Annotated in this window: 51 protein-coding genes and 1 other RNA gene (2 of these 52 running past the window's edge); 38 read left to right on the top strand and 14 right to left on the bottom strand. The window is 41.9% G+C overall.

The annotated features are described in order from the left end of the window. From BOD01S_RS06220 to BOD01S_RS06195, 6 genes are all read left to right on the top strand, one after another. Positions 1 to 255: the 3' portion of a cell wall elongation regulator TseB-like domain-containing protein gene (locus BOD01S_RS06220; RefSeq protein ID WP_036158294.1), read on the top strand. Its footprint begins 228 nt before the window's first position; 255 of the gene's 483 nt are visible here — the last part of the coding sequence; the start codon falls outside the window, past its left edge; its stop codon occupies positions 253 to 255. A 15-nt stretch (positions 256 to 270) separates the two neighbouring features. After that, positions 271 to 1,464, top strand: coding sequence for a pyridoxal phosphate-dependent aminotransferase (locus BOD01S_RS06215; RefSeq protein ID WP_036158296.1), 1,194 nt, complete (start codon positions 271 to 273; stop codon positions 1,462 to 1,464). A 28-nt stretch (positions 1,465 to 1,492) separates the two neighbouring features. Further along, complete coding sequence (gene asnS, locus BOD01S_RS06210) at positions 1,493 to 2,788, top strand: asparagine--tRNA ligase (RefSeq protein ID WP_036158299.1); 1,296 nt, start codon at positions 1,493 to 1,495, stop codon at positions 2,786 to 2,788. Positions 2,789 to 2,958: 170 nt separating this feature from the next. Further along, complete coding sequence (locus BOD01S_RS06205; RefSeq protein WP_036158303.1) at positions 2,959 to 3,669, top strand: DnaD domain-containing protein; 711 nt, start codon at positions 2,959 to 2,961, stop codon at positions 3,667 to 3,669. A gap of 11 nt (positions 3,670 to 3,680) precedes the next feature. After that, the gene (nth, locus tag BOD01S_RS06200) at positions 3,681 to 4,340 is read left to right on the top strand and encodes an endonuclease III (protein ID WP_036158306.1); all 660 of its coding nucleotides are present in this window, start codon (positions 3,681 to 3,683) and stop codon (positions 4,338 to 4,340) included. Continuing rightward, complete coding sequence (locus tag BOD01S_RS06195) at positions 4,337 to 4,678, top strand: YpoC family protein (protein WP_081978044.1); 342 nt, start codon at positions 4,337 to 4,339, stop codon at positions 4,676 to 4,678. The genes nth and BOD01S_RS06195 overlap by 4 nt, the downstream gene beginning before the upstream one ends. A gap of 162 nt (positions 4,679 to 4,840) precedes the next feature. Here BOD01S_RS06195 and BOD01S_RS06190 read toward each other — a convergent pair whose 3' ends face one another. Further along, positions 4,841 to 7,549, bottom strand: coding sequence for a transglycosylase domain-containing protein (locus BOD01S_RS06190; RefSeq protein WP_036158308.1), 2,709 nt, complete (start codon positions 7,547 to 7,549; stop codon positions 4,841 to 4,843). A 25-nt stretch (positions 7,550 to 7,574) separates the two neighbouring features. Beyond that, positions 7,575 to 8,189: a Holliday junction resolvase RecU gene (gene recU / locus BOD01S_RS06185; protein WP_036158311.1), complete on the bottom strand. Its 615-nt coding sequence runs from the start codon at positions 8,187 to 8,189 to the stop codon at positions 7,575 to 7,577. Between the two features lie 149 nt (positions 8,190 to 8,338). Here recU and BOD01S_RS06180 point away from each other — a divergent pair, with 149 nt between their 5' ends. The 10 genes from BOD01S_RS06180 to BOD01S_RS06135 all read left to right on the top strand — a co-directional run bounded on the left by BOD01S_RS06180 (position 8,339) and on the right by BOD01S_RS06135 (position 18,983). Then, a complete protein-coding gene (locus BOD01S_RS06180; protein ID WP_036158315.1) occupies positions 8,339 to 8,557 on the top strand; it encodes a hypothetical protein in 219 nt (72 codons plus the stop codon). 46 nt (positions 8,558 to 8,603) lie between these two features. Next, positions 8,604 to 8,969, top strand: coding sequence for a YppE family protein (locus BOD01S_RS06175; RefSeq protein WP_036158318.1), 366 nt, complete (start codon positions 8,604 to 8,606; stop codon positions 8,967 to 8,969). Further along, complete coding sequence (locus BOD01S_RS06170; RefSeq protein WP_036158321.1) at positions 8,962 to 11,244, top strand: DEAD/DEAH box helicase; 2,283 nt, start codon at positions 8,962 to 8,964, stop codon at positions 11,242 to 11,244. The genes BOD01S_RS06175 and BOD01S_RS06170 overlap by 8 nt, the downstream gene beginning before the upstream one ends. Before the next feature lie 23 nt (positions 11,245 to 11,267). Then, complete coding sequence (locus tag BOD01S_RS06165) at positions 11,268 to 12,488, top strand: ribonuclease H-like domain-containing protein (protein WP_244887285.1); 1,221 nt, start codon at positions 11,268 to 11,270, stop codon at positions 12,486 to 12,488. A gap of 83 nt (positions 12,489 to 12,571) precedes the next feature. Then, positions 12,572 to 12,871 carry a cell division regulator GpsB gene (gpsB, locus tag BOD01S_RS06160; protein ID WP_036158328.1) on the top strand — a complete coding sequence of 100 codons (300 nt, stop codon included), beginning with the start codon at positions 12,572 to 12,574 and terminating at the stop codon, positions 12,869 to 12,871. Between the two features lie 53 nt (positions 12,872 to 12,924). Then, positions 12,925 to 13,311, top strand: an RNA gene (gene rnpB / locus BOD01S_RS06155) — RNase P RNA component class B. A gap of 156 nt (positions 13,312 to 13,467) precedes the next feature. Continuing rightward, positions 13,468 to 15,144 (top strand): putative bifunctional diguanylate cyclase/phosphodiesterase, encoded by a 1,677-nt coding sequence (locus tag BOD01S_RS06150; protein ID WP_081978080.1) that lies wholly within the window; start codon positions 13,468 to 13,470, stop codon positions 15,142 to 15,144. 3 nt (positions 15,145 to 15,147) lie between these two features. Beyond that, positions 15,148 to 16,287 (top strand): THUMP domain-containing class I SAM-dependent RNA methyltransferase, encoded by a 1,140-nt coding sequence (locus tag BOD01S_RS06145; protein ID WP_036158334.1) that lies wholly within the window; start codon positions 15,148 to 15,150, stop codon positions 16,285 to 16,287. A 134-nt stretch (positions 16,288 to 16,421) separates the two neighbouring features. Next, positions 16,422 to 18,323, top strand: a complete 1,902-nt coding sequence (locus BOD01S_RS06140) for an ATP-dependent DNA helicase (protein ID WP_036158338.1) — start codon at positions 16,422 to 16,424, stop codon at positions 18,321 to 18,323. 96 nt (positions 18,324 to 18,419) lie between these two features. Next, positions 18,420 to 18,983 carry a DNA-3-methyladenine glycosylase I gene (locus BOD01S_RS06135; RefSeq protein WP_198948686.1) on the top strand — a complete coding sequence of 188 codons (564 nt, stop codon included), beginning with the start codon at positions 18,420 to 18,422 and terminating at the stop codon, positions 18,981 to 18,983. A gap of 10 nt (positions 18,984 to 18,993) precedes the next feature. Here the strand turns inward: BOD01S_RS06135 and BOD01S_RS06130 are convergent, their stop codons facing one another. Next, entirely contained in the window at positions 18,994 to 19,356 is a 363-nt protein-coding gene (locus BOD01S_RS06130) for a hypothetical protein (protein ID WP_036158344.1), read from the bottom strand. Positions 19,357 to 19,624: 268 nt separating this feature from the next. Between BOD01S_RS06130 and BOD01S_RS06125 the strand changes: the two genes are divergently transcribed. The 12 genes from BOD01S_RS06125 (at position 19,625) to BOD01S_RS06070 (ending at position 32,833) form a co-directional block, all read left to right on the top strand. Next, complete coding sequence (locus BOD01S_RS06125) at positions 19,625 to 19,882, top strand: GNAT family N-acetyltransferase (protein ID WP_407655991.1); 258 nt, start codon at positions 19,625 to 19,627, stop codon at positions 19,880 to 19,882. Between the two features lie 265 nt (positions 19,883 to 20,147). Next, positions 20,148 to 23,267 carry a BTAD domain-containing putative transcriptional regulator gene (locus tag BOD01S_RS06120; RefSeq protein WP_036158349.1) on the top strand — a complete coding sequence of 1,040 codons (3,120 nt, stop codon included), beginning with the start codon at positions 20,148 to 20,150 and terminating at the stop codon, positions 23,265 to 23,267. 196 nt (positions 23,268 to 23,463) lie between these two features. Then, entirely contained in the window at positions 23,464 to 24,684 is a 1,221-nt protein-coding gene (locus tag BOD01S_RS06115) for a substrate-binding domain-containing protein (RefSeq protein WP_036158352.1), read from the top strand. A gap of 93 nt (positions 24,685 to 24,777) precedes the next feature. Then, positions 24,778 to 25,551 (top strand): ABC transporter ATP-binding protein, encoded by a 774-nt coding sequence (locus BOD01S_RS06110; protein WP_036158353.1) that lies wholly within the window; start codon positions 24,778 to 24,780, stop codon positions 25,549 to 25,551. Further along, positions 25,529 to 26,236 (top strand): ABC transporter ATP-binding protein, encoded by a 708-nt coding sequence (locus BOD01S_RS06105; RefSeq protein ID WP_036158356.1) that lies wholly within the window; start codon positions 25,529 to 25,531, stop codon positions 26,234 to 26,236. The genes BOD01S_RS06110 and BOD01S_RS06105 overlap by 23 nt, the downstream gene beginning before the upstream one ends. Before the next feature lie 13 nt (positions 26,237 to 26,249). Continuing rightward, positions 26,250 to 27,113 (top strand): branched-chain amino acid ABC transporter permease, encoded by an 864-nt coding sequence (locus BOD01S_RS06100; RefSeq protein WP_036158358.1) that lies wholly within the window; start codon positions 26,250 to 26,252, stop codon positions 27,111 to 27,113. 55 nt (positions 27,114 to 27,168) lie between these two features. Further along, positions 27,169 to 28,167, top strand: a complete 999-nt coding sequence (locus tag BOD01S_RS06095) for a branched-chain amino acid ABC transporter permease (protein ID WP_233153065.1) — start codon at positions 27,169 to 27,171, stop codon at positions 28,165 to 28,167. Then, complete coding sequence (locus tag BOD01S_RS06090) at positions 28,164 to 29,195, top strand: 3-oxoacyl-ACP synthase (RefSeq protein WP_036158361.1); 1,032 nt, start codon at positions 28,164 to 28,166, stop codon at positions 29,193 to 29,195. The genes BOD01S_RS06095 and BOD01S_RS06090 overlap by 4 nt, the downstream gene beginning before the upstream one ends. Beyond that, a complete protein-coding gene (gene phaZ, locus BOD01S_RS06085; protein WP_036158363.1) occupies positions 29,179 to 30,099 on the top strand; it encodes an intracellular short-chain-length polyhydroxyalkanoate depolymerase in 921 nt (306 codons plus the stop codon). Before BOD01S_RS06090 ends, phaZ begins: the two co-directional genes overlap by 17 nt. Then, entirely contained in the window at positions 30,083 to 30,823 is a 741-nt protein-coding gene (gene fabG, locus BOD01S_RS06080; protein ID WP_036159611.1) for a 3-oxoacyl-ACP reductase FabG, read from the top strand. Before phaZ ends, fabG begins: the two co-directional genes overlap by 17 nt. 12 nt (positions 30,824 to 30,835) lie before the next feature. Further along, positions 30,836 to 32,317 (top strand): AMP-binding protein, encoded by a 1,482-nt coding sequence (locus tag BOD01S_RS06075; protein ID WP_036158367.1) that lies wholly within the window; start codon positions 30,836 to 30,838, stop codon positions 32,315 to 32,317. 216 nt (positions 32,318 to 32,533) lie between these two features. Further along, the gene (locus tag BOD01S_RS06070; protein ID WP_036158369.1) at positions 32,534 to 32,833 is read left to right on the top strand and encodes a hypothetical protein; all 300 of its coding nucleotides are present in this window, start codon (positions 32,534 to 32,536) and stop codon (positions 32,831 to 32,833) included. Positions 32,834 to 32,992: 159 nt separating this feature from the next. Here BOD01S_RS06070 and nadD read toward each other — a convergent pair whose 3' ends face one another. The 5 genes from nadD to BOD01S_RS06045 all read right to left on the bottom strand — a co-directional run bounded on the left by nadD (position 32,993) and on the right by BOD01S_RS06045 (position 38,030). Further along, the gene (nadD, locus tag BOD01S_RS06065; protein ID WP_036158371.1) at positions 32,993 to 33,619 is read right to left on the bottom strand and encodes a nicotinate (nicotinamide) nucleotide adenylyltransferase; all 627 of its coding nucleotides are present in this window, start codon (positions 33,617 to 33,619) and stop codon (positions 32,993 to 32,995) included. Between the two features lie 82 nt (positions 33,620 to 33,701). Beyond that, positions 33,702 to 35,180, bottom strand: coding sequence for a nicotinate phosphoribosyltransferase (locus BOD01S_RS06060; protein WP_036158374.1), 1,479 nt, complete (start codon positions 35,178 to 35,180; stop codon positions 33,702 to 33,704). 89 nt (positions 35,181 to 35,269) lie between these two features. After that, on the bottom strand, positions 35,270 to 35,824 hold the full coding sequence (locus BOD01S_RS06055) for a cysteine hydrolase family protein (RefSeq protein ID WP_036158377.1): 555 nt from the start codon (positions 35,822 to 35,824) through the stop codon (positions 35,270 to 35,272). A gap of 62 nt (positions 35,825 to 35,886) precedes the next feature. Beyond that, positions 35,887 to 36,663: an NUDIX hydrolase gene (locus BOD01S_RS06050; RefSeq protein WP_036158381.1), complete on the bottom strand. Its 777-nt coding sequence runs from the start codon at positions 36,661 to 36,663 to the stop codon at positions 35,887 to 35,889. A gap of 707 nt (positions 36,664 to 37,370) precedes the next feature. Further along, positions 37,371 to 38,030 (bottom strand): hypothetical protein, encoded by a 660-nt coding sequence (locus tag BOD01S_RS06045; protein WP_036158384.1) that lies wholly within the window; start codon positions 38,028 to 38,030, stop codon positions 37,371 to 37,373. 531 nt (positions 38,031 to 38,561) lie between these two features. Between BOD01S_RS06045 and BOD01S_RS06040 the strand changes: the two genes are divergently transcribed. The 6 genes from BOD01S_RS06040 (at position 38,562) to BOD01S_RS06015 (ending at position 45,689) form a co-directional block, all read left to right on the top strand. After that, the gene (locus tag BOD01S_RS06040) at positions 38,562 to 39,809 is read left to right on the top strand and encodes an Nramp family divalent metal transporter (RefSeq protein WP_052124981.1); all 1,248 of its coding nucleotides are present in this window, start codon (positions 38,562 to 38,564) and stop codon (positions 39,807 to 39,809) included. A gap of 22 nt (positions 39,810 to 39,831) precedes the next feature. Continuing rightward, on the top strand, positions 39,832 to 40,848 hold the full coding sequence (locus BOD01S_RS06035; RefSeq protein ID WP_036159616.1) for an NAD-dependent epimerase/dehydratase family protein: 1,017 nt from the start codon (positions 39,832 to 39,834) through the stop codon (positions 40,846 to 40,848). Further along, positions 40,848 to 41,900, top strand: a complete 1,053-nt coding sequence (locus BOD01S_RS06030; RefSeq protein ID WP_036158388.1) for a dihydrodipicolinate synthase family protein — start codon at positions 40,848 to 40,850, stop codon at positions 41,898 to 41,900. Before BOD01S_RS06035 ends, BOD01S_RS06030 begins: the two co-directional genes overlap by 1 nt. A gap of 65 nt (positions 41,901 to 41,965) precedes the next feature. Then, the gene (locus BOD01S_RS06025; RefSeq protein WP_036158390.1) at positions 41,966 to 43,231 is read left to right on the top strand and encodes a hypothetical protein; all 1,266 of its coding nucleotides are present in this window, start codon (positions 41,966 to 41,968) and stop codon (positions 43,229 to 43,231) included. A gap of 5 nt (positions 43,232 to 43,236) precedes the next feature. Next, positions 43,237 to 44,088 carry a Gfo/Idh/MocA family oxidoreductase gene (locus tag BOD01S_RS06020; RefSeq protein WP_036158393.1) on the top strand — a complete coding sequence of 284 codons (852 nt, stop codon included), beginning with the start codon at positions 43,237 to 43,239 and terminating at the stop codon, positions 44,086 to 44,088. A gap of 107 nt (positions 44,089 to 44,195) precedes the next feature. Continuing rightward, positions 44,196 to 45,689, top strand: coding sequence for a carboxypeptidase M32 (locus BOD01S_RS06015; protein ID WP_036158396.1), 1,494 nt, complete (start codon positions 44,196 to 44,198; stop codon positions 45,687 to 45,689). A gap of 41 nt (positions 45,690 to 45,730) precedes the next feature. Here BOD01S_RS06015 and BOD01S_RS06010 read toward each other — a convergent pair whose 3' ends face one another. The 4 genes from BOD01S_RS06010 to BOD01S_RS06000 all read right to left on the bottom strand — a co-directional run bounded on the left by BOD01S_RS06010 (position 45,731) and on the right by BOD01S_RS06000 (position 48,788). Next, on the bottom strand, positions 45,731 to 47,398 hold the full coding sequence (locus tag BOD01S_RS06010; protein WP_036159618.1) for a b(o/a)3-type cytochrome-c oxidase subunit 1: 1,668 nt from the start codon (positions 47,396 to 47,398) through the stop codon (positions 45,731 to 45,733). Between the two features lie 64 nt (positions 47,399 to 47,462). Beyond that, a complete protein-coding gene (locus BOD01S_RS06005) occupies positions 47,463 to 47,957 on the bottom strand; it encodes a cytochrome c oxidase subunit II (protein ID WP_036158399.1) in 495 nt (164 codons plus the stop codon). 40 nt (positions 47,958 to 47,997) lie between these two features. Beyond that, positions 47,998 to 48,120, bottom strand: coding sequence for a hypothetical protein (locus BOD01S_RS23810; RefSeq protein WP_269845627.1), 123 nt, complete (start codon positions 48,118 to 48,120; stop codon positions 47,998 to 48,000). Between the two features lie 212 nt (positions 48,121 to 48,332). Continuing rightward, on the bottom strand, positions 48,333 to 48,788 hold the full coding sequence (locus BOD01S_RS06000) for a chemotaxis protein CheX (RefSeq protein ID WP_036158403.1): 456 nt from the start codon (positions 48,786 to 48,788) through the stop codon (positions 48,333 to 48,335). Positions 48,789 to 49,076: 288 nt separating this feature from the next. Between BOD01S_RS06000 and BOD01S_RS05995 the strand changes: the two genes are divergently transcribed. The 4 genes from BOD01S_RS05995 (at position 49,077) to BOD01S_RS05980 (ending at position 55,919) form a co-directional block, all read left to right on the top strand. After that, the gene (locus tag BOD01S_RS05995; RefSeq protein WP_036158406.1) at positions 49,077 to 52,688 is read left to right on the top strand and encodes a dynamin family protein; all 3,612 of its coding nucleotides are present in this window, start codon (positions 49,077 to 49,079) and stop codon (positions 52,686 to 52,688) included. 12 nt (positions 52,689 to 52,700) lie between these two features. Further along, a complete protein-coding gene (locus tag BOD01S_RS05990; protein WP_036158409.1) occupies positions 52,701 to 53,507 on the top strand; it encodes a sulfurtransferase in 807 nt (268 codons plus the stop codon). A 171-nt stretch (positions 53,508 to 53,678) separates the two neighbouring features. Further along, on the top strand, positions 53,679 to 54,815 hold the full coding sequence (gene solA / locus BOD01S_RS05985) for an N-methyl-L-tryptophan oxidase (protein WP_036158413.1): 1,137 nt from the start codon (positions 53,679 to 53,681) through the stop codon (positions 54,813 to 54,815). A 216-nt stretch (positions 54,816 to 55,031) separates the two neighbouring features. Further along, a complete protein-coding gene (locus tag BOD01S_RS05980; RefSeq protein WP_036158416.1) occupies positions 55,032 to 55,919 on the top strand; it encodes a copper amine oxidase N-terminal domain-containing protein in 888 nt (295 codons plus the stop codon). Between the two features lie 135 nt (positions 55,920 to 56,054). On the opposite strand, the gene rnz is transcribed toward BOD01S_RS05980, so the two are convergent. Both rnz and BOD01S_RS05970 read right to left on the bottom strand, forming a co-directional pair. Continuing rightward, positions 56,055 to 56,993, bottom strand: coding sequence for a ribonuclease Z (rnz, locus tag BOD01S_RS05975; RefSeq protein ID WP_036158419.1), 939 nt, complete (start codon positions 56,991 to 56,993; stop codon positions 56,055 to 56,057). Between the two features lie 18 nt (positions 56,994 to 57,011). Continuing rightward, a protein-coding gene (locus BOD01S_RS05970) for a S1C family serine protease (RefSeq protein ID WP_036158422.1) crosses the window boundary here: on the bottom strand, positions 57,012 to 57,671 show its 3' portion. 147 nt of this gene lie beyond the right edge of the window; only the last 660 of its 807 coding nucleotides appear in the window; its start codon lies off the right edge, out of view; the stop codon is at positions 57,012 to 57,014.

Raw genomic sequence — 57,671 nt, 5'->3', positions numbered from 1 at the left:
GCTATCTTCGTTCCGATCAATCTAGAAGAGAAATTGATTCAAGAAGTGTTTTTGAAGGACGGTATTACAAAAGAACAAGCATTATCCGTAGTAAGGAAAGAAACGAAAGTAAAAGAAATACTTCAGGCAAAATTAGGCTACGAGGAAGCCGGCGCTGTATGGGAAATCACTTATCTAAACGACGCTGATAAGCTGAATTATGTGTATATTTCGTTTGAAGACGGACAATGGTGGAAACGCATATCGAATTTATAGAGGAGACGATTTTCAGTGAGAGAACTATTAGCTAATCGAGTAAAAACTTTAACACCATCTTCTACGTTGGCCATTACGGCAAAAGCGAAGGAGCTAAAAGAGCAAGGTATCGACGTGATTGGTTTAGGAGCGGGCGAGCCTGACTTCAACACACCTCAAAATATTTTAGATGCGGCAGTGGAATCGATGACGAAAGGCTTGACGAAATATACACCAGCCGGGGGGTTACCGGTATTAAAGCAGGCAATCATCGACAAACTTGCACGTGACAACCACCTTACATACAAACCGAATGAAATTATCGTTGGTGTTGGGGCAAAGCATGTGTTATATACGTTATTCCAAGTCATCCTCAACGAAGGCGATGAAGTCATTATTCCTATTCCTTACTGGGTATCGTATCCTGAGCAAGTTAAGCTGGCCGGCGGTGTACCGGTATATGTAGAAGGAACAGCAGAACAGAGCTATAAAATTACTCCACAGCAATTGGCAGATGCTGTGACGGAAAAAACAAAAGCTGTTATCATCAACTCTCCTTCAAACCCTTCCGGTATGATCTATTCCCGAGAAGAGCTGGAAGCATTGGCAAAGGTAGCAGACGAGAAAGATATTTTAATCATTTCAGATGAAATTTATGAGAAACTTGTTTACAATGGTGTGGAACATTTTTCTATGGCTCAAATTTCAGAGCAGATAAAAGCCCGTACAATTGTTGTGAATGGGGTAGCAAAATCGCACTCTATGACAGGCTGGCGTATTGGATATGCAGCCGGAAGAGCAGATATTATCAAGGCGATGACAGATCTGGCTTCTCATTCAACTTCCAATGCAACGACTACGGCCCAATATGCGACTGTTGAAGCATATAACGGCCCGCAGACGGCAGTGGAAGAAATGCGTAAAGCATTTGAATCGCGTCTTGAGAAAATTTACCCGCAGCTTTCTGCGATTCCCGGTTTTAAAGTGTTAAAGCCTCAGGGGGCATTCTATTTACTACCGGACGTATCAGAAGCGGCAGCGAAAACCGGTTACGAATCAGTAGATGCGTTTGCCAAAGCATTGCTTGAAGAAGCAAATGTGGCGGTAATTCCAGGTTCAGGATTTGGTGCTGATGCAACAATCCGCCTGTCTTATGCAACATCATTAGAATTACTAGAGGAAGCAGTTCGCCGTATTGATACATTTGTAAAATCAAAATGGCAGGATTAATAGCTGCACTCTAATTTGGAGGAATATTATGAAGAAGATTATGATCAAGGATATGCCGTCATTTATCGGCGAAACAGTTAAAATAGGTGCCTGGCTGGCAAACAAACGCTCAAGCGGTAAAATTGCCTTCTTGCAGTTGCGTGACGGCTCCGGATTTGTTCAGGGTGTTGTTGTAAAAGAAGAAGTTGGAGAAGAGCTGTTTGCTGTAGCAAAGAGTATGACACAAGAAACATCTATGTATATTACTGGGGAAGTAAAAGCAGACGAGCGTTCAACATTCGGTTGTGAATTAAACGTGACAGGTATTGAAATTATTCATGCAGCCGAAGATTTCCCAATCACGCCGAAAGAGCATGGTACAGAGTTCCTGATGGATAACCGTCATTTATGGCTGCGTTCCCGTAAGCAACATGCCATCATGAAAATTCGTAATGAAATCATCCGGGCAACGTATGAATTCTTTAATGATAGAGGGTTCACAAAAATGGATCCGCCAATCTTGACTGGCTCTGCGCCTGAAGGTACTTCAGAGCTGTTCCATACAAAATATTTTGATGAGGATGCGTACCTTTCTCAATCTGGACAGCTTTATATGGAAGCGGCTGCCATGGCTTTAGGAAAAGTATTCTCATTCGGTCCAACATTCCGTGCAGAAAAATCAAAAACACGTCGCCACTTGATAGAATTTTGGATGATTGAGCCGGAAATGGCATTTGTAGAGCATGAGGAAAGCCTTGAAGTGCAGGAGCAGTACGTTGAGCATATCGTACAGTCCGTACTAAAAAACTGTAAGCTGGATTTAGAACGTCTTGGCCGTGATACGTCTAAGCTGGAAAACATTAAAGCGCCGTTCCCTCGTATTTCTTATGATGATGCAATCAAGTTCCTTCACGAGCAAGGCTTTGATGATATCGAGTGGGGCGATGACTTCGGTGCACCGCACGAAACAGCGATTGCAAATGCATACGATAAACCTGTATTCATTACATGCTATCCAACAGGTATCAAACCGTTCTATATGCAGCCGCATCCGGAACGTGACGATGTTGTTTTATGTGCAGACTTAATTGCTCCTGAAGGCTATGGAGAGATCATCGGTGGTTCAGAGCGTATTTATGACTATAATTTATTAAAATCCCGTTTGGAAGAACATCAACTTTCGATGGATGCCTACGCTTGGTATTTGGAGCTGCGTAAACAAGGCTCAGTACCGCATTCAGGTTTCGGGTTAGGTCTTGAACGTACAGTAGCTTGGATTTCTGGTACGGAGCATATCCGTGAAACGATCCCGTTCCCTCGTTTACTGAACCGTCTATATCCATAAGCGATCGAAGCAGTTAAAACTGTCTTGGGGGCGTATTTGAATATGGCAGTGATTTAGTTAGTCGCCAACATATGTTAAATAAGCTTCCTATAGCTATTGATAAAAATTGGAGAGCGTCCGAGCAATTATTTCGGACGCTCTCTATTCACTTAAAGAAAGGAGTCACCTATATGACGAAAGATTACAACCGACTCCGTTCGTGGATCCAGCAACGGCATGTCACTGTGCCGCATTTATTTTTTCAGCTATATAAAGAACTAAATATAGCAGACGATGAAGCAGTAATGATTATGCATCTACTAAGCTATTTTGAGGAAGGCGTAGAATTTCCCACACCACAGGATTTAGCAACACGCACACATTTTCAGCCAAATGATATTTCATTGAAAATGCAGCGCCTTATGCAAAAGGGCTTTCTGGAAATTACACAGGGAATTGATGCGAATGATAAGATTTTTGAAAAATATTCTCTTTTTCCCCTCTGGGAATGCATGCTTCAGCTGTTAGAGAAAAAGGAACAGATGCATGCCGACCTGACAGTCAAAAATGAAGAGGGAGAGATTTATTCTTTATTTGAACAGGAATTCGGTCGTCTGCTGTCACCGATGGAGCTGGAAACAATCAGCATGTGGCTTGACAAAGATGGACATACGCCGGCTGTTATTAAAGCTGCATTGAAGGAGGCAGTAGTAGCTAGTAAGGTGTCGCTCCGTTATATTGATCGGATTTTGTTTGAATGGAAGAAGAAAAACATTACATCAATCCAACAAATTGAAAAACATGCGGAACAATTCCGCTCGCGCTCTATTCAACCAGTACAGACTCAGCCGGCAGCTGTGTCAAATGAAATATTCTATAACTGGCTGGACGAGCGTGAATAGGAGGAAGCAAAGTGCTGACGAAGGGAAAATGGCTTGAATTTCTTGATGTGATGGACGAGATGTTTCCGGATGCCCATTGTGAGCTTGTTCATGAAAATCCATTTGAGCTGACAATTGCTACATTGTTATCAGCACAATGTACGGATGCCCTCGTTAACCGTGTCACAAAAGATTTATTCCAAAAATACAAAACGCCGCAGGATTATTTGAATGTAGAGATTGAGGAGTTGCAAAATGATATTCGCTCTATAGGGCTCTATCGTAATAAGGCGAAAAATATCCAATTGCTTTGCCAAAGACTGATTGATGAGTATAACGGAGAAATCCCCGCGAATCGGGAAGCTTTAGTAACATTGCCTGGTGTAGGACGTAAGACAGCGAATGTTGTATTATCTGTAGCATTTGATATTCCTGCGATGGCGGTTGATACGCATGTTGAGCGCATTACAAAGAGGTTAGGATTATGCCGGTGGAAAGATTCGGTTTTAGAGGTCGAAGAAACGATTATGAAGAAAACACCGATTGAGCGCTGGAGCAGGGCTCATCATCAAATGATTTTCTTCGGGCGCTATCATTGTAAGGCACAAAACCCTCAGTGCCATATATGTCCATTGCTATCAGATTGCAGGGAAGGCCAGAAGCGATTGAAGAAAGGCTTGGTCAAATTATGATAGAAGTTAAGCGGGAGGCAATCACGAAGGAAATCGTTGATCAATGGTTTGAAAAATGGGAGGAGCTTCGAGAGCAAATTCATGAAGCGCATGAAGCAAGGAGTAAAGAAGCAGCACGTTTGATGGAGCAGGGCATTGTGCATTATGAACAGCTGCTGCTTCAATCAGCAGCACAAGCAGCGACTATGGATGACCAGTTCGAGCTGTATCCGGTCAATGGAAAAGAAAGGCTGGTATTTATTAAGATGAAGCCCGGTCAATATGCCTGCTACCGTCAGCTTGATGAATTATTTAAGGAGACAAAAAAGCGCTCTGCAAGGCTCCGTTTAAAAAAATAGACCGACAAATGTTTGACCCTTGCAGGAAGTTTATCAAGATGCTGCAAGGGCCATATTTTTTTACGGATTGTTATGTGGAAAAATTAAAAAGCCGCCCGGAAAGTTTCGATTCCGGGCGGCTTTTTCTATGTGTTTTTATTGAATAGTAAAATACGGCTTGTTTTACTCTGTTCCATCATCCCCGTCATCTGTGGAAGGAGGGGTTGGATTAGTAGGCGGGGTATTAGGATTTGTGCCTGTTTGGCCATCTTGCCCATTGTTTGGATTGTTGCCATTGTTATTATTCGGGTTCCCCGTGTTATTTTGGTTACCATTTCCATTACCGTTGTTACCTTGGTTACCATTACCGTTTTGGTTGCCATTATTATTGTTGCCGTTGTTCTGATTGCCGTTGTTATTGCCCGGTTTTTGGGTAGGATCTTCTACATCTGGCTCATCCACATCAGGTTCTTCCGGCTCCTCCGTATCGGTCTCTGCTCCTTCAATATAGAGAGAAACAGTTCCAGGTGCACTTCGTTTTTCACCATCAGTGGCTACAACAGAGAATGTGTAGGTGCTTCCTTGTTGAACATTTGGAATGATCACCTGTTTAGAACCGGTTGTTTGAATCACGACAGATTCCCCATCATCAACCTTCATGGATACTTCGTACGTATAATTTACCGGCTCTTCATCATCCTCATCGGAGGAATCATCGTGTGACCAAGTCAGTTCGATTTGTTGGCCAGCATCATTATACTTGGCATATACATCACTAGGTGCCTCGATTTCAACTTTCTCCTCTTCCTCTACCTCAGTGGAAACTTCTTTTGGCTCTGTTCCTTTAACGAACAGCTCAGTAGATTTTAAGTTTGATGGTGTATTGCTACCAGCAAGCTTTAAAGGATTACTGCCTACTACAATTGTTGCAGATGTAACCGAATCTGGTTGTTTGAACTTCGTGTTCGGAACATTATCGGATAAGTCTGTCATAATGGACTTAAATAATTTTTGTGGAAGTCGACGCTCTTCCCAGCTAGTGATCGGGTCAGTACGCTTTTCATAACCACTCCATATAGCAATAGAGTAATTTGGCGAATAGCCTACAAACCAAGAATCTGGTACTGCTGAAGAAGGTAAATTATATTTGGTAAAGTCATCGGAACTATAGTTTGTTGTACCTGTTTTCCCTGCAATATCTACGCCTGGTACATTTGCTGCAGTACCGGAAGCATCCGGCTTGCTGCTCACTACATCGCGGAGCATATCCGTCACCATATAAGCGGTAGAATCACTCATTGCAGGCGCTGATTTCGGTTTAAGACTTTCAGTAGAGCCATCACGATACTCGATTTTCGAAATGGAGTACGGCTCTGTATAGATGCCTTCATTTCCGAATGCGGCATAGGATGCAGCCATTTGGATAGGGGAGATGTTAATATTCCCTCCACCAATCGCATCGGAATATTCCAGGTTTTTCACGTCAATACCTAGTTTAGAAACAAATTCCTGCGACTGTTCTTTTGAGACAGCCATCAGCGTTTTAACTGCCGGAACATTACGAGATGCATACAGCGCTTTACGCACTGTCATAGTACCCATATATTGTCTGTCAAAGTTATTAATCTTTTGTTTTGAATTCGGGTATGTCATTGGTTCATCGACAATTGTTTCCCCTGTCGACCATTTTAAATATTCAATGGCCGGACCGTAATCAACAATTGGTTTCATTGTCGAACCAGGAGCGCGCACTTTTAAGTCATCTGCATAGTTATATATTCTGCCTTTATAGTTACGGCCGCCTCCAACGGCAGCGATAGCTCCTGTTTGTGTATCAATGACGGAAATACCCGATTCAATTGTTTCAGTCGGGAAATTGCTGTCATCATTCATGACAGATTCGACAGTTTCCTGAGCTTTTGGATCGAGCGTAGTATACACTTTAATCCCTTCTGCCAATACACTTTCCTTTTCTTTTTCCCCTAATTCATTTAGCACTACGTCTAAAAATGCCGGATATTTTGATGCTGCTGTCGACTTACGTTCTTCTTCAGGAAGAAGTCCCGCAGCCACGTCTGTTTTCTTTGCAGCCGCAGCATCTGCTTCGGAAATTTTACCGTGTTGTACCATCAAGCTTAATACGATATCACGGCGCTGTTTGGCACGATCAGGGTTTTTAAACGGATTATAGTTATTTGGGCTTTGCGGCATCCCTGCTAATACTGCCATTTCCTCTAGCGAAAGCTCCTTTAGCTCTTTCCCGTAGAAATATTCTGCAGCAGTACCAAAGCCGTATACAGTTCCGGACATTAATACTTTATTAAAATACATCTCAAAAATTTCTTCTTTGGAGTATTTACGTTCGAGCTGGATTGCAAGCCATGCTTCCTGTGCTTTACGCTCTAATTTTTTCTCATTTGTAAAGAATGAGTTCTTTACGACCTGCTGAGTGATCGTACTTGCACCCTGCGCCCCAAAACCATCACGCAGGTTAGCGACAACAGCTCCGCCAAGACGCCAAATATCAATCCCAAAATGGTCGAAGAAGCGAGCGTCTTCTGTCGCGGTAATGGCATCAACCATCTGCGGCGGAATATCTTCATAATCTATATATTTCCGGTTTTCCCCAGCACCGATTGTAGCAAATAAATCCCCGTTCACATCATATATCTCAGATGAAATAGGATCCTTCAGTGCTTCTTCATCCAGGTCAGGCGCCTTGCTTACATAGTAGGCGAAGAGGCCAGCACCTCCGACAAAAAGAGCGATTCCGACAGCTACAATCGCCAGCACGATTCGTTTCAACCAAGTTTTGAATGGGGAACGATTTTTTTTCTTTTCCATTTCACGTGCTTTTTTTATATCTTCACGTGTACGTCTTCTTTCTGTCACGTTTTCTTCTCCTCACTTTCACAAACTACTTGTTTGCGATGAACTTTTTTACGACTTGTAAGTAGTCGATACGCGGTGCATAACCAAGTGTCAGTTCCTCTGCAAACTCTTCAAAAACAGCCAATGGAATTGATTTGCGTCCACCGGCTTCCATATCAAGCCATGCTTTTTCAATCATCCGGAAGGGAGCTATAAAAGTCCGGTCCAGCTTTGAAAAGCGAACGATGAAAAACGCGATGCCTTTCTGTACGACAACAGCCTGCATATGCTTAATTTGGTGCAGATGGATGTTCTTTAGGGGAAACGAGGTTTTACTCTCGGTTTCCTTTGCCTCGAAATCAATATAGTAACCGTTCCATACTCCGTTATAGTCCGTAGTGGAGGGCGTTCGGAAATATGCTTCACGAATTACCGCGGCACTCCGCTTCGGATATTCTACTTTGACGATTTGAATCGGTACAGGTTTCTTGTAAATATTGGCTAGACCATTTGCTACATAAAAGTCATTCGTTTCATTTAAGTCGTCCTCTAAGCTTTTCCCTCGATTGCTGAATGATATGTCTGTTTTTGGCTTCTTTTTTGCAGGCGACTCATTTTGCTTTGGTTGATATACTTTCCCGTTTGGATAGCGGAAAGCCATGATATCACCCCTTCTTTTACATTACGAGATTAGTGTACCATAACATTTACGCAAAAAATCATACGTTTTAGCGAACGGTGACTAGTTTTGGCAAACGTGTAGGAACTTTTTGATTTACGTCTAATACGTCTTCCAAAGGAGGCCGAAGAATGCAAAAAATTGATCGGTTATTGAACCTTGTTGAATGTATAGATGAATTGTTGACGGTACGTATGGAATATGAACAAGTCCAGGCCAGTACTGCACTGCAGGTGAAAATCGTACAGGCAAATCAAAAAATAGTAAAGGCTCATCAAAAAATTAGCTTAGCAGAAAAAAAGTATAACGTAAAGAATACACGTTCCCCTGTTAGTAGTGAAATAGGATAGTTTTTGGTACACTTAAAAGTAATGAATATTCTTAGAGGTGTAACATATGGAATTACTTGCAATGACAACTAGACTTCTTGTGGTATGTGATGAGGCGACTGTAAGATTCTACGATATGCGTGAACGGCAAGCCGAACCTGACTTTTTTAATGAAGTGAAACCGTATGCAGATGAAATACGGGCTCTCCTTGAAACTTGGCAGCAACTTGCCTATGAATGGATCGCGGCCAATCAGCCTAAATATATGCATAAGCAGCAGATCGACCATGCACGTGATGCAATGGAACAATTTGTTGTACAGTCCTTTTACAAAGCTACCAGCAAAAAGCGGCTAATTCAATCTATCGAATCAACTAAATATACACTTGGCACGTTAAAGCGCTATGTAGAGGAGGGAAGTCCGCATGTTTAGCAAGAAAAAGTCCATCAGCGAGCTGCTTCAAGCATGGCGGTACGACGAGGAGCTGAAAGAAAACATTGTCCACTGGCATACGCTGGATGGAAAAGCAGCAGAGTACGAGCCCTTCCCGGAAGAACTGCACCCGTCTTTACAAAATGCACTGCAAAAACGTGGTATTGAACAATTATATACCCATCAGCGCGAAGCTTTTGATAAGGCTGTACAGGGCGTTTCGTTTACAGCCATTACTCCTACTGCATCTGGTAAATCACTTTGTTATCATTTACCTGTTTTGCAAGAAATAATCAGCAATAAATCAAGTCGCGCAATTTATTTGTTCCCTACAAAGGCACTTGCACAGGATCAAAAAACGGATTTAAATGAATTGATTGAAGCAACGGGAGAGGAAGTCCTAAGCTATACGTATGATGGCGATACAGCACCTGGGATCCGTACGAAGATAAGAAAAGCCGGGCATATTATTATGACTAATCCGGATATGCTCCATTCTGGTATTCTTCCGCACCATACAAAATGGGTGTCGCTGTTTGAAAATCTGAAATACATTGTAATTGATGAGCTCCATACGTATAAAGGCGTGTTTGGCAGTCATGTAGCCCATGTCATTCGGCGCTTGAAACGGATTTGTGCGTTTTATGGCTCGAATCCGGTATTTATCTGCACGTCCGCAACGATAAAAAATCCAAAAGAGCTGGCTGAAACCTTAACAAATGAAAAGCACGAGCTAATTGCAAACTCCGGTGCGCCTATTGGGAAAAAGACATTTATCTTTTATAATCCGCCAATCGTCAATACGACGTTTGGCGTGCGGCGAAGTGCGGTGCTGGAGGTGCGGGATCTATCGAAAAGATTATTCGAGGCAGGTATCCAGACGATTATTTTTGCTAAATCACGTGTGCGTGTAGAAATGCTTGTAACATACTTGAAGTCATTAACAGTAAAGAAAATCCACGATGAATCAATTCAAGGATACCGCGGCGGCTATCTTCCGAGTGAACGCCGGGCTATTGAAAAGGGTTTGCGGGACGGCTCCATCCAAATGGTCGTGTCAACAAATGCATTGGAGCTTGGTGTTGATATTGGGCAGCTGCAGGCATGCATTATGACAGGGTATCCGGGCAATATTGCAAGCGCCTGGCAGCAGGCAGGGCGTGCCGGCCGTCGTCAGGATGAAGCACTTATTATTTATGTTGCTCAATCAACAGCTTTAGATCAGTATATTGTCAATCATCCGACATACTTCTTTGGTACACATCCCGAAGAAGCGCGTATCAATCCGGATAATATTATTATTTTAATGGATCATTTAAAATGTGCTGCCTTTGAACTGCCTTTTTCCATGACAGACACGTACGGGGAATTTACTGTACAGGAGCTGCTTGCTTACTTGGAGGAGGAAGGTGTATTAGTCAAAACGAGTACACAATGGCACTGGATGAGTGACCGTTTTCCTGCGCATGAAATCAGCCTGCGCTCAGCAGCACAGGAAAACGTCGTGATCATCGATATGACACTGCCGCAAAATAAAGTAATAGGCGAGATGGATACATACAGCGCCATGACATTACTCCATGAAGAAGCGATTTATATGCATCAAGGCACACAGTTTCAAGTGGAAAAGCTTGATTGGGAGGAAAAGAAAGCATATGTACGGGAAGTGGAAGTAGATTATTTCACAGATGCTAACCTGGCTGTCGAACTGAAAGTACTAAGTGAGGACAAGTCAGCAGAATATAAGTCTGCAACCGTCAGTTATGGAGATGTCAGCCTGCTCGCCATCCCGACCATTTTTAAGAAAATTCGGTTTAATACACACGACAATATTGGGTCGGGACCGATTTCGATTCCGCCAATGGAAATGCATACAAGTGCTACATGGGTCAGCTTTGATTTGCCGGAAAACTGGTCTGAGGAGCAATTGACAGATGCATTGAACGGGGCAGCCTATGCTATGGGCAGTTTTATTCCGCTGTTTTTACATTGTGATCGCAGTGATTTGTCGGTCGTTCCACAAGTAAAAGCCGTTCACAATGACCGTCCAACCATTTTCGTTTATGACAGTTATCCGGGTGGTATCGGCTTAAGTGAAAGAGTATATGATATTTTGCTTTCCTTGCTTGAACGGACAATCGAACATGTGGAAAACTGCCCGTGTAAATCAGGCTGCCCATCGTGTATCGGAGCACAAGACAGCATAGGGGATAGCAAAAAACAGGTATTGAAAGTCCTGAATATTTTAAAAGACGAGATGGAGTGGCTTCCTTGAGTTACGAAAATAAAATACTCCAAATGAAAAAAATGCTTGGGAAAAAGACGGAAACAAAACAGGAAAAGTCTGCTTTTATAAAGCCAGATCAACCGCAATATGTTGATCAGTGGCAACGGGCAGGCCTAACACTTGTTGAAAATGACTTTGGTGTGTTATTTAAGCGGGTTGTGACATATCCTCTTACGTATAGACATGGCCATTATGAGCTGCAGCAGCTGTTTGATGCCATCAGACTGTGGGAACAGTCCGGCCGCGAGCATCCATACGCGGTAACTGCAGATGAAACGCTTATCTTTTTTGATACGGAAACAACAGGTCTAAAGGGCGTAGGCACGCATATTTTCCTTCTCGGCTTTCTGGAGACAGACGGGGAAGAGTTTACATTAACACAGTATGTCCTAGCCGACCCTTCAAATGAAGCAGCTCTGCTGTTTGAATCGAGACTTTGGCAGAAAAAGGCAACTATTGTCACCTATAACGGGAAGAGCTTTGACTGGCCGCAGCTTGAAACGCGCTGGACGCTGAATCAGACATATATCCCAAAACTGCGTCCGCAAAAGCAGATCGATTTGCTTCATAGTACGAAAAGGCTATGGAAAAATGACTTAGAAAAGATGAAGCTGACGGCTATAGAACAAGAAAAATTAGGGTTTCATCGGCAAGGGGATATTCCTGGATTCCTGGCGCCGATCATTTATTTGGATGCTGTAAAAAGTGGACAGGCGGATGCGCTTATCAAAGTGCTCCACCATAACGAATGGGACTTATTATCGCTTATTACTCTCTATATTCATTCCACACAATTGCTCTTCCAAAAAGAGGTTAACGACTCTGCGGTGACATATACGAATATCGGAAAATGGTATAACGATCTAAAGCAGAAAAACACAGGGATAGATGTCCTTACTGCCGTAACGGAGCGTTTTGATCCGACAGATACAGGACTTGCACACTACTATTTGGCAATGGAACAAAAAAGAGCATCCCAGTACGAACAGGCAGTAAAGTCGCTTATCAAAGCGTTGCCGGCTGTTGATATACCACATCAAATTAAGGCATACGAGCAGCTGGCGATAATTACGGAGCATCATTTGCGAGACTATGAGGAAGCAAAGGTGTATACACAAACGGGCATGCAGTTGATTGGCAGGCATGAGAAATGGTCGGCCCTTCAAAAGGAAAAATATCATTCTGCATGGGAGAAGCGGCTGCACCGTATTACAAATAAATTAAATAAATGAAAACCCTATCTTTCATTCACGTTTTTGAAGGCTTTATGTTATAATGAGTCCACATATGTAGAGAGTATGGAAGGGCGATGTGAATGGACATTAAATTAACTTCAAAAGTGATTTTGGAGAAGGAATTTAAAAAGAGTGTAAAAGGTTACAATGTGGACCAAGTAGACCAATTTCTGGATCAGATAATGGAAGATTATGATAAATTTGAAGAAGTACTAAATGCACTTAAGGCAGAAAATGAGCGCTTAAAAGAAGAATTGGCAGGAAGCTCTAAAAAACCTGTAGCTCAGCCAAACACTAATAATATGAACTATGATATTATTAAACGCTTGGCAAATTTAGAAAAAGCCGTATTTGGGGACAAACTTAGAGAAAGAATGTAATAATCTAATGTTGTCATCCCATTATATTTGCAGTATAATAAAAATACATCATGAAATTCGAGTAATCGCTGCATAGCTTGACTATGTAGAGGAAAGTCCATGCTCACACGGATCTGAGATGACCGTAGTGTTCGTGCTTACTGAAAAAATAAGGTAAGGCAAAGCTTAGCTTTGACGGCGGAAGAAATGCCTAAGTCTTTGGATATGGCATACACTTCCTGAAAGTGCCACAGTGACGAAGCTTGCGGGGAAACCTGCAAGGTGGAACGAGGTAAACCCCACGAGTGAGAAACCCAAATTATGGTAGGGGCACTCTCCAAAAGGAAATGAACGGATGGAGGGACGCACAAGTTTACTTTTGCGTAGATAGATGATTACTGCCTGGCAGTACGAGGGCATTGCCCGTTTGAGTACTCAGGAACAAAACATGGCTTACTGAATTTTACGATGCTTTTTTGTTAAATAAAAAGGCTCTCCATTTCTAGTGGAGGGCCTTTCTTTTAGAGATGAGATAAGGGTGAAGTTCATTGGACAAACGTACCAATACCGAAAAGGATAATGAGAGATTGCTTTCCCGGTATCCAGAGCACCTGATCATGAAGATTTTTGAAAATGTCACTGAAGGAATCATGATTACGGATAAACATAAAAAAATTATTAGTGTAAATCCTGCATTTGAATTCGTTACAGGATACAGCAGTGAAGAAGTGATAGGTAAAAACCCTTCAATTCTTCAGTCCGGTATGCACGAACTTCCATTTTACCTTACAATGTGGGACACCATATACAATAGTGGAGTGTGGCAGGGAGAAATTTGGAACCGCCGCAAAACAGGAGATGTTTACCCGGAATGGCTGACAATTATGGCCGTAAAAGATGCTGAAGGGGAAATTACGAATTACTGCGGTATTTTTACAGACCTTTCGGAACGTAAAACTGTAGAAGATGAATTAGAAAAGCGGTCGCTGACAGATTCTTTAACTGATGTATGCAATCGTTTTGCCTACCTGGAGCGCATGAATGCTTTATTGGCATCGAGTACACATGTATCTCATACTATACAGCATGCTGTATTTTTTTTGGATTTAGACCGTTTTAAACAAGTAAATGATACACTCGGCCACGCTGTCGGAGATGCTTTACTTGTAGAAATGGCAAAGCGGATACAAGGACTGTTGAAAAACAAAGATATACTGGCTCGTTACGGGGGCGATGAATTTGTCATCACACTTACGAACATTGTCCATCCGCGGGAAGCAGCTAAATTTGCTGAAAAATTAATACGAGTAATCGAAGAACCTGTCATTCTCAATGGACAGGAAATTTTTGTCTCTACAAGTATGGGCGTCAGTATTTTTCCTACAGATGGAGAAACTACAGAGCAGCTTATAAATCGGGCAGATAAGGCAATGGCCTTCTCTAAACAAAATGGCCGAAATGGCTATGCGTTTTACTTTGACGAGTTACATACAGATACGAAGCGAGTGTTACTGCTTGATACGGAGCTTCGCAAGGCAATTGACCAGCGGGATTTCACCTTGCATTTCCAACCGAAGATTGATGCGAAAAACTTGCAGCTGATTGGTGTGGAAGCACTTGTACGCTGGCAAAATGATAAACTGGGATTTGTCTCGCCGGCAGAATTCATACCTTATGCGGAAGAAACGGGACTTATTATTCCCTTGAGTGAAATGATTTTCGAATTAGCTTGTGAAAGCCACAAGCAGCTGGTGGACGCGGGCTATACAAAAGTACCAATTGCTATTAATGTTTCAAGTATTCATTTCCAGCAGCAGAATTTTCTCGAATCAATTCAGCATATTTTAGAAAGAAATAATGCGTCTGCGGTTAATTTTGAAATCGAAATGACAGAAAGAACGGTAATGAACAGTGCTTCTGAAACAGTTAGCAAGCTGGTAAAGCTCAAGCAGATGGGATTCAAGCTTTCAATTGATGATTTCGGCACGGGCTACTCATCGTTAAGCTATTTAGTTCGATTTCCGCTTGATATTTTGAAAATAGACCGCAGCTTTATCCAGCATATCTGCTCATTGGATGATAAACAGGCCGTGGTAGATGCAATCATTCAAATGTCTCACCGTCTGAAGATGAAAGTCGTCGCAGAAGGGGTTGAAAGTGCGCAACAAGTGGAATTACTAAAGGAGATGGGCTGTGATTATATCCAAGGGTACTATTACAGTAAGCCATTACCAATAAATGAGCTGATAGATTTTATCCAGTTCTGGGAAGTCGAACATCAAGGAAGGTATTAATATATGACAAAATTTCAATTAGTAGCAACGGCAGCGATGGGATTAGAGGCTATCGTAGCAGAAGAAGTACAAGCCCTGGGCTATGAAACGCGTGTAGATAATGGAAAAGTATATTTTGAAGGGGACGAAACGGCAATTGCACGCTGTAACTTGTGGTTACGAGTAGCAGACCGTGTAAAAATTGTTGTTGCCCAATTTCCTGCTACTACATTTGATGAGCTGTTTGAAAGCACAAAGTCTATTGAGTGGGAGCGTTACTTGCCGGTGGATGCAGCTTTTCCGGTCTCAGGAAAATCTGTAAAATCGAAATTATTTAGTGTGCCAGACTGTCAGGCAATCGTAAAGAAAGCGATTGTGGAGCGTATGAAATTTCACTATAAACGCTTAGGTTTTTTGGACGAATCTGGTGCAACTTTCAAAATCGAGGTATCAATTTTGAAAGATTTGGCAACATTAACAATAGATACATCTGGTGCTGGTCTTCATAAACGTGGTTATCGCCAAGTGCAGGGTGAGGCACCTTTAAAGGAAACGCTGGCTGCTGCACTTGTAAAAGTGTCTAAATGGAATCCAGATCGTCCTTTTGCAGATCCATTTTGCGGCTCTGGTACAATTCCTTTAGAGGCGGCGATGATCGGGCAAAATATTGCGCCCGGCTATAATCGTGAATTCATTTCAGAGGACTGGAGCTGGATGAAGGCAAAAATATGGAATGAGGTACGCGATGAGGCGGATAATTTGGCTAACTATGACCAGCCATTAGAAATTATCGGTTCAGATATTGACCATCGGATGGTTAGTATCGCGCAGGAAAATGCAATGGAGGCTGGATTTGCGGATATTATTACATTCAAACAGATGCAGGCTACGGACTTTACGACAAGGCTGACAGATGGCGTTATGATTTCCAACCCTCCATACGGCGAGCGGATTGGTGAAAAAGAAGTCATCGAAGGCGTTATACGCCAGCTCGGCCAGGTGATGAACAATTATCCTACTTGGTCGGTTTATATGCTTTCTTCAATGGAAGATTTCGAGGCGTTATACGGGAAAAAAGCAACGAAAAAGCGTAAACTATTTAATGGCTTTATTCGCACGGACCTTTATCAATTCTGGGGTCAAAAGTCGAAGCGAGAAGAGTAACGAACGGAAGGAGAGCTCTCCTTCCGTTTCGTATTGCATAAAATTTATATAGAAACAGACGAGAGGAGCCGCGGACTGTAGATCGGCTCTGGCTTTCTCGTTTATATAAATGGAGAATGAGGGAGAAACAAACGATGAGACAACCTTTACCTTTTGAGCTCTCAAAAGATAGTTCTTTTTATGATTCACTGGGAGATTGGCTTGGTGATACGTTATATGATGTGCTGCCGGAAAAGGGATTTGAATGCCGAGATGAACAAATTTTTATGGCCTACCAAATTGAGCAGGCATTAAAAGAAAAAAATGTATTGTTTGCAGAGGCTGGTGTTGGTACAGGAAAAACAATTGCTTACTTGTTGCCTGCTATTTCCTATGCAAGGTATACGGGACGTCCGGCGCTTATCGCCTGTGCAGACGAAACACTGATTGATCAATTAGTAAAAGAAGGCGGCGATATTCATAAGCTGCGTGATGTACTGGAGTTAAACATTGATGTCCGACTAGCTAAGTCACGCGACCAATATTTATGTTTAAAACGTTTTGAAGAAGCCGAGAAGGTGGAAACAGACGAATGGATTGATGATATTGCCTTTACAATTCCTGAAGAAGTGTATGCAGCAGGACCGATGACGAAAGCGGTTCCTTACGGAGAACGTTCGGATTTTCCGTCAGTCAGTGATGAAGATTGGCAGAAGGTAAACTACAATGCCGTTATGCAGTGTGCTGTGTGCGATATGCGTAATCGCTGCGGGCAGACATTGCATCGTATGCATTACCGTCAGTCAACTGATTTAATCATTTGTTCACAGGACTTTTTGATGGAGCATTTAGCCACAAAAGAATCACGCGAGCGGGAGGGTCAGCTCCCACTGCTTCCGGAAGTATCGATGATTGTGCTGGATGAAGGACATCTGCTTGAATATGCCGCACAAAAGGCAATGACAGTAAAAATCCAAGCATCTACTATTGTAGGAATGCTGGAGCGGTTAATGGTTGATGGAGTGCGGGAGCGTACACTGTATGCGATGGAGACTCTCCAGGACCATCATGAGCTGTTCTTCGACGAGCTGCGTGACTGTCTTGAGGATTCGCTAGAGGACCGTAAACGGATCAATAAATCTCCGCGGCTTTTGGCGATCGGGAAAAAAGTTGTTGAGGCTGTTGACCAGCTGCTAGAGGAATTTGTATTTGAATCAGAGCTTTATATGATTCCAGAGTATGATTTAAATATGGCGGAAGAGTTTTTAGAGCAATATGTAGCAGCGATGCGCATCTTTATCGCGCAGGGAGATGCGGTTGACTGGCAGGAAAATACGGATGGTGAGGAGACGCTAGTAATTATGCCGCGTTTAATAACGGATGTACTGCAGGAAAAGCTGTTTACTAAAAAACTGCCAATTATTTTCTCATCCGCCACGCTATCTGTTAAGAAAGACTTTTCTTATATTGCTTATAGTTTGGGTATTAAAAACTATCAGTCGTTTAGTGTTCCATCACCATTTGACTATGATGAAGCAATGAAGATTTATATACACGAAATGACTCAGCCAGAGAAAGTAAAAAAGGTACAGGAGCTAATCCGCGAAGGAGAAAAAACGCTTATTCTGTTCAAGTCAAAACAGGCGATGATGCAGTTTAAAGCAGGCCTCTCTATGATGGATCGGATGCATGTAGCATTTGAAGGGGATCGTGAACTTTCTGCCATTATTAGAGATTTCCAGGAAGGGACAATACAAACACTATGCTCCTACCATCTATGGGAAGGATTGGATCTTCCGGAGGAAGCGCTAACAAGAGTAGTGGTATATGATTTGCCATTCCCGCCGCAAGATCCGCTATTTGATGCGAAACGGTCATTTGCGGAGAATCCGTTTGAAGAAGTAGAGCTTCCATTCATGCAGCTTCGACTGCAGCAGGGAATGGGTCGGCTTATCCGTACTTCTCGCGATCATGGTGATATTCATATTTTATTAAATGAAGAGGAAGCGAAGGTAAGGACTGAATTTGAAGGCATTTTACCGGTAGAACCTTCCTGATAGAAAGTGTAGGATAAGAATAGAAGCTTATCCTACACTTTTTTAGTTTCGGTAGGGCTTTGCAGATTATTCAATATATAGAAAGCTGGGATAATGATGAAGCGATGTGCATGGGTTAAAGAAGATGAGCCCCTCTATGTAAAATATCATGATGAGGAGTGGGGCAGGCCGGTCCATGATGACCGTCTGCTGTTTGAGATGCTTTGCCTTGAAGGTGCACAGGCGGGATTAAGCTGGTGGACGATTTTGCAGAAAAGGGAAAACTACCAAAAAGCTTTCGATTTTTTTGAGGCGGAAAAAATCATCTGTTACTCTGAGGAGAAGATAGAGGAGCTTCTTGAAAACCCGGGAATTGTCCGGAATCGTTTAAAGGTACGGAGTGTTGTAAAAAATGCGAAAGCCTTTCTTAAAATCTGCGAGGAATTCGGCAGCTTCGACGAATTCATCTGGGGTTTTACAGATCATAAGACGATTCACAATGAGTGGGAGACAATAAAAGAAGTGCCCACAACATCTGTCATAAGCGACCTGATGAGCAAAGAGCTGAAGAAACGAGGTTTTTCTTTTGTGGGCAGCACTATCTGTTATTCCTATATGCAGGCGGTCGGTCTTGTAAACGACCACACAACGGACTGCTTCTGCTATAGTAAAAGCAAGTGAAGGCTCTCGTTTAGCGAGAGCCTTTTGTAAAGTAGTGATTATATCCGAGCCAGACTGCCCCCGATAAACAAATCATTGCAATAGTGAAGACGATATACATACGCGATACATAACCAGCAGCCATCTCGACAGTTATTTCGTTTAGCACCCAGTATACCCGTCCGAAAATCATAAGAATAAACAGAGCAAGGAAGGAAGTCATGTAAATGGCATGCTCCTTGCCTTTTTTTGAATAGAGCCACACAGCAATCAGTCCAACAAAAATCAGTGGTAGCATGGAGTGAATGGTGCTGATTGAGAAATAGGAAAAATGAATGACGTTGGCAGATCCTACAATCAATATAACAATAAGGACAATGAGACTGTTTTTCATTAGTTTCCTCCCGGCATATAGATGATATCTAAAATTCTGTTCAACAACCTCCAGTAAAAAGTTCCCCTAAACAGGTAATAAACAGTCTATAAACAAGCGTTAACTCACTATATGCACTTTTCCTCAAGATCACATCCGGTTTCAAAAAACAGTTTCAAAAATTTAGTAAAAAACATAACCAGAACAGCTGTAGTGTTTAATTCACAGGCGAAAGGGAAGCCTTTCAATATATCTGCAAAAGGAGTGAAACGAGATGAAAATTACACTGATGAAATCAAAGGATGGCTTCGAATATATAGAAGATGGTGACAGTAAGGCTCGTATTATCTGGTCACAAGAAGGCAATACGATGGTGATGAATGGTACACATGTATCAGAAGAACTGCGTGGTCAGGGAGTCGGCAAAAAGCTTCTAGATGAGGCGGCTGCGTATGCCAGGGAAAATGGTTATAAGATGAAGGCCGTCTGCCCGTATGTTGCAGATTCCTTTGAGAAAAGCAGCGACTATAATGATGTAAAAGCCTGATGGTAATCTATTAGGATAGTTTGTAGGAAATGATATGGCTCCTCCTGGTAAAAGGGTGGGGCTTTTTTATTTAAAAGAAAGAATGAAACTTCCTGTAATTATACCCTAGAAATGTAGAAAATCATGAATAAAAATAATAGTTCATATAATATAACAGATGAAAAATGCCGTTTTTTAGAAAATAGAGTAATTGCTATTAATAGTCATTTTCTTTATGATGTAGATAAAATTGATAGAGAACGAGAAATAAAGGGGGATAGAGAATATGGACATTATCTATTCAAAAATAATGGCACCCAACCCAGCTTCGCAATATATGCGGAAGTCCTCCATTATGAAAAAATTAAAAAAATGCAGAATTTCAGCGCTTACGCTATTACATGGCGGACCGGGGTTTGGAAAAACTTCTTCATTGGCTCAATTTTTTGCTGATGAAGGTCTTCCATTCAGCTGGTATCAGGTAACAGAAAACGATGATGGTATCCTGCCATTTTTAAAATATTTGTATGAAAGTATAAAAGTCGTCCACAAAGAATTTGATTTGCTGGATTCAGCATGGGATCAAATAACGACATTTTTAAAAATAGAGGACTTGAATACATTATTCACTTTATTTTGTAATGCACTGTCTCGCATTCCACGGGAAATTTATATTGTTATCGATGATTTTCATCTTGTGAATCATGTATTTCAAATCAATTATGTTTTCGAGCAGCTTGTGAAATTCGCCCCCTCGCATGTGCATTTTATCGTGGCTACCCGAATCCAACCAACATGGGGCTGTTTTCATCAGTTGAAAAGTAAACGTTTGCTTACTGTTATCACAGAAGAGGATTTTGTATTTACCCCTGATGAAATCGGTATTCTTTTTGAAGATTATTATGAGAGATTGCTTCAAGAAGACGAAATTAAGCAGATTTATGAGGTGACAGAAGGATGGGCTATGGCAGTTGTTCTTCTCGCTATGCAGATGGAAAGTGAGCGGTACCCCTTTGATTTTTCAAAAATTACATTGCAGGATTTTAATGATTATTTATACTATGAGCTATTTCAGCATTTAGAGCCTGTAATTCAACAGGCGCTAATGAATTTCAGCTTGTTTGATACATTTTCCGAAGAAATCATCCATGATCTTTTTGGTACGAAGGAGGTAGAACGGCTGGAGTATATTTATCGCCATCATGCCTTCATACAGACATTGGGTAATCAAAAAGACTACCGATTCCATAGTTTAATGAAGCAGTTTCTTATGCAGCAATATATGAAGCAAAGTCCGCAGGTCGTTGCAGAGCAGCATAAAAAGGCTGCCATCTATTTCATCGAGAAAAAGGATATCATCCAGGCTTTTTATCATATTAGTCATGCTGATGATGAGCGGTTTATTTGTGAAATGCTAATTCATTACGCTGATTATTTCATGCAAACCGGCCGTTATAAATGGCTGCTTGAGAAGATAAAAAAATGCTCCCCGTCGATACGTGAGGAATATTACCCGCTTTATTATATAGAAGGGGAGTGCCTGCGGCTGAGCGCTTTCTACAGGAAAGCACAAATCTGTTTCGAAATGTGTGTCGAAAAGGCGAAGCAGCGTGACGATCTTTTGACAATCGTTAGATCAAAGGCAGGATTAGCCAGAATTTATGTCGATACACTGCAGCCTTCCATAGCGAAGGGCTATCTTCAGGAGGCACTGCAGTTGGCCAATCAATGTCAAATCCCAAAGCAGGAATTTATTCATTTAAATCTTCAGTATGTTGAAAACTTGGTTAATATCGGGCAAGCCTTTAATGGCATTATGTATTGGGAGCAATTACATTTAAATAATGAACTGCTCCAAGAAGGCAATATTGATATCCGCATGCATTTAAGACAAGGGGCCTTACAAAAAGCAAGAGCGCTTGCAGAATCCCGGTTATTTACACAGCAAACCGGTACGTCTGCACACCGGGAAACAGACGCCTTATTATCCCTCATTTATGCGATGATGGGCAACCGAGTGCGCGCGAAGGAAACTGCCTTTAGAGGACTGCAAAACAGTATCACATCCCGTGAGGCATTCAACATTGCTGTTGCAAATATACGTAATGGACATGCTGAGCTATTATTAAATCCATACGACCCTGCAGAAGCCATTCACTATTACGAACTGGCAGCCAAGCAAATGGAACAGCTGCAGGTAAAGCGGATCAAGGCAGAATGTTACGTAGGGCTGGCACTTGCATATGGAAGACAGGGAGACGTAACACTGGCAAAACGCTATGCTATGCAAGGGTTAGCAGCTACCGAGAAAGTAGAGGATCGCTGGGTAACAGGACTGCTGAAGCTGGCATTGCTCATTCTATATGTGGAAAATGAAATGTATGAAGATGCAGTACAGATGGCTGCCGAAACGGTCAAGAATTTTGAGGAAGTAAAAGATTCCTATTGTCTAATGGTTACGTACTTTTGGCATATGGTTTTATCTGTGAAGAAGAATGACCAGAGCAGCTATGTGCAGTTTCGTTCGTTATTTGAACAGTTGCTGGAAAAGCATGGTTACGACTTCTTTTTAACAAAAGTAACGTTATTCGGTCCAAGGGATTTGATGCAAAAGCAGCAAGTACTGGCCCCTCATGAAGAAAATAAACCGGCTATTTATATCAGATTTTTCGGACCGATGCTGTTGATGCGCGACTGGCAGGTAGAGCATGAAAAAGTATGGCAGAGGGGTAAGGCGAAGGAACTATTTACGTATCTCTATATTAATCGCAGTAGGTTTTGTGCAAAGGAAGAGATCATGGCTGCATTATTCCCGACCAGTACGGAGGAAGTAGCAATCAGGGATTTTAAGGTCGCCTACAATGCATTGTTAAAGGTGTTGGAGCCCGGCCGCAGTGCAAGAGAGGAGCCTTTCTACATTGAACGGAAACAGAACATGTATCGTATTCACCAATCACCGCTTATTTTGAGTGATATTGCCTACTTTGAGCAGCTGCTAGAGCTGGCGAAGAGAGATGCTGAGCCATTTCAACAGAAGCAATGGTTGCGGAAAGCTGTTGCACAGTATACAGGTGATTTGTATGAAGAAAATATGCAGGCTGACTGGATAGAGCATGAAAGAAACCGCATGAAAACACTTTACCTGAAGGCAATGCAGCAAATCGCCATGCTCAGTTATGACGAACAGCAGTATGAGGAATGTCTTCTTGCATGCGAAGCAATTTTACAAAAAGACCCCACATGGGAAGAAGCTTACCGTCTTATGATGTGGTGTCACTTTTACCTTGAAAATAAAGTAGAAGTGCAAAAAACATATGACCGTTGCGAGAAAATACTGGCACAGGAGTATGACATAGAACCGATGCACATGACAACGGAAATATTTGAAAAGCTAATTAAAATGTGAAAAAGCTGTCCAATTTGGGCGGCTTTTTTATGTACTTCTACAGACCAGTAAACGGCCTTTATGCATAATATTCCTCTAACAAAATGGAAGGAAGGATGCCTTTCTAATATTCTGTAACTCTTTTGTAACTCCTGCGGGATAGGATAATGTTAATGCAACATGAAAGCGCTTTACTAAAGAAAGGGAGGAATGAGGGATGAAAAGGTTTCGGTCGTTTTTATTCTTATGTATGTTTGCCATTATTTTGGCTGCCTGCTCTGATACAGGTGACTCAGACACTACTGCCAGCAGCGATGAGGGAGCGGGGGAAGGCGGCACAATTAAAGTTGGGGTGCTTGCTTCCTTGACGGGTGCGCTAGAATCCTACGGCAAACAGACGCAGCGAGGATTTGAACTTGGTCTTGAGTATGCAACTGAAGGTACGATGGAAGTGGAAGGAAAGAAAATAGAGGTCATCTGGGAAGATACGGAGACAAAGCCGGAGGTAGCAGTCCAGAAGGCAACGAAGCTTCTGGAAGATGATGGTGTTGACTTTTTAGTAGGCTCCTCCAGCTCTGGAGATACACTGGCGGTCCTTCCACTGGCGGAAGAATACGAGAAAATTATGATTGTCGAACCGGCGGTAGCTGATAGTATTACAGGTTCAGAGTTTAATGAATTTATATTCCGAACAGCCCGCAACTCCTCACAGGATGCCTATGCAGCAGCAGCGGCAATCGCAAAAGAAGGAGTAAAGATTGCTACTTTCGCTCCTGACTACTCGTTTGGCTGGGACGGAGTATCTGCTTTTAAAACAGCGGCAGAGAAACTGGGCGCTGAGATTGTGCTTGAAGAGTTTGCGGACCCGGCTGCAACAGACTTCACTTCCAATATTCAAAAAATCGTGGACGCAAAGCCGGATTACCTATTTGTAGTATGGGCAGGTGCGAATTCTCCGTGGCAGCAAATTTCAGATATGAAACTGCAGGAAAAAGGCATCAAGATTTCTACTGGAGCCCCGGATATTATTGCACTTCAGCTGATGGGACCACTTGTCGGCATGGAAGGATTCAGTGTGTATTACCATACGCTTCCTAATAATGAAATAAACGATTGGATGGTAGAAGAGCACAAGAAACGCTATAACAATGAAGTGCCGGATCTATTCACGCCAGGAGGCTTCTCGGCTGCTGTAGCGATGGTAGAGGCACTAAAAAAATCAGGCGGTGATGCAGATGGTAATACACTAATCCCGCTTATGGAAGGCATGTCATTTGATACACCAAAAGGAACGATGACATTCCGCGAAGAGGACCATCAGGCATTACAGCCGATGTATTCTATTCGTCTGGAGACAGTGGAAGGCGTAGATTATCCGGTACCTGTTCTCATTCGAGAGTTGTCGCCTGAAGAGACAGAACCCCCTGTTATGAATTAGAAAAATGAATCAGACCGTACGCATAAGCGGTCTGGCTCTCTTAATATTTCTCACGAAGAAGTAGTAAGAAAGCCAGATCGAAGGAGGAAGGAAATGGAGACAATTTTAAAAACATCACAGCTGGGTATTCAGTTTGGCGGGCATAAAGCCGTGGATAATGTCACAATCGACATTCCTAAAAAGCATTTCAAATCAATTATCGGTCCTAACGGGGCGGGCAAAACAACCTTTTTTAATCTGATCAGTGGTGAGCTGCAGGCGACAAGCGGAGAGGTATTTTTTAAAGGAGAAAATATTTCCAGGCGATCTCCAGTGGAGCGTACAAGGCTGGGGCTTGGGCGTTCATTTCAAATTACGAACGTCTTTCCGAATCTGACCGTACTGGAAAATGTGAGGCTTGCTGTACAATCCCGCGAGAAAATCCGATTTCATGTTCTGCGGCATTTTACGTCCTATAAACGAATTACTGAAGGTGCTATTAGTATTCTGGAGCAGGTCATGCTGACAAACAAGCTATATATGCCGGCCAGTCAATTGTCCCATGGTGAAAAGCGCAAGCTCGAAATCGCGATGCTGCTTGCACTCGACACAGAGGTTTTATTGCTGGATGAACCAACTGCTGGCATGTCCTTGGAGGAGGTACCGGCCATTCTGGATGTCATCCGAGGTATTAAGAGAAGCTCAGAAAAAACAATATTGCTAATTGAACATAAAATGGATATGATTTTGGACTTGTCCGATTCCATCATGGTGCTTTTCAATGGCAGGCTGCTCGCTGACGGGACACCGCAGGAAATCATGAATAATGAAACTGTCCAAAACGCTTATTTAGGGGGGCTTTATGATGAACAGCTTACTATGCCTTAAAGAGGTACACACCCATATTGGACAATACCATATTTTGCAGGGTATCAATCTTGATATTGTAGAAAACGAAGTGAATGTCCTGCTGGGGCGAAATGGAGCAGGCAAGACGACAACCTTAAAAACGATCATGGGTTTGACGCCCGCATCAAAAGGTGCCATTCAATTAAGAAATACAGATATAACGAAAAAAATGACCTACGATATCGCCAATTTAGGGATTGGCTATGTGCCGGAGGACCAAGGGATATTCGGGGATCTTACAGTAGAGGAAAATCTGCGTGTAGCGATGCGCAAGGAAAATGAACAGACGCTGCAAAAACAGGAATATATCCTAACGCTTTTTCCGGATTTAAAAAGATTCTGGAAGAAGGCAGGCGGAAAGCTGTCAGGCGGCCAGAAACAAATGCTTGCGATGGCACGTGCCTTTGTCAACGATAGCCAGATGCTGCTTATTGATGAGCCGTCAAAAGGCCTAGCACCAATTGTCGTTGAAAAGGTAATGGAGGCGATACAGGAAATGAAAAAGACGACAACCATTGTGCTGGTTGAGCAGAATTTCCTGATGGCCAGTCGTATCGGTGACAACTACACAATTATCGATGACGGGAAAACGGTTCATCATGGGCCGATGAAGGCATTGATCTCAGATGAGCAATTAAAGAGAAAGTATTTAGGCATCGGATAAGGAGGGGTGACAGGTGGAGCTTATTATTAGTCTCATCATCAATGGATTGGCAACCGGGATGCTCATATTTCTTTTAGCTGCAGGTGTGACGCTGATTTTTGGCTTGATGGACGTACTGAATTTTGCTCACGGCGGGCTTTTCGTCTGGGGCGCATACAGCGGCATATTCGCATACGCAGCAACAGAAAGCTTTACAATCGGTATACTCATCGCACTGCTGACGGGTGCAGTACTCGGTTTTATTACAGAAAAGCTGATTATCACACCGGTTTACGGTAACCATGTGCAGCAAATATTGATTACGCTTGGATTTATGATTGTCCTCTCAGAATGTATCAAGGTCGTATTTGGACCAAATGGTATCCCGGTAAGTGTTCCGCCACTGTTAGCCGGCAGCTGGGAAGTCGGTAATATCATCATTATTAAGTACCGTATTTTCATTATTGCGGCTGGTTTTATTATCTATGGTGTATTCCATTATATTTTGACAAAAACAAAAATAGGGCTGATCGTCCGGGCCGGTGTTATGAATAGAGAAATGGTGCAGGCGCTCGGTATCAATATTAAACGTGTATTTTTATATGTCTTTATGGTAGGGGCGGCTCTTGCCTCGCTCGGTGGAGTATTGATGGCGCCATATTCCGGCGTGATCTATGCGGAAATGGGGATGGAGTATGCGATATTAGGCTTTATCGTTGTTGTCATTGGAGGGATGGGCAGCTACTCCGGCACACTTTTTGCCGCAATTTTGGTAGGGCTGGCAGGAAGCTTTATGGCTTATTATGTACCGTATTTATCCCTGGCGGTCAATATGATCATTATGGTGATAGTGCTCGTGTTCCGCCCACAAGGGTTATTCACGGTGGCAAAGGGGTGAAGAGATCATGAAAAGACAATCAATATTTACCACTTCTAATACAGTCTTTTGTGTCATGGCAGTTATTCTTGCTATCGTACCCTTTGTATCTGACTCCAGGACGACACTCATCCTCCTAACCCAGATTTTCATTTTCGGTATTTTGGCAATGAGCTATGATATGCTCCTCGGCTATACAGGAATCGTATCGTTCGGTCATGCTATGTTCTTCGGGATTGGAGCCTACACATCTGCCATTATGCTGAACATGTATGAAAGCACGATGGCTATTTTCACTATTTCCATCGCTGTAGGAATGCTGCTCTCTGCTGTTTTGAGCTTCTTTGTCGGTCTATTAACACTTCGTTTGAAGAGCCATTATTATGCAATGCTGACACTTGCTATTTCAGGCTTAGTGCTCGTTGTAGCGGAAAAGTGGAGGACAATGACGAAGGGGAATGATGGCTTTACATTCCGGGCTCCAGAATTTTTCAGAGACCGGATGATGTTCTATCTGTTTGCATTGGCATGTTTAATCGTCATTTATATCATCTTTAAGCGATTTGTCGGATCGCCGCTTGGACGTGTGTTGATTGCTGTACGGGAGAATGAACAGCGAACAGCATCCCTTGGATATAAGACGCTGCATTACAAGGTAATTGCTTCCGTACTGGCTGGAGTTGTAGCCAGTCTTGCCGGATCCTTATATGCCGTATCGCTCCGTTTTGTTAATACAAGTGTCATGTCGATGGATATCACGCTTGATGCTTTGCTTATGACAATTATAGGAGGCGTAGGTACATTGATCGGACCATTGCTCGGTGCTGCTGTTATTGAATTTGCCCAGCATTATTTATCAGGACTTGCGCGGGACTATCCGATTTTCGAGCGCTGGATTATCATCTTTGGAATCATCTATATTTTAGCCGTCATTTTCTTCCCTCGGGGCATTGTCGGGACACTTAGCCAAAAGCTGGGGGAGTGGAAAATGAAAAGAAAGACTGCAGCGGTTGAGGAAACCTTTCAAAAGGTACCGCCACCTGGCATAGCTGACGAAAGTGGTGAATGGAAATGAATATCGGCATTTTATCAACCGGTACTTATTTGCCGGCTAATCGGATGACAGCAGAAGAAATCAGTGATCGATCAAATATTCCGCTTGCTATTGTGAAAGAAAAGATGGGCATACAGGAAAAGCCGGTACCCGGTGTGCATGATCATACTGTTCAAATGGGAATCTGGGCCGCCCAAAAAGCGATTGAAAAAGCAGGTATTGACCCGAAAACTATCGATGTCATCATCTATATCGGTGAAGAGCATAAGGAATATCCTCTCTGGACCGCTGCCATTAAAATGCAGGAGGAGCTTGGGGCCTGCAATGCATGGGCATTTGATGTGCAGCTAAGATGCGGTACTGCCATTATGGCGATGAAGGTGGCCAAAAGCCTCATGCTGGCAGATGAATCCATACAAACAATCCTGCTTGCAGGCGGCTACCGCAACAGCGATTTTATAGATTACGAGAATGAGAGAACCCGCTTTATGTTTAATTTGGGAGCAGGCGGAGCTGCGATGATTCTTCAAAAAAACTTGCAGGAAAATGTTGTACTTGAAGCAGAAATAATAACGGATGGGTCATTTTCCGAAGATGTCGTTGTACCGGTTGGCGGTACTAAGCAGCCGCTGACTCCTGAGCTGCTTGCACAGGGGGCATATCGGCTGGACGTGCTTGATCCGGAAGGAATGAAAATGAGGCTGGAGGAAAAGTCACTCAGCAACTTTATAAAAGTGGTTCGTACATCCCTTGCTAAGAGCGGCTATAGCGAACAGGATTTACGTTACATTGCCATGCTCCATATGAAAAGATCAGCCCATGATTATGTGCTGGAAACACTCGGATTGTCAGAAGACCAATCCATCTATTTAGAAAGATATGGTCACATCGGACAGCTGGATCAAATCTTGTCGCTGGAGCTGGCGCTTGCTCAACACAAAGTCAGGCAGGGGGATGTACTTTCGTTTGTCAGCGCAGGGATTGGCTATGCATGGGGTGCCATCACGATCAAATGGGGGAAGGTGGAAGAAGATGAAAACAGTAAATGAATTAAGAAAAGTAGAACTGCCAAACGGGGAGACGCTGACATACCGCGAACGAACGGGTGAAGGGCAGCTTGTAATACTCGTTCACGGGAACATGACATCGTCTAAGCATTGGGATTACCTGATGGATAGTCTGGATGGGTCTTATCATATAATTGCCCCGGATTTGCGAGGGTTTGGCGGTTCAAGCTACCACCGGCGGGTCACGCATATCCGTGATTTCACGGAAGACTTGAAGCTATTTGTCGATGCACTAACTTTAAAAGATTTTGCCCTCATTGGCTGGTCGACGGGGGGGATGGTTTGTATGCAATACTGCGCATTATATCCTGATGATTGCTCGCAGCTTGTACTGCTTGCATCAGGTTCCACACGTGGCTATCCATTTTATGGTACGACACCCGAGGGGCAAGTGGATATAACGAACCGGCTGACAACGGTGGAAGAAATCGAGCAGGATGAGTCGAAAACAAAAGTGATGCAGGGACTGTACGATACACGAAATAAAGAAGGGTTAAAGGCGGTGTGGAATGCTTCTATCTATACACATTACAAGCCCGACGAGGAAAAATATGAAGAGTATGTAGAGGATATGCTGACACAGCGGAATCTAGCAGATGTTTATCATTCTCTCAATACATTTAATATTAGCACAATCGATAATATGGCTGGCAAAGGAACGGGAGAGGTCAAGCACATTACCCAGCCGGTGCTTATCATTTACGGGGACCGGGATTATGTCGTGCCGGGACATATGACAAATGAAATTATTGAGGACTTTGAAGGAAGAGCAAAGGTTGTGAGGCTGGCAGATTGCGGTCATTCACCGCTTATCGATCAACTACAGCCGCTAACAGTAGAAATGGAACGATTTTTAAGGGAGGGGTCCGATGCGACTGAAGGATAAAGTAGCTATTATTACAGGCGGTGCCGGAGGAATTGGACTCGCGGCTGTACAGAAGTTTGTTGAGGAGGGTGCCTATGTTGTCATTGCCGATTATAACAAAACGGCAGGAATACAGGTACAAGAGAGGTTTGTAGGAGAGGAGCGGCCTGTTTTGTTCATTCAGACAGATACAGGAGAACGCACCAGTGTCGAATCTCTCGTCAATAAAACGATTGAGAAATACGGACGAATCGATATTCTTGTGAATAATGCAGGCACAACAAAGGACGCTATGCTCGTCAAAATGACGGAGCAGCAGTTTGATGACGTCATCAATATTAACTTAAAGGGTGTGTTCAACTGCACCCAGTGCGTCATCCCTTATATGATCACACAAGGCAGCGGGAAAATTATCAATACGTCTTCGGTCAGCGGTGTTTATGGCAATGTCGGACAGACAAACTATGCTGCATCTAAAGCGGCTTTGATTGGGATGACAAAGACGTGGGCAAAGGAGTTTGGGCGAAAAGGGATTCATGTAAATGCCGTAGCACCTGGGTTTACCCTGACTCCGATGGTACAGAAAATGCCTGAAGAGGTACTTGGTAAGATGGAGGCGGCTGTTTCTCTACGGCGCCTTGGAAAGCCAGAGGATATTGCCAATGCTTATCTGTTCTTGGCATCTAGCGAATCTGATTATATTACAGGTCATGTGCTTCATGTAGACGGAGGCATTGTGATGTAGGAGGGAGGCAATATGTATGACGAGCAACAATGGATTTTAAACCGTATCCGATTAACCCCGCAAAAAGAGGCTCTTGTTGAAATTGAAACAGGCAGAAGCTGGACGTATAACCAGTTAGGGAAAGAAATCAGCAAGTGGCGCCAAATATTATATGCACATGATATTCTAGCGGGAGACCGGGTTTGCATAATCAGTGAAAATAACATCGATACATTTGCCATCCTATTTGCGTGTGGACTGCAAGGCGCTATTTTTGTTCCTTTTAATTGGCGCCTTGGAAAGAAGGAAATTTCCGTCCTTGCATCCGACTGCAAGCCGAAGCTGTGCATTTATGAAGAATCTTTTGAAGACATAGCCTGTAATCTGTCGGTCGCTTATACATGGAAACTTGGAGATAAACTTGCTGATGAGCATACCTTGCCGGGAATAAATATATCCTGGCAGGCTGCAGATCCGTGGCTTATTATTTACACGGGGGGAACGACCGGTCATCCGAAGGGGGCCGTTCTGTCCTTTGATTCGGTGAACTGGAATGCAATGAATACAATCATCAGCTGGAGCTTAAGCAGCGAGGATTGTACGATTAACTATATGCCCCTGTTTCATACAGGCGGAATCAATGCGTTGGCGATTCCGTTATTAATGGCGGGCGGGAAGGTCATAATAGGTAGAAAGTTTGATGCTGAAACAGCGGTACGTGCACTGGATGAATATAGGTCTACCATTTCCTTATTTGTTCCGACTATGTATCAGGAAATCGTTCAAACTTCATATTTCAGCCAATCAAAATTTCCAACAGTGAAGGTTTTCCTATCAGGCGGAGCACCATGCCCAAAGACAATTTATGGACATTTTCAAAAAAGGGGACTGTCATTTAAGGAAGGCTACGGCCTAACAGAGGCAGGTCCGAATAACTTCTATATTGATCCATTGGAGGCGCTGAGAAAGTGCGGTGCCGTTGGAAAGAGTATGCAATTTAACCAAGTGCGCATCGTGAAGGAAGACGGCACTTTGTGTAAGTATGAGGAAATCGGCGAGCTGCAGCTTCGGGGACGTCATCTATTCAAAGAATACTGGCAGAATGAACAGGCTACACAGGATACATTTGACGGCGAGTGGTTCAAAACGGGAGATCTTGCCAAAATGGATAGAGAGGAAGATGTATTCATCGTCGGGCGGAAGAAAGACATTATCATTTCCGGCGGGGAAAACATCTATCCACAGGAAATCGAGCAATGCATCAGTAAGCATCCTAATGTAAAGGAAACGGCTGTTGTCGGAACAGAGGATGGGTATTGGGGTGAGGTCGTTACAGCCTTTATCGTATGTGAAAAAATGATTGAGGATTTTGAAGCAGAGATCCGTGCAAGCTGCCTCGAACATTTAGGGAAATTTAAAATTCCGAAGAAAATCTACTTCCTGAGCGAACTGCCAAAAACAACCGTAGGCAAAATCGATAAATTAAAACTGAAACAGCTTGTCACGAACAAATAGAGCTTCATGCAGAAAATGTGCCAGTAAGCGTAACAGGCATTTGGAACAAGGCTTCCAAATGTCTTTTTTCTTGTAGGGAGAGTAGCAAGAGGTGACCAGATACCAAATCACTATATACAATTTTCGAAAGCGAAAGAACCATTTATCAATCTATATCGTTCTTAATTGTAAAATATAGTAATGATGATATAGTTCAGTTAATAGGAGATAAATGATATGAATACAGCTGCTTGGCAAAAAAGAGTAAATACCGGGGCATTTCTTCTATCTATTTGCTGTTTACTGGCCTTTCTGGCTTTTCCTTTTTTACCGTGGGAAATCGAGCCGAATTTTTCTCTTCATCCGTTAATGATAAATTTATGGGCAACAATTCTCGCCTTCTTTTTAGGGGTCATCGGCTTTTCAGGCGTTACAAATGGGAAGCGGTTTTTGATGAGCATCGCATCATTGCTCATCTCTTTTCTTCTTTCTGTTTTGTTCCTGTACATTTTGGTAGTAGGAAAGCTGCTGTCGTAATGCATGGTAAATAGGACCTCTGCACTCAAATAACCAATTGCTCTCCGTTATGCTTTTGATAGATGGAGAGCTTTTATTAAATGAGTACAGGGATTCCCTCATGTTTAATGCAATACTAAACGCATGCAGCAAAGGTAAAGATTTTTGCTAAAGAAGCAATTAAATCAACATGCCTGTATATAAATTATTTTCTTTAATATAAGCATAACAAGCATCCGGCAATAAATACCGAGGCTCTCCACCTAGAGAAAATTCTTCACGTATATAAGTAGAGGAAATTTCCATAGACAGTCCCTTATCAATTAGATGGAATGTCTGCCCGTCATCATTGTTTCGAAGGATAGGTGATCTGCTAATAGCAGCAAGCATATCGATCCCATTGCGAGCCATCACAATAAACTTGTTTTCTCGTATTAAAGAATCTGCATTTCCCCATTTTCCTTCACCGATGTCTATAAGCAAGTCAGCTCCCATAATAAAGAATAGTTCATCATCTGGATATACCTCTTTAAAGTGCTTCATCGTTTCATAAGTAGTAATCTTCCAAGCATCTTGTTTCATTTCGTAATCATCCGCAATAAACTTAGGGTTCTCCTTAATCGCTATTTGGACCATTTCCCACCGATGGATATCGCTTGAATACAGTCTTTTATCTTTCCTCTTATTCGAGCAAGGCAAAAAGATAACCTTATCTAATTTGCAACGATGAGCAATTGTGCTTGCAGTCCATAAGTGTACATTTGTAATGGGGTCAAAAGAAGACCCGTAAATTCCGATTCTAGCCATAGTAAAAAACCTCCTGTAATATTTAAAAGTAAATATGTCTATTTCGTCTGTGTAAACCGAAGGAGAGAGCTCCCCAAAGGTTTTATTTGTTGATTGGTTGCAATTTTTGTCTAATCTTATCCTGCACCTCTTTAATTTGTTCCATTTTGTTGTCCCAGCATTTCTGACTTAAATCTACTGGATACTCTTGGGGATTTGCTGTACGTTTATATTCTTCCCACAGCAGTCCTAGATTTTCTTTTACGAACCCTTGAATCTCAGGAAGAGAGGGCAGTGTATACACCAACTCACCATCTTTGAAAATAGTTTGGTGCAAGTCAACTGCTTCAAAGTTTGTCACAATTTTACCAATATGCGTATAAGTAGGATGAAACATATTTAACCGTTCTTCCTCTTGCGGCTTCTCATCTTCCATAGTAATGTAGTCGCCTTCCGCTTTTCCATTTTCCTTGTTAACGATACGATAGACTTTTTTTAATCCAGGCGTCGTTACTTTTTCCGGGTTCCCACTAATCTTAATGGAATCAACGAACTGCCCATCTTCTTTCTCAATAGCAACTAGTTTATATACAGCACCAAGAGCGGGCTGATCATAGGCTGTAATCAATTTTGTTCCGATACCCCAACTATCGATTCTCGCCCCTTGAGCTTTTAAGTTCATTATTGTATCTTCATCTAGGTCGTTTGATGCTACAATCTTAGTTTTAGTAAAGCCAGCTTCATCTAACATTTTGCGAGCTTGTTTTGATAGATACGCTAAATCTCCACTATCTAATCGAATACCAACGAAGTTCATTTTCTCTCCAAGTTCTTTAGCAACTCGGATGGCATTTGGAACCCCCGACTTAAGTGTGTCATACGTGTCTACTAAGAATATGCAATCCTTATGGCTTTGAGCGTATTTATGGAAAGCAACATATTCATCTTTATAAGCCTGAATCATTGCGTGAGCGTGAGTACCAGACACAGGAATACCAAACATTTTACCGGCTCTTACGTTCGATGTAGATTCAAACCCTCCGATATAAGCCGCTCTTGTACCCCATATAGCTGCATCCATCTCTTGAGCTCTTCGTGTACCGAATTCCAGAGCTTGCTCATCGGGGATTACACGTTTGATTCTAGATGCCTTTGTAGCAATCAATGTTTGATAATTAAAGATATTAAGAATAGCGGTTTCAACTAATTGTCCTTGAATAAGAGGCGCTTCTATACGGATAAGCGGTTCGTTGGCAAAAGCTAATTCTCCTTCTTTCATAGCGTGCACGGTCCCTGTAAAGCGCAGCTCTTTAAGATAAGTTAAAAAATCTTCTTCATACCATTCCAAATCGCGTAAGTACTCGATATCAGAATTAGTAAATGCGAATCCTTTAAGGTAGGAAATGATTCTTTCTAGCCCTGCAAATACGGCATAACCGTTGTTGAATGGCATCTTACGAAAAAAAACTTCAAATACAGCCATTTTTTCGTGGATCTTATCATCCCAATATGTTTTTGCCATATTTATTTGATATAAGTCTGTGTGTAACGTATAGCTATCATCTGCATAATTTTTTTTCATAAGTAAAACCTCCAAGTATTAAAAGTATTTTTGTTGATTGTTATTCGGATTATTCAAGTAGGAAGGGGAGGGGAAAACCCCTTTGATTGTTAAATAACCTTTGCCCCTAATGCTTTTTCGAAATGCTGCAGTGCCCATTCATGGCCAATAGGATTGAAACTTGCCATCGCATTAGAATGCATAACGATTTTAAATCCAAGATTGTAGGCATCGATTGCTGTGTGTAGACAGCAGATATCGGTGGCCACACCGCAAATATGAATTTCTTCCACTCCGCGAGACCGTAAATAGATTGCTAAATCCGTACCAGCGAATGCGCTGTATCTTGTTTTATCTATCCAACGTATATACTTTTCGTCTTCCTCTGATACATTTTCAAAAATAGCTTTAAGCCCTCCATACAGCTCTCTTCCTTTCGTCCCGACAATATTATGCGGCGGGTAAAGAGCTGTTTCTGGGTGATAAGGATCATTCTCATTGTGTAAATCGATAGCGAAGATCACTTCACTCTTTTCTTTGATAAATGCTTTTGTTAACTTAATAATGTTTGATTCAATGTTTTGAGCGGGAACGCCACAAGTTAAAGCACCGTCCTCAGCGACAAAATCATTTGTATAATCGATATTTAATAAAGCACGTTTCATTTTAACCACTCCTTTATAATAGTAAACAATAAACTTATTGTTGATTAATAACTCTAAAAAAATTAGTAAGCCCGTGTATAGATAGAACTTCCAACTTCCACATCGTTAAACCGATAAAGCTTAGCCGGTTTTTTAGAAGTTCGGTTTGTCGTTTCGCCAGGTACTTCTTCAATAAACGGCAGCATCTTTATTTTTCTCTGGAAAGACTGTTTCAAATGGATAGCAGGGTCATCTGTAACGGTCATTAAGACAGCCTGTAATTCCGAATAAGTAAAGTGATCAGGGAGGAAGTTGCGAGCCACCGTTGTTTGCAATAAGTCATTTGTGATAGCTTTAATTGCATCTTTGATAATTTCCCGGTGATCGAACGCTAAATCTAAATTTAATACTTCTTCTACAGTGAATAGCTCTACTTTATCGGCATCATCATTTGCTTGACGATGAACCAACTTGGTTTCAGGGACAATGGCATAATGAGCATTGGTGATAATCCATCCTCTAGGATCACGCCCTGGCTTATCATATACACCGAAATGCTTCAAGTGGATACCTGTAACACCGGTTTCCTCCATTAATTCTCGTTGTGCAGATTCAAAGGCGGATTCCGTTTCTTCCACAAAACCTCCCGGCAATGCCCATTTAGAAGCTTCTATATTAGGCCTTCCTTCTGAATCTAAAGCGCTCCGTTGGATAAGCATCAGCTTTAGCTCCATCTCTGCAGGTTTGAACACTTCTTTTTGTTCAGACGTAATGGTGAACACAGCGATATCACTTGTGTAGCCATCTGGTGTACGGTATTTTTTTACATCATATTGTTGTAATGCTTTTTCGTTAGACATATTGTAAAACTCCTTACTTGTGCAGTTCTCTCTATCAGTTCATCTTTTTCTTTTTTTATTTTTTTTACAATCAATAATAATCATTTTGTTTATTAATGATGACTGATTTCATTATATGATGACCATCCGGAAAATGCAAGCTCTTTTGATTAATTAGTATTAAGTTTGTTGATTATTAAAAAATTTGGATGTTAACGAGCTGAAAGGAAGAGGTCTTCTTTACTTCCAAGTTTTTCAACAAAAGGACGTATTTATAGAAGATTAAAGAAAGAAAATGATATAGGCTTATTCCAAACCAGCAGCTTAAAGATAATTCGATTATTAGAAGATGAACGATATGTAGGTGGCTATTTGGCAACAAAGAGTGAATACCAGGGCATTTTTTCTAGCTATTTGCTGTGTGGGAGTCTGTCTAGTCTTTGCTTTCGTGCAGGAAAAGACAGAGCCGGCTTTTTCCCTTCATCCGTGAATGATTAATTTGTAGCTGCCCATTTTCGCCTTCTTTCAAGGGATAGTTGACTTCTTTGGCGCTGCAAATGGAGAGCGGCCTATGATGACTATCGTGATATCACTTATCATCTTGCCCCTTTCTGTTATGCAGTTTATTTTGATGGTAGGGAGGTTATTGTCATAGCGAATGTTTGCATTCCTTTTTTCAGATAGATGATTACGCTGGAATGAATAGAGATTTATCCGAAAGGTTGATTTTAGTGCATTATATTTATATTATGCGTAATCTCAATTTGGAAGATATGGGGGCTGAATTTATGTTGTTTGATTAGATCAAGCATTACATCTTGTATTTCTTCATTATTAATATAAAAATTGACTGGTAAACTTAAAGCGAGTTTTGTTTTTTTACTTGAAACTTCATAATGTAAACTTAAGGCTACATCATATTTAGCAAATAACTCTTCCCCGATATATCCAATTAAGTCGTTGTAACTTAATCTTATAGATGAAGTATTTGTGTTCTCGGCTGGCTCATAGTAATTTGTTATAGTCATACTAAATGATGAGGGAGTAAATTTGTTTTCATTTATCGTATTCTCAATTATCTGCGAGATTGCTTCGAGTGTTTTTTTAGTATTTTTTTCACTGGTTTTGATTAATAATTCGATTTTCTCATCGGATGAAAGCGAATAATCGACCACCACAGAATAACCATTATTTCGTAATTCATCAGTAATATTCATAACTAACGGTTTATATTTGTCGATGTAATATTGTAGTTCTGTATTGGATTTTATTGTTGAGGACAGCGAAGTTTCAATAGTTTCTGCTGAAGAATGAATGAGCAGGGGCGATAAAATGATTGTTGCAGCAAGAAAAGGGAGAATCAATTTAAAGGATGTTTTCTTTAACACGCGATGTCTCCTTTACATAATTTTTATATACATTATGATTTATTAATTTATAAAAGAACAACTCCGTTAATTACCTCCGAAAAAGCAACCTCTATGTAATTGTTAACCTGCATAAAGCCCTCTTTATCTTCAATTTATAATCATGATCATTCTCCTGCCATACTTGCTTCTTATAAAATCATGAGACTTCCTGAATCACTCGTAAATAACTATATTTCCCGCCAATAGTAAATATAAAAGCAATTATTTCGCGCTATAGATACGGGCTTTCACCAATAATTCGTTATATAAAAAAACTCTACAGCAGTTGAGGAGAAGGTGAAAGAAACTTAATGAACCAAAAGAACCCCCGGAGGAGAATGTCCCTTTACTTTATCTTTTTTCAATATGAATAAGGACCGTCGTGGAGCATACAAACAATCGGCTTGTTATCTAAGGCAATTAAAGACCATTTTAGGTCATGTTAAAAACATGGGCTTTTTAATAATATTAAAGAAAGAAAATTCAGAACAATAGAAGGGGGTAAAAGAGATGGTTACAAAAGGTGAAGTTCCGACAGAGATGACAGCCGGTAAAAAGAGCGGGTTATCAAAATTTCTAAAAATACTAGGTCCCGGTCTAATTACATCCGCTTTAGTACTTGGACCCGGTTCGATTACGCTGTCCTCCAAAATTGGAGCGATTTATGGGGCACAGCTTGTATGGACATTAGTGGCAGCAGTTATTTTAATGGCATGCTATACAGAGATGAGTGCCCGTATCGGGATAGCAGGAAAAGAATCCTTCATCAGCCTGGTCAATCAAAAGTGGGGAAAACCTGCAGGTGTCTTCATCGGGATAGGGGCGTTTCTCGTCTGCGCATCTTTTCAGGCAGGAAATGCGATAGGTACAGGGATTGCGATTGAAGCAGTAACAGGGTTGGATGCGAAAGTATGGATTGTAGTAGGAACTTTATTAGCAATCGCTTTATTGTTCTCTTCCCAATTTTATCATGTGCTAGAAAAATTAATGCTTGTACTCGTTATGATCATGCTGCTGGCATTCCTTATTACGGTAATCGTGATCAAACCTTCCGTAACCAATATTTTTTCCGGTTTTATTCCTCAATTTCCTGACGGCAGCATGGGGCTTGTTGTTGCGTTGTTCGCTACTTCGTTTTCGATTGTAGGAGCACTTTATCAATCCTATTTAGTACGGGAAAAGGGCGTAGTGAGGGAGGAAGCGAAAACGAGCATGATGGAATCGCTGTTCGGCATTTTTTTGTTAGGCTTCATTTCCTTTTTGATCATGATAACAGCTGCGACTGTATTAAAGGCGGAAGGAATTGTCGTCAACAATGCCGTTGAAATGGCTGAAATACTGCGGCCTTCATTTGGCGGCTTTGCGGTATTTGTATTTGTACTTGGTCTATTCGGCGCTTCCTATTCTTCCTTAGTCGGCAATGCAACAATCGGAGGAGGACTTCTTGCCGATGGTATGGGATTAGGACATAAATTATCGTCTATGAAAGTGAAAATAGCGATAATTGCTGTTATGGTTTTCGGTTCGGCTGTTGCATTGATTTTCAATGGAAACCCGGTGAATCTTATTACATTTGCACAAGGTATTACAATTTTTGTCGTGCCGTTCATTGCGGTAGCTATTCTAGTTATTGCAAATACCAGGGAAGTTATGGGCGATTTAAAAAATGGGATATTCAGCAATGCACTAGGCATTATAGGGCTCATTGTGCTGCTTTACCTGGCAATCAATAACTTTAAAACAATTTTCTTATCTTAATAAAAAAGGAGACACTAAAATGATTGATACAGTAGAACAGATCGAACAATATATGTCGGTTCCTTCCGAGGCATTAATAGCTGACATGAAGAAATTGGAAGGGGATTTCATGATTCTAGGAATTGGGGGAAAGATGGGGCCCACGCTTGCCTATTTATTAAAAAATGCAATTGATGCTGCAGGTACAAAGCAAAAGGTAATAGGCGTATCAAGATTTTCAGACGGCACATTAGAGCAGCAGCTAAATAAAAAGGGAATTGAAACGATTGCGTGTGATTTATTGAATGAGGAAGAAATGAAGAAGCTGCCGGTTGTACCAAATGTCATTTATATGGCAGGAAACAAATTCGGGACACAGGGTAATGAGCATTTTACATGGGCAATGAACAGCTATCTGCCCGGACGAGTAGCCGAACATTATAAGGATTCCCGGATTGTTGTTTTTTCTACTGGGAATGTTTACCCGTTGACGGAAGTAAAGATGGGGGGCTGTGACGAATCGGTTTTACCTAATCCTGTAGGGGAGTATGGGCAGTCTTCCCTCGGGAGGGAGCGTATATTTACTTATTTTTCGCATTTACACCAGACGAAAATGGTACTTTTCCGTTTGAATTATGCAATTGATTTACGGTATGGGGTGCTAGTTGAAATCGCTCGTTCCGTTTATACAGAAGAACCTGTGGATGTGACGATGGGGCACGCGAATGTTATATGGCAGGGCAGTGCTAATGAGTATGCAATTCGTGCATTGCTGCATGCCGCGTCGCCTCCTGTAATCTTTAACGCAACAGGCCCGGAAACGCTGTCTGTTCGTTGGCTCGCCAAGGAATTCGGGAAGCGCTTTGGAAAGGAAGTAAAAATTATCGGAGAAGAAGCAGATACAGCCCTGCTCAGCAATTCATCCAAAGCACACCAGGCATTTGGTTACCCTTCTGTTTCCGTGCGGGAAATGATAGAGCTGATTGCCCACTGGATTGAAAACGAGGGAGAGCTGCTAAATAAACCAACACATTTCCAAGAGCGAAAGGGGCAGTTCTAATGTTAGATACAGCCATTAAAGAGAAACTTTTAACCGGCTCCTTCATTCCGGCACATCCGCTTGCATTATTGCAAGATAAAAGTTTGGACGAAGCTTCCCAGCGAAGGCTAACGAGGTATTATATTGCCTCAGGAGCAGACGGGATAGCAGTAGGGGTGCATACAACACAATTTGAAATACATGATGATTTTTCATTGTATGAAAAAGTGCTAAGGCTGGCTCATGAAGAAATAGAAAAACATGCTAAAGAAGATTTTATAAAAGTGGCAGGTGTGAGCGGAGATGTAGCGCAGGCAAAAAAAGAAGCACAGCTTGCGAAGGAATTAGGTTATCATCTTGTCCTTTTGAGCAATAATGGGTTATCACATGTCGACGAGTCGCAATTGCTTGAGCGTGCCAGGGAAGTTGCTTCCATTATCCCTGTAATCGGTTTTTACTTGCAGCCAGCTGTAGGAGGGAGAATTTTCAGTAAAGCATACTGGGAGCAGTTTTGTGAAATCCCACATATCCATGCGATAAAGGCAGCACCATTTAACCGTTATTTAACGATTGATGTTGCACGTGCCATCATGCGATCTAGCAGAGCTGATGAGATAGCGTTGTATACAGGAAATGACGACTCGATCATCCATGATTTATTTACCGTATTTGAAGAGGAGATAGACGGTGTAATAAAGCAAAAACGAGTTGTGGGTGGTCTTTTGGGACATTGGGCTGTTTGGACGTCAAAAGCAGTTGAACTATTCCATGAGATTAAAAGAGAGCGGGAGTATAATGCCATCGATGTCAAATGGATGAAGCTTGCCCAGCAGATCACACATGCTAATGCCGCCTTTTTCGATGCCGGGAATGAATTTAAAGGAAGTATCGCAGGGATTAACGAAGTATTGAAAAGACAAGGCATGCTTACAACAAATATATGTATAAGTGAAAAGGAAGTAATGAGTGACGGGCAGGCGGAACTGATTGATGAAGTATATGCTTTATATCCACATTTACATGATGATAAGTTTGTCCATCAATTTTTAGTAAAAGAAACTCTCCCAATTTAACAAATACTGATCGAATGGTTTATCATTAAACCATTCGATTATTTGTTTTGGAGGATGTGAGATATATGCTAAAGGTTGGGTTCATAGGCCCTCTTTGGATTGAAAAAACAATTAAAAGATGTTTTGCCATGTTTCCTCATTTAGAGGTACAATACCTTTTATCAGACGAGATCTATGATGCACTTGCTTTTACGCGCGAGTTGGCAGAAGAGGTAGACTGCCTCTTATATTCCAGCCGTGCCACGTATCAATTAGTACAGCAGTCAATGAAACTACACATTGAAAGCTATTACATTCCGTTAAAGGGAGCGGGGCTGTATGAGGCTTTATTTCATTTAACGAGGAATCGGGATATTCGGTTTATAAGCATTGACGGCATCTCCGAACAATATATAGAGACAGCCATGTCAAGTATTGATGGAATATCGTTTGAATCATTTGAATATTTCAATAGTTTTATGGAGCTTGATAGAATTATTCAGCGTCATCTAGAAGTGAAAGGAGAAAAAAATAATTTCGGTGTTATTACGTCGCTGAAAAAAGTAGAGGAAGCACTGGCTAGGGTGGGTATCCCTGTCGTATGGCTGAAGCCAACGAAGGAAGATATTATCGTTTGTATTGAACGAATGATGCTCTCTTCCTCGCAGCGGCGGCAGCGTGAAAACCAAATCGTATTTGGAAAACTTACGACGATATCTCCAATAAATGAAAGTTTGACACAGAAGCAGCGTTTACTGCGAAAGGAAAAGCTGGAAAGGGATTTGTATAGCTACATTGAGGAAATGAATGGACATATTTTTCGAATGTCCGATCAAGAATATCATTTTATTGTCCAGCGCGGCGAATTTGAAAGAGTAACAGAAGGCTATAAAGTATTGAATATTTTAAAAGAAATAAAGAACATTAAAAATCATATGCTGCATATTGGTATTGGTTTTGGTATTTCAATTCCGTCCGCCGTCTTTCATGCCGACCTGGCCCATCGCCAGTGTCAGCAATATGCAGCGAATACAGCCTTCATAGTAAATGAAAAAAGGCATGTAATAGGTCCTCTCGAGCTTCAAGCACCAACTGTATATCAGTTAAACGGGCCAAGCGAGAAGGGGAAGTTTAAGATAAAGCAAATAGAGCTGTTGAAAATGTATGTAGCAAAAAATGAGCTGAACCATTTCACCTCAGATGAAGTGGCAAATGTATTAAAAGTGACAAAAAGGACTGCAAATCGAATTATTTCCGGCTGGATTGATAATGGAATAGTCGAGTGGAGTGGTCTTGAAAAAGTAAATGATAGAGGCAGGCCACGTCAATGCTATAAATTTAGAGGTGATTGATTAAAATGAAAATAGGGTTAATTGGGAACGATACAACACATGTAGCTATTTTTGCTCATATGCTGCACGATGTGACAAATTGTTATTATCATCCGGAAGCGAGCTTCGTAGGTTATATTAAAGCTTGTTCAGAGGATATGCAAATCAGCAAAGATCGCGCTCACTATTTTGAAAACTTACTAGAAGCTTTCCATATTCCTTGTTATGAAGAAATAGAAAAGCTAAATGAAAAAGTAGATGCATGGATGATCGTAACAATCGATGGAAGCAATCACTTAGATTGGTTCGAAAAGATTGCTGCATTTCAAAAACCTGTTTATATTGATAAACCGATGACTATCAGCATATCATCCTTTGAACGGATGATGGAACTGGCTGATACATTCGGCACACCTGTGTTTTCCTCATCCAGCCTTCGATTCAGTGACATACTGAAAAGTTTTGAGAAAAATGAGGTGAAATCGCTCTATGCATTTGGGCCTCTTCCTTTTCAAGATAAAATGCCAGGGTACTACTGGTATGGCATTCATACACTGGAGTGGATTGATGAAGTATTCAATGCGGAGGTAGAGAGCTTCACAAGACAAAAGTATGGGGATTATGAGATTTTATTAATGCAATTTGAAGATGGAAGGCAAGTCATTTTCCGTGGGGAATATAAGTGGAATGATAAATTTGGCGGTGTCGTCCATTACAAAGATGAGCCGATTATCCTTCAGTTCTGGAAAATGGAAAAGCCGTATTATGCCTCGCTTCTTGAGCATATTATAGATTTCTTTCAAACAGGCAGACCGCCTGTGAACCTGACTCGCACAAGAAGAATTCTGCAGTGGATAGAGGAAATTAATAAGCTATAATTCCAGAATAATTAGGTGAAGAGCAGAATAAAAAGCAGACCATCTATTTAACAGGTAGTCTTATTTCGAAGTACGAATTATAATAGGGGAAAGGGGGTTGTTTTTAAATGTCAGTAAAACAACAATTTATAAATTATGTAAAGAAAATTCAAAATTATCAAGAAGCTTTATCTGTGATTTATTGGGATATGCGCACGGGTGCCCCGAAGAAAGGACTTGCTCAGCGGGCAGAAGTGGTAGGTACTTTATCAGCCGAAGTCTTTGCTTTGGAAACTTCTGAAGAACTAGGACGTTTACTGGAGGAAATTTCGAAAGAAGAGATGGACTTCGTTACGAAACGCCTTTATGAGGAAGTAAAGAAATCCTATGATGAATCGAAAAAAATTCCTGCAGATGAATATAAGGAATATGTGATCCTTCAATCAAAGGCAGAGGCGGTTTGGGAAGAGGCAAAGGAAAAAGCGGACTTCCAGTTATTCCTGCCTTATTTAAAACAAATCATAGAATACCAAAAGAAATTCGTTCAGTACTGGGGTATTAAAAATGGCTCTGCATACAATACGCTTTTAGACAAATATGAGCCGGAAATGACGACAGATATTTTAGACCGGGTGTTTGGCCAGCTTCGTGAAACAATCGTACCGTTAGTGAAAGCAATCAATGAATCACCAAACAAGCCGGATACGTCCATCTTATTTAAACATTTCCCGAAAGAAGGGCAGCGTGCAGCGTCTCTCGAAATTCTGGAGCAGCTCGGCTACGATTTTGAAGCCGGACGTCTGGATGAAACAGTCCATCCGTTTATGATTGGCTTAAACAGCGGGGATATCCGTGTAACAACAAAATATGATGAAAATGATTTCCGTTCTGCTATTTTTGGTACAATCCATGAATGTGGACATGCGCTGTATGAGCAGAATATCGACCCAAAATTAAACGGACTGCCATTATCCACTGGAACGTCTATGGGAATTCATGAATCACAATCTCTATTTTACGAGAATTTCATCGGGCGTAATGAGGAGTTCTGGAAGCATAACTTCAAGCTTCTGCAAAAATATTCACCACAGCAGTTTGGAGATGTGGCAGTAGAAGATTTCCTACAGGCAATTAACTATGTTGAACCTTCATTTATAAGAATCGAGGCAGACGAGTTGACGTACCCGCTTCATATTATGATCCGTTATGAAATTGAACGTGAATTATTTGACGGGGACCTTCAAGCAGAAGACCTCCCGAAAGTATGGAATGATAAATATGAAGCCTATTTGGGTATCCGTCCGAAAAATGATGCAGAAGGTGTTCTGCAGGACATGCACTGGAGCGGCGGGAGCTTCGGATACTTCCCTTCCTATGCGCTGGGCTATATGTATGCTGCACAGTGGAAGGCAGCAATGGATAAGGATATCCCGAATTTCGATGAGCTGTGTGCAGAAGGCAACCTACAGCCGATCCGTGAATGGTTGACGGAAAGGGTCCACCAATATGGGGCGTTGAAAAAACCGTTTGAATTATTGCAGGAAGGTACTGGAGAAGGGCTGAATGCAGCTTATCTTGCAAACTATTTAAAAGAAAAATATACAAAACTGTACCAACTATAAACAAATGCTCCTTCCCAAATTTCCGGGAAGGAGCATTTTTATTACCAAGGCATAAAGCCTTTTGAGCCGGCAGGAGAATTTGAAATAATATCTATAATCGGCATCGTATAAGCAAAGACAATTAATGCTACTAAAATGACACCCCATATTTTAAAGTTTTCAAGAATAGCAGGTGTTTTTTCTGCACCAGGAGCTACTGTAGCAACAGGAAATTCCTCTTCCCCCTTAGGCGCAAACCATATTAACTGGACAACGATATACATAATAACCAGGATGGCAATAAATAATATTGTTCCTCCAACGGCCTGTGCAATTTGATAAGGAATCCAGTCATAAGCCATTTCAGCTCCGCCGTAAGTAGAGTATTCAGAGCGGCGAGGCGCCCCAAGTAAGCCGGCAAGATGCATTGAAAGCGACATGATAAGCATACCGATTCCCCATAAAATCCCCGATACATTTCCTAAATAGTTCAGTTTCGGTGTTAGAGTACGGCCTGTTAAATGCGGGATCAGCCAGAAAGCGACACCAAAGAATGTCAGCGCAACTGCAGTTGCCACCGTTAAGTGGAAATGTCCTGTTACCCAAATTGTATTGTGTACCAGTTGGTTCATTTGGTAGGAAGCATTGACAATTCCGCCGGCGCCGCCTGGAATAAATGCAACCATACCGATAAATGGCACTAAAAAGCGGGCATCTCCCCAAGGAAGGTTCTTAAACCAGCCGAGTACGCCTTTACCGCCAAGCTCGCGTCCACGCATTTCAAATGTAGCAAAGAGCGAGAAGGCAGTCATGAGCGATGGAATAACAACAAAGAATGTTAATACTACCTGAACAAATTTCCAGAACCCTTCAATTCCTGGCTCAGTCAGCTGGTGATGAATACCAACAGGGAACGAGAATAGCAGGAACAGGATGAAAGATAAGCGGGCAAGTGCATCAGAGAAAATATGTCCGCCGATTACCTTTGGTACGACAACATACCAGGCCATATAAGCAGGAAGCAGCCAGAAATATACTAAAGCATGGCCAAAATACCAAAATAGTGTACGGGATAACAGTATATCAACGCGTTCAACAAGCCCTAATGACCAAGGAAGAAGCTGGAACAGAACTTCAACTGCCACACCTAAAGAACATGTGATCCACAGAATTGAATTTACGACAGCCATATAAGTAAGGAGTGGGGAAGTCTGTCCTTTGTTTTCCTTTTTCCATCGGTAATATTTCAAAATTTGCATAATGCATAGCAGCCAAGAGCCTACAACGACTAATGCCAGGCCGAGATAGAAGATCCAGTGTGCCTTTAGCGGCGCGTAAAATGTATACAGGACCGTTGCTTTATTCAATAGAACCATGGCAGCAGCAGCAGCTGTACCAACCAACATTAACCAGAAACCTGTCCATCCGATTTTCCGCTGTACATTCGTGAATGCGCCGGCTGTTCGGCTAATAGAGGCGATTTGAAAGCCCATAATAAAGAATGTTGTTAATATAAGTGCAAGTAAAATACCATGAACAGTTAGGACCTGATAGTAACCAATTTTAATGCCAAGCGGTAAGGTAAATTCACCAGAACGGACCAGCACCTGGAGCAATCCGGCAAGACCTCCTAATAATAGGGCTATAAATGCAACGTACATATGAGCCATAGCTAATTTTGCATCTTTTCCATCTACACGGATAAAGCTCGCTGTTAATTTTTGTTTCATGGAAGGGGATTTCTCCTCTTTTTCTACCAAAGCTGTTTCCTTTTCTTCTACTTTTCCATATTCATCAATTGTTTTGTGCATTTTCATCCACCACCTTTAGCGTACCGTACATATATGTATGTCCTGTACCGCAGTATTCGTTACATACGATCAAATATTCGCCGGCTTTATTCATTTCTGCCACATATTCAGAAACGTATCCCGGCTCCAGCATCATATTAATATTCGTCTGGGCAATTTCAAACCCATGGATAACATCTCTTGTCGTCGCGTAAAACTTCACGACAGAACCAAGTGGCACTTCAATTTCATTCGGGTTATAGCTGAATGCGGAGGCGACAAGCACCACCTCGTAATCCCACTCCTTACCTTCAACTTTATGAACACCCGGATTATCGAACGGTTTAATGCTGTCGACATTTTCATAATCGACTGTTATTTTCCCTTCATTTGGGTGTGTACCATTATGGAATGCCCCAATGGCTAAAATGACTAAAAATGCTACTAAAGTGGCACAGCCGAACACAAGCCACCATTTTTCATACTTATGTATGTGCATGAAAAATTCCCCTCTTTCTTAAGCGGATTTATCAATTTGACTAGAATCGATCGGTAAATAACCCAAAACAAAAAGCCCAGATGATGATGATGACAAAGCCAACAGCAAATGTCATATAAAGCGTACCTTTTAAGTTATCTGCAGCTTTTTTCTTATGTGCCATGGTGCGACCTCCTAACAAATTTTATTGGAGTAATACTTGCCTTCATAATATAGAAATTAATGAAGGGAGGATGTGAGAAAAATCACACAGAAAGGGATATTTTATGAAGAAAATGTGAAAAAAGAGGGGAGTTATAAGTAAAAAAACAGGTGGAATCAGCTATTGACTCCACCTGTTCTATGTATAGGAATTCCTGGTTTATCTTGCTTTTGCTACTCTTCATCAATCGTCAATAAGATGTTAATGTCTCCAATGCCCTCAATTGTAGCAGGGATACGGAATGCGTGCTGGAAACCGTATAATTTTGTGTTACCGACCATCACAGTCGGGGGTGTAATATCAAGTTCTAAATTATTTTGTCCAGCATGTGTGCAAAGATTGCCGGCAATCATATTACCAAATTCACCTGTGAAGGATTCCAGCATTTCTCCTTCTAAGGGCATGCCGAACATGCTTGAGCCAATATTGCTAAATACAGTTGGGGAGCCATCAATGATGACCCGTCCTTTTAAACCTCCAATCAGCCCGATTAATACACCCATCTCCTGTTGAATATATGGTTCACCTGCAAGGGAGGGGGATGCAATATTCATATTCATAGGCAGAAGCGTTTTCAAAGCATGAACGGTTCCATTTAAAATGGTTTGGATGTGGATTGTTGTACTCATAAACTAATGCACCCTTTTCCTAACTATTTTTCCCATTTTATCATGCGAAAGTTCGTAATGTATAGAACAAACAACAGGATGAATGGACGTAACATACTGATATTACCATACAATACCAACAATTTTCGACATAAATAAGGATTTTCTTTTTAGATTCCTCATGATCTTTATATAAAAGGCTAAAGTTATAGAAAAGTAGGCGAATGAATAATTTTTAGCCGATTTTCAAGCGTATCCATGTTACTATATCATTATGACAAAATTTTAAACAAAGGGGCATTAGAAATAATGGATGCTTTAGATCGACAAATTGAAGAATTGCTTCAGCAATCTTCTCTTCAATATACAATTTACAAAGAAAACAAAGATACAGAAAGAATGGAAAAGCTTCATCTATTTGCGCGGAAGCTGCTGCAAAAAGAGTATGTGATCGGGTTTGCCGGGCATTTTTCAGCAGGGAAGTCAAGTATGATTAATGCTTTATCCGGAGAGAACATTTTGGCGACAAGCCCCATTCCGACGAGCGCCAATATTGTAAAGGTTCATAAATCGGAAGAGGATTTTGCAATCTTATATTTACATAATGAAAAGCCGGTAAAGTTTGAGGCTGGTTATGACATTAAACAGGTAAAAGAGTTGAGTAAAAATGGGGATCTTGTCTCCCAAATAGAAATTGGACATAGTACATCAAGCCTGCCACCAGGTGTAACAGTAATGGATACGCCCGGGGTTGATTCGACAGATGATGCCCATGCAATGAGCACTGAATCGGCACTGCATATTGCAGACGTCGTATTTTATACAATGGATTACAATCATGTACAGTCTGAGCTGAACTTCCAATTTACAAAGCAATTGATGAAATACAATTCAAATGTTTATTTAATAGTCAACCAAATTGATAAGCACCGTGATGCTGAGCTCTCATTTGAGGATTTCAAACAATCGGTACATAATTCATTTGCCGCTTGGGGGGTCTACCCAAAGGATATCTTCTTTACATCCTTAAAAGCACTGGATCACCCGCATAACGATTTTGCGAAAGTAAAGAAAATTGTTATGGATTCTATGGGAGATTGGCAGGAACAGCTTATCTCGACAGCGAAAAATACACTGGTGAAGCTTCATCATGAGCACGAGGCATTTTTAGCTGAAGAAAAGGAAAGCCTGTTTGAAGACAATCAGGAGCTGTTATCTGAGGATGATTGGGTGCACCGGGAAGATCTGCTGGAGCAATATGGAAAGCTCACAAGGCAAACGGAGTTATTTTCTTTTGAGCAATGGAATGACCGGTTTGAGGCACAGCGGAAGGATATTTTGGACAATGCGGCCATCATCCCGGCAGATTTCCGGGAAAAACTGCGATCTTATCTAGAATCCCGCCAAGAGGGCTTTAAAGTGGGAGGCTTTTTCTCTGCTAAAAAGAAAACAGAAGAAGAAAAACAGCGGCGTATTGAGGATGCAAATGCCAGCTACCAAACGATTTTACAATCTCAGCTTACTGGACATTTGAAATCATTAATGAAGCAAGCATTAAAAGATGTAGGTGCATTAACAGATGAACGTGCGGCAGAAATTGATGCACGGTCGTTTGATGTCCCGTTCTCGGTAATTGAAGACCAGGTTCAAAGTAATGTCATGGTGACAGGAGATGCCGTGTTAAACTTCGCTAACCGGGTAGCAGAAGCGACAAAACGCTTTTTCGTTCGTGAAACAGATGCCTGGAAAGATGAACAGCAGAATGTACTGAAGCAGGTTGCCGCAGAAGCAGCAGCACCTGTACAGTTGAAGATCAATGCCATGAAAGATAAGATCCAAGCAATCAAGGAAATTCAGGCAATAGATGAACAAAAGCAGTTCAGTGATCAGCAAATGAAGCAAAGCTCTAAGGAAGTACGATCAGCTGCTAAAACACAGGTTGCAGCATGGCACACAGATTATGAGCAGGCGCTGGCGGATATCCGGCCATTTGAGGATTCGATGCTTGCACCGAAAGAACAAAAGCAGGAAATCATCGAGGAAGACGCTCAAGTACAGGCGAGTACATCACATAATACGGAGGCAGTTGTTGCCAATGCGTTGAAGACGGCCCAGGCAGTAGGAAATGTCCAAGGCTTCAAGGAAGTCGCGAATTATTTGACAAAAAAAGTAGAGCGCCTGCAGCAGAAGGACTTTACTATTGCCTTGTTCGGTGCGTTTAGTGCCGGAAAATCCAGCTTCTCGAATGCTTTGATGGGCTCCAAAGTACTTCCTGTATCTCCAAACCCAACAACGGCTGCGATTAATAAAATCCGTCCAGTGACACCAGAGCATCCTCACGAAACGGCTGACGTGCAACTAAAGACAGCAGCACAGCTTCTTGAAGATATTCAAGGCTCTTATGAAGCAATCGGTCTACAGGTAGGTTCATTGGAAGAAGCATTCAGCCGTTCTTCAGAAGGCTTGGCTGTACAGTTATCGGATGAACGCCTGAATGTCCATAAATCCTTCATTCGTGCATATGCTGAAGGATACGAGGAGTTTAAGGACAAGCTTGGTACGGTTATTCGGGTAGGACGTGAGGCTTTTGAAAAGTTTGTTGCACAGGAAAATAAATCCTGTTTCGTAGATAATATTGATTTTTACTATGATTCACCGCTTACACGAATGGGTGTCACACTAGTTGATACGCCGGGGGCTGACTCAATCAACGCCCGCCATACAGGTGTTGCATTTGATTATATTCGAAATGCAGATGCAATTTTGTTCATTACGTATTATAATCATGCGTTTGCCAAAGCAGACAGGGAATTCCTTATCCAGCTTGGGCGTGTAAAGGATGCTTTTGAGCTGGATAAAATGTTCTTTATCGTGAATGCGATTGACCTTGCTTCAACAGAGGAAGAGGCCGAGGAAGTAAAAGGCTATGTAAGGTCAGAGCTTCAGCGCTTTGGTATTCGATTCCCTCGTTTGTACGGGGTGTCCAGTTTAATGGCACTGAAGGAGAAGCAGGAGCAGGCAGATCATAAGTCTGGTATGGCACCTTTTGAAGAAGCGTTCCATCACTTCCTGAATGATGAATTGATGGGAATTGCTGTGCAGGCACTTCATGAGGAAGTAGAAAAGACACATGTTCGTCTGCGGGATCTTATCCTGCAAACGGAAGAAAACTTGAAACGGAAAGATGAGCGTCTTGAGGAGCTTGCACAGCTGGAGCAGCATATACGCAAAACGTATCAGTCAACGAATACAGCAATGCTTGAATCAGATGCAAAGCAGGAGTTGGATGAGCTGCTGTACTACGTGATGCAGCGTGTGTACTACCGTTATCCTGATTTCTTCCGTGAATCATACAATCCGTCAACGTTTGCACAGCTGCCGGCGCAACAGGCGCTCGATACAGCCTTAAAAGAAGTGCTTCAGGCGCTTAGCTTTGACTTTGCACAGGAAATGCGAGTAACGAACTTCCGTCTGGCACAGTTTATTCAAAAGAAAATGAAGGAGCGCTTCAAAGAAGATACCCAAAATCTGAAAGAGTTCAATAATAGCTTCTCCTTCCTTGCTTATGAACCGGAGGAGCCGAGCATTCTTGATTTTACAGGACCTTTTGCAGACCGTACCAAATATGCAAGTGTAAAATCCTACTATAAAAATCAAAAGGCTTTCTTTGAGAAAAATGAAAAAGAACAGCTAAAAGATGCCCTTGAAAGCCTGACGAAGCCGGATGCCCAAGTATATGTGGAAGGCGAGAAAAACCATCTGCAGCAATGGGCAATGGAGTTTATTGCAAAAGAAGCAGAGAACTTACGCTTGCATGTGCTTGACCAGGCGACCGAGCAAATTGAAACAGAGCGCATGCTGCTGCAGGAAGAAAGCCGCCTGGCTGCATGGAAAGAAATCTACGCACAACTTCAACAATAGGGAGTGTTCATGATGGGGAATGTTTTTGTAACAGTGGAGAAAGTGGAAACACCGGCAAGATTTATCGATACGCGGTTTAATCTGACCGATGCTTTAGAAGGGCGTAAGCTGTACGACAAGGAACATATTGCAGGGGCAGTCTATTTTGACCTGGAAAAGGATTTGTCAGACATGGCAAAAAAGGAAGGGCGGCATCCGATGCCTGAAAAACAACAGCTTCATGATTTGTTTGAAGCGGCAGGGCTTTCGCTCGGTGACCGGATTTATATTTATGATCAAGGCGGGACACCTTTTGCTCCGCGTGCGTGGTGGATGCTAACTTATGCGGGCTTTACCAATGTAAAGATAGTGAACGGCGGATTTGAAGCACTAAAGCAGGCTGGTTATGCAACAACTTCGAATAAGGAATCATTTGATCGGACACAGCTGATTCCGAACTGGCAGGAAAACATATACGCGAACCGCGATTTTGTCAAAGCAGTAGTAGATGGAGAGAAATCTTCTGTATTGCTTGATGCCCGCGCAGCCATTCGCTACAGAGGAGAACATGAACCGATTGATCCGGTGGCCGGACACATCCCGACTGCCAAAAATTACGATTGGGAACAGGTAAAGGATGGCAGCCATCTTGTAGTAGCGGATAATTTAGAGGCCGTAATCTCTAAAGATCAGGAAGTAGTTGTCTATTGTGGTTCTGGTGTAACAGCCTCTCCGCTTTATACTGTTTTGAAGGAAGCAGGCTACGAAAATGTCAAACTGTATGTTGGCAGCTTCAGTGACTGGATTACCGAGCATGAGGCAGCAACCGGCGAAGAATAATGTTAAGCAAGGGTTTCTAAAATAGCTATTTTGTGACGCTCCCAACAAGGCTGGTAATATGGGAACGAAACAGGAACATTATTTTAAGTAAATATTTATCAAAAAGGCAGAGCTGTCCCGAAAGTTCCGATTTTCTGGACAGCTCCTTTTCCTGTAGAAAGAAGTGAGAAGATGAAGTTCGATTGCATTATTGTTGGCGCTGGCTCGATCGGAATGGCAGCAGCCTATTTTTTAGCGAAAGCGGGCAAAACGGTCTGCTGTATAGATGCGTATGAACCGCCACATATAAATGGCAGCCATCATGGTGAAACGCGTATTATCCGTTATGCCTATGGGGAAGGGGAGGCTTATGTTCCTTTAGCTCTTCGGGCAGCCCATCTTTGGGAGGAACTTGCCGCCCAAGTAGATGAAGAACTGTTTTTGCAGACAGGAGTTATTAATGTAGGGGATCATAATAATCCATTTATCCAAACGGTCATTGAAAGTGCGAGAAAGTATGAGTTGCCGCTTGAAGTGCTGTCATCCGAAGAAGTAATGGAGCGGTGGCCAGGTATTAGTCTACCAGATAATATGATAGCAGCTTTTGAGCCGACTTCGGGCATCCTCAAGGTTGAAAAATGTGTGGAGGCCTATAAAACTCGGGCAATTGAACTGGGGGCTTCTTTTTATTTTAACGAACCGGTTCGACAAATTATAACGGGAGATAGTGTGACCGTAATAACGGATACCCACACATTCACCGCTGAACAATGTGTTATCAGCAGTGGGGCATGGACAAAACAGCTTTTGGAATCAATAGATGTTCCACTTCCGCTGTCGCCCATCCGTAAAACATTTGCCTGGTATGAAGCGGACGAACAATTATATGGTGATCTGGCTTTTCCGGCCTTTGCGTTTGAGTTGAGGGATGCATGCTATTATGGATTCCCGAGTATTGATGGGGCCGGTTATAAAATAGGGCGGCATGATGGTGGAGAACCGATTAATCCGGATGAGGTGCTTGATTCTTTTAATGAAAAGGATGCAGGAGATTTAGATAATTTTATCGATGACTATATGCCTCACGTAGGGCCTTTAAAGGAAGGAAGAGTATGCAAGTATACGATGACTCCAGATGAACATTTCATTATTGATCGATTATCATCGTCTGCGAATATTATAGTAGCTTCGGGCTTTTCCGGGCATGGATTTAAATTTGCCAGTGTAATTGGAGAAATAATTAGTCAAATGATCTGTGGGGATGAATGCCAATACGATATAGACTTGTTTAAACTAAGTCGTTTTAAGGAAGTATCCCTCGGTGTTTAGTGAATAGAGTTTCTAGTCTTTCTCCATCATAGGAGCAGAGGATTCTCTCTCTAATGCCGGGTCAATCATGTATGAAACGAATACTTTCCTGCTAAAACTGCTTCTGGGTGAATGGGGTTCTATGGGAGTGTACGGAGGAAGAAGCTGAAAAATTGTAACCTTTTTGAAAGCTGGGCGACCAATCCTTTGAATACAAATAAAAAGGAGACGTACATGATGAAAAGAAACATTCCAATCGCATTATCATTCGCACTACTGACAGGGGCAATCGCTCCGACAGCATTCGCACAATCCCAGGATGTATCGGCAGCTAATGAAGAAGCAGAGCAAGTACAGGAAAAATTCCTAAAACTAACTGGGAAGTTCCAGTCATTTGAAGAACGTACAAACGGATCAGTCTATTCTCTTATTGAAAAGGGAGAGGAAATTTTTGCTATTGTAGCAGATGAAAGAACTGTTGTAGTGGATAATCTCGGTAACCCGGTGGAGTTAAAAGAAGGGATGGAATTTACAGCTTTTGTGGATGCTGAAAAACCAATGATCATGATTTATCCGCCTCAATATTCGCCAGAGTTGATTGTTGTTCAAACAACTGAACCGGGATTCGTAGAAGTTGATGAGTTTGATAAGGAATATACGGGTAAAAAGCTGAAATTAAACCTGTCGGAAGAAACAGTAATTGAAAACTTGTCAGGTACAAAGCTGAATGCTGAGGATGTAGCAGAAGCAAATGCAGCCGTGTTCTACACAGCCTCAACAAGAAGTATTCCTGCCCAAACAGCGCCTTCTAAGGTAATCGTTTTAAGCTATGATGTAGAACAGGGCAATAACAAGTCTGTAGATGAGATAATTGAAAAGGACTTTTATGAAGTAGATGGTGTAAAAATGATCCCGCTTCGCCTTGTAGCAGAGCAGCTTGGCTGGAAAGTTGAGTCAACAGGTAAAGGAGCGGTACTTTCAAAAGACGATACATCCATCACGATTACTCGCGGAACAAAAACATTTGTTCATAATGGAAAAGACAGCGAATTTAAAGCTGCACCTTCCTTGCTTGAACCGATCAAAACATATGTACCCGTTGATTTTGTAGATTACCTAAAATAATCAGGACAATATTAGCTAAAGGAGCAGTCGTCAAAGGACAACTGCTCCTTTAGCTTTCCCTGTCAGGACGGTGAATCTTAAATGCACCATAGTGAGGCGGCGCAAAAGTTTGTTTACCAACTTTTACACCACTTTTCATTGTTTCATAAGTGTGCTGTTTTTTAACTCAAATAACGCAAAATCATCTGCTGCAAAGGTAGAAGGGAAGATAGTCTGGCTTTCATTAACTAGCCGTTCAATATCTGCCTTTAAGAAACGGGCGCTGAGATGAGTGAGGATAAGATTCTTTGCATTAGCCAGCTTGGCTATTGATGCCGCCTCGGTATTAGTAGAATGCCCGTAGCTAGCTGCTAAATCAGTGGTGGAGGAATCAAATGTTGCCTCGTGTACGACAATATCCGCTTCTTTTGAAAGCTCAATAGAGGTATTACAATACTTTGTATCACCAAGAATAGTGACCGTAAAGCCTTTTTTTGCTTCACTTAGAACATCTGCTGCTCTCACGATTGCCCCGTCTTCAAGTGTTATATCGCGCCCGGATTTCAGCTCGCGATAAAGTGGTCCCCGCGGAACACCAAATTTTTGGACTTTGTCTACAAGCAATTGGCCGGGGAGGTCTTTTTGCTCCACTCGATAACCAAAACAGTCGATTACATGCTGCAGTTTTTTTGCGTGCACAATAAAGTGTTCATCTTCATAGACGACACCTTCTTGAACTTCTACAAAGTGAATAGGATACGTAAGATGAGTTTTGGAATAACGAATGGTTGCCTCAACAAAATCCTTTACCTCTGCTGGTCCAACAATTGTCAGCGGAGATTCTCCGCCAAGGAAAGAGCGGGAACCCAAAAAGCCGGGAAGACCATAAATATGATCCCCATGCATATGGGTGATGAAAATTTTATCAACTCTGCGAGGTTTAATCGCTGTTTGTAAAATCTGGTGCTGGGTCGCTTCTCCGCAGTCAAAAAGCCAAATGCTGCCGATTTCGTCCAATAATTTAAGGGCAATGGAAGTAACATTACGCTCCTTAGATGGCATACCGGCACCAGTCCCTAAAAATTGCAGTTGCATGTCCGTTCCTCTTTTCTTCTATTGATAAGCCTGATGAAAGGCATCAATTGGTATAAACAAACCGACCTTGCCATGCTCATCAGTATTTAATGTGGCAAAGACTATGCCTACGACTTCGCCTTTTTCTCTAATGACAGGACTGCCGCTGTTTCCTTTGTAAATAGGTGCCTGCATCATCATGACCGGCTCCTCCCAATCATCTAACTGTACCCAGTCAAGAACCGTTCCCTCATTTGCAATTCCTGTGAAATAAAGGGGATTTCCGATAAAGTAGACATGTTCATTAGCATTATAATGATAGTTATTGGCAATGTCGAGGTATGGCAAATCTGTTCCCTCGACCTTTATTAGCGCCGTATCGATCTCTGGATAGGCGGCAATAACTTCCGCCTCATAAATGCCGTCATCCGGAAAGACGACTGTCAATTGCAGCGCACGGTCAATGACGTGATGGTTTGTTAGAATCAAACCATCTTCAGAAATAGCAAATCCTGTACCCTTACTGCTCCCAGTGGATACTTCGACAACAGCTTTCTTGTATTGTTTAATGTCTTCCTGTGCAGATAATCTGGTGGAAACTTTGATAAATTCCACCGCAGGAATCGAAAATATATTTAGCAAGATAGCAAAACTATTAAAGAAGAGGGCAAGTGCAATCATCCATACGAGAAGGCGGGC

Source organism: Lysinibacillus odysseyi 34hs-1 = NBRC 100172 (assembly GCF_001591965.1).
GTDB lineage: Bacteria > Bacillota > Bacilli > Bacillales_A > Planococcaceae > Lysinibacillus_B > Lysinibacillus_B odysseyi.
The sequence above is the reverse complement of the archived record's forward strand: the minus strand, read 5'-3'. Positions and strand labels throughout refer to the sequence as shown.

Excerpts from the sequence above, each read along its gene's own strand:
- BOD01S_RS06050 (WP_036158381.1), bottom strand. The coding sequence starts at position 36,663 with ATGTCTAACGAAAAAGCATTACAACAATATGATGTAAAAAAATACCGT.
- BOD01S_RS06180 (WP_036158315.1), top strand. The coding sequence starts at position 8,339 with ATGCAAAAAATTGATCGGTTATTGAACCTTGTTGAATGTATAGATGAA.
- BOD01S_RS06010 (WP_036159618.1), bottom strand. The coding sequence starts at position 47,398 with ATGAAACAAAAATTAACAGCGAGCTTTATCCGTGTAGATGGAAAAGAT.
- BOD01S_RS06005 (WP_036158399.1), bottom strand. The coding sequence starts at position 47,957 with ATGCACATACATAAGTATGAAAAATGGTGGCTTGTGTTCGGCTGTGCC.
- BOD01S_RS05980 (WP_036158416.1), top strand. The coding sequence starts at position 55,032 with ATGAAAAGAAACATTCCAATCGCATTATCATTCGCACTACTGACAGGG.
- BOD01S_RS06030 (WP_036158388.1), top strand. The coding sequence starts at position 40,848 with ATGTTAGATACAGCCATTAAAGAGAAACTTTTAACCGGCTCCTTCATT.
- phaZ (WP_036158363.1), top strand. The coding sequence starts at position 29,179 with ATGAAAACAGTAAATGAATTAAGAAAAGTAGAACTGCCAAACGGGGAG.
- BOD01S_RS06055 (WP_036158377.1), bottom strand. The coding sequence starts at position 35,824 with ATGAAACGTGCTTTATTAAATATCGATTATACAAATGATTTTGTCGCT.
- BOD01S_RS06170 (WP_036158321.1), top strand. The coding sequence starts at position 8,962 with ATGTTTAGCAAGAAAAAGTCCATCAGCGAGCTGCTTCAAGCATGGCGG.
- solA (WP_036158413.1), top strand. The coding sequence starts at position 53,679 with ATGAAGTTCGATTGCATTATTGTTGGCGCTGGCTCGATCGGAATGGCA.
- BOD01S_RS06175 (WP_036158318.1), top strand. The coding sequence starts at position 8,604 with ATGGAATTACTTGCAATGACAACTAGACTTCTTGTGGTATGTGATGAG.
- recU (WP_036158311.1), bottom strand. The coding sequence starts at position 8,189 with ATGGCTTTCCGCTATCCAAACGGGAAAGTATATCAACCAAAGCAAAAT.
- BOD01S_RS06105 (WP_036158356.1), top strand. The coding sequence starts at position 25,529 with ATGAACAGCTTACTATGCCTTAAAGAGGTACACACCCATATTGGACAA.
- BOD01S_RS06125 (WP_407655991.1), top strand. The coding sequence starts at position 19,625 with ATGAAATCAAAGGATGGCTTCGAATATATAGAAGATGGTGACAGTAAG.
- BOD01S_RS06075 (WP_036158367.1), top strand. The coding sequence starts at position 30,836 with ATGTATGACGAGCAACAATGGATTTTAAACCGTATCCGATTAACCCCG.
- BOD01S_RS06205 (WP_036158303.1), top strand. The coding sequence starts at position 2,959 with ATGACGAAAGATTACAACCGACTCCGTTCGTGGATCCAGCAACGGCAT.
- BOD01S_RS06015 (WP_036158396.1), top strand. The coding sequence starts at position 44,196 with ATGTCAGTAAAACAACAATTTATAAATTATGTAAAGAAAATTCAAAAT.
- BOD01S_RS05995 (WP_036158406.1), top strand. The coding sequence starts at position 49,077 with ATGGATGCTTTAGATCGACAAATTGAAGAATTGCTTCAGCAATCTTCT.
- fabG (WP_036159611.1), top strand. The coding sequence starts at position 30,083 with ATGCGACTGAAGGATAAAGTAGCTATTATTACAGGCGGTGCCGGAGGA.
- BOD01S_RS23810 (WP_269845627.1), bottom strand. The coding sequence starts at position 48,120 with ATGGCACATAAGAAAAAAGCTGCAGATAACTTAAAAGGTACGCTTTAT.
- BOD01S_RS06095 (WP_233153065.1), top strand. The coding sequence starts at position 27,169 with ATGGCAGTTATTCTTGCTATCGTACCCTTTGTATCTGACTCCAGGACG.
- rnz (WP_036158419.1), bottom strand. The coding sequence starts at position 56,993 with ATGCAACTGCAATTTTTAGGGACTGGTGCCGGTATGCCATCTAAGGAG.
- gpsB (WP_036158328.1), top strand. The coding sequence starts at position 12,572 with ATGGACATTAAATTAACTTCAAAAGTGATTTTGGAGAAGGAATTTAAA.
- BOD01S_RS06040 (WP_052124981.1), top strand. The coding sequence starts at position 38,562 with ATGGTTACAAAAGGTGAAGTTCCGACAGAGATGACAGCCGGTAAAAAG.
- BOD01S_RS06150 (WP_081978080.1), top strand. The coding sequence starts at position 13,468 with ATGAAGATTTTTGAAAATGTCACTGAAGGAATCATGATTACGGATAAA.
- BOD01S_RS06110 (WP_036158353.1), top strand. The coding sequence starts at position 24,778 with ATGGAGACAATTTTAAAAACATCACAGCTGGGTATTCAGTTTGGCGGG.
- BOD01S_RS06165 (WP_244887285.1), top strand. The coding sequence starts at position 11,268 with ATGAAAAAAATGCTTGGGAAAAAGACGGAAACAAAACAGGAAAAGTCT.
- BOD01S_RS06060 (WP_036158374.1), bottom strand. The coding sequence starts at position 35,180 with ATGAAAAAAAATTATGCAGATGATAGCTATACGTTACACACAGACTTA.
- BOD01S_RS06070 (WP_036158369.1), top strand. The coding sequence starts at position 32,534 with ATGAATACAGCTGCTTGGCAAAAAAGAGTAAATACCGGGGCATTTCTT.
- BOD01S_RS05990 (WP_036158409.1), top strand. The coding sequence starts at position 52,701 with ATGGGGAATGTTTTTGTAACAGTGGAGAAAGTGGAAACACCGGCAAGA.
- BOD01S_RS06090 (WP_036158361.1), top strand. The coding sequence starts at position 28,164 with ATGAATATCGGCATTTTATCAACCGGTACTTATTTGCCGGCTAATCGG.
- BOD01S_RS06020 (WP_036158393.1), top strand. The coding sequence starts at position 43,237 with ATGAAAATAGGGTTAATTGGGAACGATACAACACATGTAGCTATTTTT.
- BOD01S_RS06000 (WP_036158403.1), bottom strand. The coding sequence starts at position 48,788 with ATGAGTACAACAATCCACATCCAAACCATTTTAAATGGAACCGTTCAT.
- BOD01S_RS06025 (WP_036158390.1), top strand. The coding sequence starts at position 41,966 with ATGCTAAAGGTTGGGTTCATAGGCCCTCTTTGGATTGAAAAAACAATT.
- nadD (WP_036158371.1), bottom strand. The coding sequence starts at position 33,619 with ATGGCTAGAATCGGAATTTACGGGTCTTCTTTTGACCCCATTACAAAT.
- BOD01S_RS06120 (WP_036158349.1), top strand. The coding sequence starts at position 20,148 with ATGGACATTATCTATTCAAAAATAATGGCACCCAACCCAGCTTCGCAA.
- BOD01S_RS06140 (WP_036158338.1), top strand. The coding sequence starts at position 16,422 with ATGAGACAACCTTTACCTTTTGAGCTCTCAAAAGATAGTTCTTTTTAT.
- BOD01S_RS06135 (WP_198948686.1), top strand. The coding sequence starts at position 18,420 with ATGAAGCGATGTGCATGGGTTAAAGAAGATGAGCCCCTCTATGTAAAA.
- BOD01S_RS06130 (WP_036158344.1), bottom strand. The coding sequence starts at position 19,356 with ATGAAAAACAGTCTCATTGTCCTTATTGTTATATTGATTGTAGGATCT.
- BOD01S_RS06145 (WP_036158334.1), top strand. The coding sequence starts at position 15,148 with ATGACAAAATTTCAATTAGTAGCAACGGCAGCGATGGGATTAGAGGCT.
- BOD01S_RS06195 (WP_081978044.1), top strand. The coding sequence starts at position 4,337 with ATGATAGAAGTTAAGCGGGAGGCAATCACGAAGGAAATCGTTGATCAA.
- BOD01S_RS06115 (WP_036158352.1), top strand. The coding sequence starts at position 23,464 with ATGAAAAGGTTTCGGTCGTTTTTATTCTTATGTATGTTTGCCATTATT.
- asnS (WP_036158299.1), top strand. The coding sequence starts at position 1,493 with ATGAAGAAGATTATGATCAAGGATATGCCGTCATTTATCGGCGAAACA.